The following is a 56,011-nucleotide window of genomic DNA, read 5'->3' as shown; positions in this document are numbered from 1 at the left end:
GAGGCGTTCGATCAATTTGCGCACCGCCGGCACCGGGCCGATGCCCATCACACGGGGCGCGACACCGGCGCTGGCCATGCCGAGCACTTTGGCGCGGGCGGTCAGGCCGTGTTTTTTCACCGCTTCGGCGGAAGCCAGAATCAGTGCGGCAGCACCGTCGTTGACCCCGGAGGCATTGCCGGCGGTGACGGTTTTGTCCGGGCCGTTGACCGGCTTCAACTTGGTCAACGCTTCAATCGTCGTGTCGGCGCGCGGATGTTCGTCCTGGCTGACCACGGTTTCACCCTTCTTGTGGGCAATCCGCACTTCAACAATTTCTTCAGCGAAAAATCCTGCAGCCTGAGCGGCGGCCGTCCGTTGCTGACTGCGCAGGGCGAACGCGTCCTGATCGGCGCGCGAGACTTTATAGTCGTCGGCGACGTTGTCGGCAGTCTGCGGCATCGCGTCGACGCCGTACTGCGCCTTCATCAACGGGTTGATGAAACGCCAGCCGATGGTGGTGTCTTCCAGCTTCATGTTGCGCGAAAACGCTGCGTCAGCCTTGCCCATCACGAACGGTGCGCGGGACATCGACTCGACGCCGCCGGCAATCGCCAGCTCCATCTCACCGCTGGCAATCGCCCGGAATGCGGTGCCAATTGCGTCCATGCCCGAAGCGCAAAGACGATTGAGGGTCACGCCCGGTACGCTGTCCGGCAGGCCCGCCAACAGCAGCGCCATGCGCGCGACGTTGCGATTGTCTTCGCCGGCCTGGTTGGCGCAACCGAGGAACACTTCGTCGATGGCGTTCCAGTCCACCGAGGGATTGCGTTCCATCAGGGCCTTGATCGGCACGGCGGCCAAATCATCAGCGCGGACGGCAGACAGTCCGCCACCAAAACGGCCGATCGGCGTGCGAATCGCGTCGCAGATATAAACGTCACGCATCATGCTTCTCCCGGTGCCTGACCGTGGGCGGCGGCGGTGCGCGCTTCGAGGTCGCGCAGCGCGGTCAGTTCGACCTCGGTCGGTTTAGCGGTGGTTTCAACGTTGTCAGCAAAACGAATCGCCCACCCGGTGGCCGCGACCACTTGCTCGCGGGTTACACCCGGATGCAGTGCAGTGACCACAAATTCGTGGGTGCCCGCTTCCGGCTCCATGATGCACAGGTCGGTGATGATCCCGACCGGCCCGGCGCCCGGCAGGCCCAGACGTTTGCGCGAATCGCCGCCCTCGCCGTGACCGACCGAGGTGATGAAATCGAGCTTGTCGACAAACGAGCGCGCCGACTGTTTAAGGATGATCAACACGCTTTTCGCCGAACCGGCGATCTCCGGCGCGCCACCGGCACCCGGCAGGCGCACTTTCGGCGAGAAATAATCGCCGACCACGGTGGTGTTGATGTTGCCGAAACGGTCGACCTGCGCGGCGCCGAGAAAACCGACGTCGATGCGCCCGCCCTGCAGCCAATAGCGAAAAATCTCACCGGTCGGTACGACAGTGTCAGCGGTTTCCGCCAGTTCGCCGTCACCGATCGACAGCGGCAGCACGCTTGGCTTGGCGCCAATCGGGCCCGACTCATAGATCAGCACCACGTCTGGCGAGGAGGTCAGGCGCGCAAGGTTGGCGGCTTTCGACGGCAGGCCGATGCCGACGAAGCACACCGAGCCGTTCTTCAGGCGACGGGCCGCCGCGACGGTCATCATTTCATTGGTGGTGTAAGTCATTACTTGGCCTCCGAAGCAGCGGCCAACTTGGCCTGGAACGCGCTGAAGTCAGCGCAGCCATGGATGTATTCGTTGATCCACGCAGTAAAAGTCTCACGGTCGCGGGCGATCGGATCCCACGCTTGATAGAAACGATTGTCACGCTCGGTGTAACCGTGGGCGTAGGACGGATGCGCACCGCCGGGCACGTGGCAGACCGCACTCAAGGCCCAGGTTGGCAGGACGCAGGCGTTCATCGGCGCGTTGAGGTCATCGACGATTTCTTCAACAGTGACGATGCAGCGTTTGGCGGCCAAAGCAGCTTCTTTCTGCACACCGAGAATGCCCCACAGCAGCACGTTGCCTTGGCGGTCGGCTTTCTGTGCGTGGATCACGGTCACGTCCGGGCGCACCGACGGCACCGCCGCCAGCACTTCACCGGTGAACGGGCAGGTCACGGTTTTGATCAGCGGATTGACCTTCGGCAGGTCGGAGCCGGCGTAGGCACGCAGCACCGCGAATGGCAGGCCGGAGGCACCAGCGACGTAGGCATTGGCCAGGTCGGCGTGGCTGTGTTCTTCGATTTCCAGCGGGTGCGGCCATTGCTTCTCGACCGCGTCACGCAGGCGGTGCAGGGAACCCACACCCGGGTTGCCGCCCCAGGAGAAAATCAGTTTGCGTGCGCAACCGGCACCGATCAGTTGGTCGTAGATCAGGTCAGGTGTCATCCGCACCAGCGTCAGATCTTTCTTGCCCTGACGAATGATTTCATGACCGGCGGCCGTAGGGATCAGGTGAGTGAAGCCTTCGAGCGCGACGGTGTCGCCGTCGTTGACGAATTGCTTCACCGCGTCGTGCAGCGAAAGGATCTCAGCCATGGAGCGGGCTCCTGTTTTTGTAATGAATCGCCAGTGATAAAAAGGCGCGAGGTTCAGCGCCGGAGTCACTGCAGATTAAGCCTGGGAAAATCGCCAAACAATCCGATAATCGACTGAGTGTTCGTTTATCGAACGGATTGTTGTCAGCCTATCGGTTCGTGTTGCCTGCAAAAGATCGCAGCCTTCGGCAGCTCCTACAGGGTTACGCGTTCACATGTAGGAGCTGCCGAAGGCTGCGATCTTTTCGCTTTACATCGAAATATCAGGTCGCATCCGCATGACTGACCACGCCTTTAATCACCACCGCCGTGGTGGCCAACGCCGCCGGAATCACCAACGCCGTCAACACCTGCTCGAAATTCCAGCCCAGGCCCAACAAGGTAGCGCCCATCCACGCCCCGAGAATCGCACCAAACCGGCCAATCCCCAGCATCCACGAGACCCCGGTCGCCCGCCCCTGCGTTGGATAGAACCGCGCCGCCAGCGACGGCATCGCCGATTGCGCACCGTTCACGCACATCCCTGCCACCAGCACCAGCGTCGCCAGCAACGTGATATTCCCCAGACTCTGCCCCACCGCGTAGGCAAACACCCCGGCAAGCAGGTAGAAAGTGCCGATGACCTTGTGCGGATTGAAGCGGTCCATGGCCCATCCCACAGCCACCGCGCTCAAAACCCCGCCGAACTGGAACAACGCACCGATGAACGCGGCTTGCTCCATGCTCGCGCCACTGTCACGCATCAGCGTCGGCAGCCAACTGGTCAGCAGATAAACAATCACCAGGCCCATGAAATAGGTCAGCCACAGCAGCAAGGTGCCAGTGCTGTAGGTGCCGGAGAAGATCACCGCGAACACATTGCGCGCCTTGACGGTTTTCTGTTCCGGCACGCTGAAGCTTGCGGCCTGGGCGACGGTGGCCGGATCGATCGGCGCCAGGGTTTTGCGGATTTTGTCGGTGCCACGGTTGCGGACTACAAGGTAGCGCGCCGATTCCGGCAGCCAGAACAGCAGCACCACGGCGAGGATCAACGGCAGAACCCCGCCAATCAGCAACAGGCTGTGCCAGCCGAACGCTGGAATCAGCTTGGCGGAAATAAACCCGCCACCGGCCATGCCCAGGTTGAAGCCGCAGAACATGCTGGTCACCAACAGCGACTTCTTGCGCTCCGGGGTGTATTCCGAGAGCAGTGTGGTGGCGTTCGGCATCCCCGCGCCCAAGCCGAGACCGGTCAGGAAGCGCAGCACCAGCAGTTGTTCAACGTTAGTGCTGTATGCCGAAGCAAGGCTGAAGGCGCCGAACAGAACCACAGCGCCCACCAGTACGACTTTTCGTCCAAAGCGGTCAGCCAACGGGCCGGAACCCAATGCACCGAAAACCATGCCGATCAACGCAGCACTCATCACCGGACCAAGACTGGCGCGGTCGATACCCCAATCCTGCGACAACGCCGGGGCAATGAAGCCCATCGCGGCGGTGTCGAGACCATCGAGAAAGACAATCAGGAAACACAGGATCACCACTCGCCACTGATAGCGCGAGATCGGTTGGGCATTGATGAAGGTCTGCACGTCGAGGCAGTTACCCACAGCGGACTGAGGCTGGTTCATTATTTTTATTCCACGCAAAAAACGCAGTCGAACGGCGGCCGGCCAACGAACGGCACGGTCACAAGAATAGAAGATCTGGATCAGGCGTTGCGGGAAACCCGGCAACAGCGGGTGGAGCGGAGACAGTCGGGGAGCATGCGCATGGTGAGTTGCCTCTTGTCATTATTATGGGGGTCGACAGTCCGGCGGGCTCATTCACATCAGCGCCGGATGACGCTGCCGCGACATTAATGATCCGAGGGTTTTAGCGTCAATTCGATAAACGCAACACTGTGCGTTTATCGAACATCTTCATCAGGCGAACAACTGCGCACTGAGGTCGCGACTGGCACTGAGCAAGCCCGGCAGGAAGCGCTGCTCCAGCTCGGTCCGACTGACGCGACCGGCGTGGGTGCTGACGTTGAGCGCCGCGACGACTTGCCCGGACGCGTCGTAGACCGGCACGGCAATCGAGCGCAGACCCTGTTCCAGTTCCTGATCGACGATGCACCAGCCCTGCTGCCGCACTTCCTGCAGGCATTCGAGCAGCGCGTCAGGGGTGTGAATCGTGCGGCTGGTCTTGGCGACCAGTTCGGCATGATCGAGATATTCACGCAAAGACGTGTCGTCCAGTGCCGCCAAGAGAATGCGGCCCATCGATGTGCAATACGCCGGCAAGCGCCCTCCCACTGACAGATCCACCGAAATCAACCGCTGGGTGGTCGCCGAACGGGCGATGTAGAGAATGTCGTCGCCTTCGAGTGTGGCCATGTTGCAGGCTTCGTGCAGTTGCTCGCTCATGCGGTCGAGGTACGGCTGGGCGGAAACTGCCAGTGGCGTCGACGACAGATACGCGTGGCCGAGGGTCAGCACCTTGGGCAGCAATGAGTAGGTGCGACCGTCAGTGGTGGCGTAGCCAAGCTTGATCAGTGTATGCAGGCAACGGCGCACGGCCGCGCGGGGAATCTCCGTCCGGTGGCTGATCTGGGCGATGGTCAGATGGCGTTTGCGCTCCTGAAACGCCTGCACCACCGCCAGACCGCGGGCCAGCGAGGTCATGAAATCCGGATCACCGGTCAGCGCCTGGATGCGTTTGGCCGGCGAGGCGACGATCGGCGGCGCCACGGAGGTGAAGGAGTTGCGCATTTGATCGTTCATTTCTTGTCCTTTTATCCGGCACGGATCAATCGGCTATACAAGCGGCTCGCCGAGAAATGCACAAGCGTCGAACCAGCAAGATTGGGCGATTATCGAACCGTCGACCGATAATCGCAATGCGCTGCGTGGCTCGCGCCAATCTCTTCCAGAGGTCGACTCAACTACAGTCGTTATCTGAACTGCTGCTTTAGTTGTTCGACTAAATGGCGCCAAAAACAGATCGCTCGCTAAATAATGGTCGTCCCGCACTTCAACTAGCGACAAAAGTTGCGAGTCACAAAACAATCACACATCCGGAACCGTTTTTAACTTGGCAAAGATAGTCATTCCCGAATCGACCGCTATAATGCACCTCAGTGGCACCTCGTTTTTAATCGCCGAGGCCGTCACCCGCTAAGGCGATGTCCATCGCCAATAGCCCGGCCAGCGCCTGACGCGCATCACTCATGCAACGCCTGCGCTCGCTGAAACAGGAAACTGATGCTGCGTCAGTTTTTATCTGGTGCCGTAGCCGCCTGTAACACGGAAGTCTTGATCGCCCCACCGATAAAACCAATGCCTGTCTGGGCGTTGAACTCTCGGTGGCTTCGTTCAATCGATTCGTTGCAGTGCGTTTCACCAGACACTTCACTCAACTCATACAGGTAGCACTGTGACGAAAGACGAACTGCGCGCGGAACTTGAGCGCCAGGAACAACGTTACAAGGAAGTTTACGGCGGGGAAGTCACCACCTACGCCGCTCAGCCCGAACCGGAACGCAAAGCATGGCGTAAACGCCCGACCGTTCAGGATCAGGTCTTCAAGCAAGAAATTGAAAAGATCGAAAAGGAACTCAAAGCCGAAGAGCCTTGAGCCACGGTTTTTGCATCTTTTGAAGGTTTGCGTCCGCACCGGTTACAAGCGCGGTGAAACGACGATGCCTTGCGCGCCCGCTACCCGCGGGCAGCGGCCATCACCCGGCCAGGCAGACTGAGGAAGGGCGTCCTACAGGTTTCACAGATATTTCAGACAAGCGTTTGAGACCTCTTCGCGTCGGTAAAATCGCCTGCAAAAATAGACTTTTATCAACAAAATCAATGAGTTGAAAAACCCTTCGCAACGGTAGGTTTTCATGCGCTGCAACAAATTAAATCGAAGAAGTGTGTAACCGATGAGCAGGTAGGGGATCGATTTCCAGTCTTTTCTGGCATAATCGCGCCCCCTTACGACCGGGTCAGAAAACCTTCATGATCGATTTATTCAGCGGACTGGATGCTTGGGTGCTTGTGAGCCTCTTGCTCGCCCTGACGTTTGTCCTCGCCTTCGAGTTCATCAATGGATTTCATGACACCGCTAACGCGGTAGCCACTGTTATCTACACCAAAGCCATGCCGCCGCACCTGGCGGTGTTCTTTTCCGGTGTGTTCAATTTCCTCGGCGTGCTGCTGGGCGGCGTTGGCGTGGCGTATGCCATTGTCCATTTGCTGCCGGTTGAGCTGCTGATCAATGTGAACACCGGCCATGGCCTGGCGATGGTGTTCTCGTTGCTCGCCGCGGCAATCGCCTGGAACCTGGGCACCTGGTACTTCGGTATCCCGGCTTCCAGCTCGCACACCTTGATCGGCTCGATCCTCGGTGTCGGCCTGGCCAACGCCCTGATCAACGATATTCCGTTGGCCGATGGCGTGAACTGGCAGAAAGCGATCGATATCGGCGCCTCGCTGGTGTTTTCGCCAATGGCCGGCTTCCTGATCGCCGCGCTGATCCTGATCGGCCTGAAATGGTGGCGCCCGCTGTCGAAGATGCACAAGACACCGGAACAGCGCCGCAAGATCGACGACAAGAAGCACCCACCGTTCTGGAACCGTCTGGTCCTGGTGATCTCGGCCATGGCCGTGAGCTTCGTGCACGGTTCCAACGATGGCCAGAAAGGCATCGGCCTGATCATGCTGGTGCTGATCGGTATCGTGCCTGCGCAGTTCGTTCTCGACCTGAACAGCACCACCTATCAGATCGAACGTACTCGCGACGCGACCCTGCACCTGAGCCAGTTCTACCAGCGCAACGCCGATTCGCTGGGTGAATTCCTGGCCCTGGGCAAAAGCGTGGAAGGCGACCTGCCGGAGAAATTCCGCTGCAACCCGCAGCAGACCGAACCGACCATCAGCGCCCTGCTGCACACCCTCAAAGGTGTTGCGGACTACCACTCGCTGTCGTCGGAAAGCCGCATCGAAGTGCGTCGTTACCTGCTCTGCCTGGACGACACCGCGAAGAAGGTTGGCAAGCTGCCGGGTCTGGAACCGCGTGAAAAGGCTGACCTCGACAAGCTGCGCAAAGACCTGACCACCACCACCGAATACGCGCCGTTCTGGGTGATTCTGGCGGTTGCACTGGCCCTGGGCCTGGGCACCATGGTTGGCTGGAAACGCGTGGTACTGACCATCGGTGAGAAGATCGGCAAGCAGGGCATGACCTATTCCCAGGGCATGTCGGCGCAGATCACTACTGCCAGTTTGATCGGTATGGCCAATATCTTCAGCCTGCCGGTGTCGACCACTCACGTTCTGTCCTCGGGCGTGGCGGGCACCATGGTCGCCAACAAGAGCGGTCTGCAGGGTGGCACGGTTCGCACCATTCTGTTGGCGTGGGTGTTGACCTTGCCGGCGACGGTTGCGCTGTCGGCCGGGTTGTTCTGGCTGGCGTCGAAGGCGTTGGGTAGTTGATAGATAGCGGTACATGAGAAAGGCGCGATTCGAGAGGATCGCGCCTTTTTTTGTGTTTGGGGATTGGGGTTTGGGGTTGGATTGGGGGCATATCCGTTGCTGCGGGGGTTGCCGCTGGCGGTTTCGCTCTTACAGCGAGTCACCTTTTCCAAACGCCGAAAAGGTAACCCAAAAGGCTTTGCCCCGGCGTACGGCACTTCGCTGAGGCTCAGTGTTCCCTCGCTACGGTGTCCATCCGGGGGCATCGCCTACGGTTTGCTTCGCTGCACCTCCTCTCGATGAATGCGGCTGCGCCGCACGGCGCTGCGCGCCTACCCCCGGATGAACACCTTCGCTCGGCCTGCCGATGGGGCAAAAGATCAAAAGCCGAAGCAAGATCACAAGCCAGATCAAAAGCCCCTCACCCTAGCCCTCTCCCAGAGGGAGAGGGGACTGATTGAGGTGTTTGTTAGAGGTACGCCGACGTGCAATACCGCGTTGAACTCAGATTCTGAAAGGCCCACAAATCGGCTCCCTCTCCTCGGGGAGAGGGCTGGGGTGAGGGGCGAATCCAACACAAATCCAAAGCCGAGCACGATGTGCTCCTCATCACTCAACAGGATGAGCGTTAGCTCGGCTGCAGCTCTTGATTTTGATCCACGGGCGACGTCGGAAGGCTGAGTGGAGGGATTGATCCGGGCGTGGGAGCGTAGCGACCGTTTGGCGCAGCCAAACACAGCGAGAGGAGGTGCAGCGAAGCAAACCGTAGACGCTGCGCCCGGATCGATCCCGCAGCGAAGGAACCCCGAGCCCCAGCGAGCGGGCCGTACGCAGGAGCAAGCCTTTTTGGTTACTTTTTCGGCGTCTGGAAAAAGTGACCCGCCGTAAGGGCGGAACCCTAAGCAGCCGTTACCGCAGCAACGGATATTCACAAAGCCCACCCCAACATGGTCGGCCCAAAGGCCGCCAAGACACAAAAAAAAAGGGGCAACCGAAGTCGCCCCAAAATGCCTTGCGTGCTCATCAATCCAGAAGAATCACTTCTTGCGCTTATTCGCATCCTTCCAGATAAAAAATCCAAACCCTGCAAAAAACAGAACCATCAGCCCTACAGTCAGGACCCCGGCAAACACCACGTTATCGAAAAACATGACTGGCCTCCTGGCCCCTGCTCTGCTGCGATGGACCTAAGTTACCAAACACACAGGCGCACAAATTGACCGGGATCAATACCAGCAAGGAAGGGAGATAAAGGAGGGGAATTAAATGACCTGCATCAAAGGATGCAGGGGTAGATCAGCGCTTTTTCGGCTTGTTTTTCGACTTTTTCCTGGCTTTTCCCAGCGGCATCGCCTGCTCGAAAGCCTGACGCACTTCGTTCAGGCGCTTCTCTTTTATGTCATGCACCCGCTTGGCGCGCTCAGTGCTGAGGTCGATCAGTTTGTCGTCTTGGCTCATGGCGTTCAGTACATCGCAGTAAAGGATCACAACTGCCACATCACCGGCAGGACCGCGTCAATAATGCAACGTCACACCAGCGCTGACCAGCCGAAGATCAGATCTCGATATCAACCCACAAACCCTGACGCGGCTGATCTTCCATCAGTGGCACCACTGGCACGGTGTTGTCGGCGTTCAGCTCGGTGCCGGGCACGGCCAGATGTTCTTCCGTGTCTTCGTCAGCCTCGCGGCGTCGACGATCACGCTCCTGCTGGCGACGCTGTTCTTCGCGCGCCAGCAATCGATCCTCTTCCGGATCGCGTTTTTGCAGATCGATCGTGCTTTCGTTGGAGCTTTCCTGCACCGGCACCACCGGAGGAATGTCCGGCCGCTGGCGGATCGGATCCTGCTGGGAAGTGATCGGCACAGCGCTCAGGGGGAGCATCGGTGGCAACATATAAGGGGTCTCCTGTCAGCAGGCTATCGGCTGCGGCAAAGGCGCCTTGAGCCATCCGTCGTAAATCTGTGACGCACTTGGCACGTGTAGGAGCTGCCGCAGGCTGCGATCTTTGTCAGACAGCTCAAACCTCAAGGGTTCTCAAAGATCAAAAGATCGCAGCCTTCGGCAGCTCCTCCCCAGTAATCTTTGGCCCTGAAGCCCTCATTCCGTTAAGATAGCCCGCTTTTTCAAGGTGGGAGTCAGGCAGCATGGCGCAGCAGTATCAACCGGGGCAACGCTGGATCAGTGACAGCGAAGCAGAGCTTGGTTTAGGCACCGTTCTGGCACAGGACGGCCGCTTGTTGACCGTGCTTTACCCGGCCACTGGCGAAACCCGCCAGTACGCGCTACGGAATGCGCCCCTGACCCGCGTGCGATTCTCGCCGGGCGACAGCATTACCCACTTCGAAGGCTGGAAGATGACCGTGCAGCAAGTCGACGATGTCGACGGCCTGATGGTCTATCACGGTCTCAATGGGCAGAACGAAGCCGTCACCCTGCCGGAAACCCAGCTGTCGAACTTCATTCAGTTCCGTCTGGCCAGCGACCGTCTGTTCGCCGGGCAGATTGACCCGCTGGCGTGGTTCTCGCTGCGTTACAACACTCTCGAACACACCAGCCGCCAGCTGCAATCTTCGCTCTGGGGCCTGGGTGGCGTGCGTGCGCAACCGATCGCGCACCAATTGCACATCGCCCGTGAAGTCGCCGACCGCATCGCGCCGCGCGTTCTGCTGGCGGACGAGGTGGGTCTGGGTAAAACCATCGAAGCCGGTCTGGTGATCCATCGCCAACTGCTCTCGGGCCGCGCCAACCGCGTGCTGATCCTCGTCCCGGAAAACCTCCAGCACCAGTGGCTGGTGGAGATGCGCCGCCGCTTCAACCTGCAGGTCGCGTTGTTCGACGAAGAACGTTTTATCGAAAGCGATGCCAGCAACCCGTTCGAAGACACCCAACTGGCGCTGGTTGCGCTGGAATGGTTGGTCGACGACGAGAAAGCACAGGACGCGCTGTTCGCTGCCGGCTGGGATCTGCTGGTGGTCGACGAAGCGCATCACCTGGTCTGGCACGAAGAAAAAGCCAGCCCGGAATACACCCTGGTCGAGCAACTGGCTGAAACCATCCCCGGTGTGCTGCTGCTCACCGCGACCCCGGAACAACTCGGTCAGGACAGCCACTTCGCCCGCCTGCGCCTGCTCGATCCGAACCGTTTCCATGACCTGGCCGCCTTCCGCGCCGAGAGCGACAACTATCGCCCGGTGGCCGAAGCCGTTCAGGAACTGCTCGACAAGGGCCGTCTCTCGGCCAAAGCGCACAAAACCATTCAGGGTTTCCTCGGCAACGAAGGCGAAGCGCTGCTGACGGCGGTCAACGATGGCGACACTGAAGCCAGCGCCCGTCTCGTGCGTGAACTGCTTGACCGTCACGGCACCGGCCGCGTGCTGTTCCGTAACACCCGTGCCGCCGTGCAGGGTTTCCCGGAGCGCAAACTGCACCCGTACCCGCTGCCGTGCCCGGACGAATACCTCGAACTGCCGCTGGGCGAACACGCCGAGCTGTACCCGGAAGTCAGCTTCCAGGCGCAACCGGACGCCAGCGAAGAAGAGCGCTGGTGGAAATTCGACCCGCGCGTCGAGTGGCTGATCGATCAGCTGAAAATGCTCAAGCGCACCAAAGTGCTGGTGATCTGCGCCCACGCCGAAACCGCGATGGACCTGGAAGACGCCCTGCGCGTGCGTTCCGGCATCCCGGCCACGGTGTTCCATGAAGGCATGAACATCCTTGAGCGTGACCGCGCCGCCGCGTACTTCGCCGACGAAGAATTCGGCGCGCAAGTGCTGATCTGCTCGGAAATCGGCAGTGAAGGTCGCAACTTCCAGTTCGCTCACCATCTGGTACTGTTCGACCTGCCGTCGCACCCGGACCTGCTCGAGCAGCGTATCGGTCGTCTCGACCGGATCGGCCAGAAGCACATCATCGAACTGCACGTGCCGTACCTGGAAACCAGCCCGCAAGAGCGTCTGTTCCAGTGGTACCACGAAGCGCTGAACGCGTTCCTCAACACCTGCCCGACCGGCAACGCCTTGCAGCACCAGTTCGGCCCACGCCTGCTGCCGCTGCTGGAAGAAGCCGACGACGGCGAGTGGCAAGCGCTGATCGACGAAGCGCGCACCGAGCGCGAGCGTCTCGAAGCCGAGCTGCACACCGGCCGCGACCGTCTGCTGGAGCTCAACTCCGGTGGCGCCGGCGAAGGTGAAGCGCTGGTCGAAGACATCCTTGAGCAAGACGACCAGTTCGCCCTGCCGATCTACATGGAAACCCTGTTCGATGCGTTCGGCATCGACAGCGAGGACCATTCGGAAAACGCCCTGATCCTCAAGCCGAGCGAGAAGATGCTCGACGCCAGTTTCCCGCTGGGCGACGACGAAGGCGTGACCATTACCTACGACCGCAACCAGGCGCTGTCGCGCGAAGACATGCAGTTCATCACCTGGGAACACCCGATGGTGCAGGGCGGCATGGACCTGGTGCTGTCCGGTTCGATGGGCAACACCGCCGTCGCGCTGATCAAAAACAAGGCGTTGAAACCGGGCACCGTGCTGCTCGAGCTGCTGTATGTCAGCGAAGTGGTAGCGCCGCGCTCGCTGCAACTGGGCCGTTACCTGCCGCCAGCCGCTCTGCGCTGCCTGCTCGATGCCAATGGCAACGATCTGTCGCCACGCGTCTCGTTCGAAACGCTGAACGATCAGCTGGAAAGCGTGCCACGCGCCAGCGCCAACAAGTTCATCCAGGCCCAGCGCGATCAGCTGACGCCACGGATCAACGCCGGTGAAGACAAGATCGCCCCGCGTCACGCCGAGCGCGTGGCCGAGGCCCGTCGCCGTCTGGCGGCCGATACCGATGAAGAACTGGCGCGCCTGACCGCGTTGCAAGCGGTCAACCCGACCGTGCGTGACAGCGAACTGGATGCGTTGCGCCAACAGCGTGAGCAGGGTCTGGCCATGCTGGATAAAGCGGCGTTGCGTCTGGAAGCGATTCGGGTGTTGGTGGCAGGCTAAACCGCCCTGCTCCACCGCTGAAAACAAGAAGGCCCGCAGTGATGCGGGCCTTTTTTGTTGCCTGTGATTTTTTAGCTGATGCTGATGGCCCCTTCGCGAGCAAGCTCGCTCCCACAGTTTGGAATGCGTTCCCATGTGGGAGCGAGCTTGCTCGCGAAGGCGGTTATGCAGTCGCCGCAGCCACTTCTGGCTCAACCACCGCAACCAACCCTTCCTTCATCCGCTGCGCATCGCGCACAAAACACCGCGCTGCCAGAAACAGAAATACCATCGTCAAGAACAGCGCCACCGGAATCAAATACATCGCATCATGCAGCCCGACTGCCTTGAACGCCTCGGTCATCTGCTCAGCCCCCGCCGCCGCCATCGCCGTGTGCGCAAAATGATCGGACAGACCACCGACCACCACCGGCCCCAAGCCACCGCCGAGCAGATACAACCCGGCAAAGAACAGCGCCATCGCCGTCGCCCGCAAACGCGGTTCGACCACATCCTGAATCGCTGTGTAAACGCAGGTGTAGAAGTTGTAGGCAAACAGCCAACCAACACTGAACACCGCGACAAACACACCAATCTCGATCCGTCCCGAATGCAGCGCCCACGCCGTGCACAACGTCGAAAGAATCAGACTGAACGCAGCGAACAACAACCGACCATTGGCCACACGCTGGTGAATCTTGTCAGCAATCCAGCCACCCAGCGTCAAGCCCACTAGCCCGGTCACACCAACAATGATCCCGGTGGCCACCGCCGCTTCCTGCAACGGCATGAGGAAATAGCGCTGCAGCATCGGCACCAGAAACGAGTTGCAGGCATAGGTGGCGAAGTTGAAGCACAACCCGGCCATCACCAGCCAGAGAAAGGTCGGCACCGCCAGAATCCGGCGGATCGGCTTGTCGACTTTCTCTTGCGAAACCTGCACGGTCTCCGCTGCGCCGCGCTTCGGCTCTTTGATAAAGAACATGAAAATCGCCAGAAGCAGACCCGGCACCGCTGCAATAAAGAACGGCGCGCGCCAGCTGTCGAACGCCTTGACCATCCAGCCGATGGTGAAGAAAGCCAGCAACAGGCCCAGCGGCAAGCCCAACATGAAAATGCCCATGGCCCGCGCCCGACGATGCGCCGGAAACAGATCGCCAATCAGCGAGTTGGCCGCCGGTGCATAACTGGCCTCACCAATGCCGATGCCCATGCGCACGATCAGAAAGCTCCAGAAACTGCCGACCAGGCCGTTTACCGCCGTCAGCGCACTCCACGTCGCCAAGCCCCAGCCCATCAGCTTGCTGCGCGAACCGGTGTCGGCCATGCGCCCCAGCGGCAGCCCGGCAATCGCGTAAACAATCGTGAATGCGGTACCGACGATGCCCAGTTGAAAGTCGCTGAGGTGCCATTCCATGCGGATCGGTTCGATGATGATCGCCGGAATGGTGCGGTCGAAGAAGTTGAACAGGTTGGCGAGGAACAGCAGGAACAGAATGCGCCAGGCATTCGCCGCTTGGGTCGAGTTCTGCATGGGTCCGTCTCTTTATTGTTATAGGGCTTCACTGCCAACGCATCCGAGCCCGGAACCTGCAATCTAGTCAGCCATGACGAGGCTGTCTGTGATCATTCGTCTGCCTGATATCGAGCCATGGCACTGTAAAGAAACGTAAGCCTTTGATAAGCCTGCAATCCCCCTGAAACCGGGGCCTTTGCGGCAAAATCCTGGCACAAAAAAATAGTTTCGCACCCCCCTTCCCAAGTCTGTGGCAAAGCCTAGAATGGCCGCCGGATCCGTCCGGATCTCCCGATCAATCCCTTTGATACCCCCGCCCATGTCCGAAGTCAGTCCGTGTCTGAATTGCGGTGCCTGCTGTTCCCATTTTCGCGTGTCTTTTTTCTGGGGTGAGTGCGCTTCCTCCGGTGGCACGGTGCCCGATGAACTGGTCACGCAAATCAGCCCCAGTCGGGTGGCGATGAACGGCACCGACTGCAAATCGCCGCGCTGCACGGCGTTGGTCGGTGAAGTCGGCAGCGAGGTGAAGTGTTCGATTTATGAATTGCGCTCCAGCCCCTGCCGCGAATTCGAATCGTCCTGGGAAAACGGCGAGCAGAATGTCGATTGCGACAAAGCCCGCGCGCGTTTCGGCTTGCCACCTCTGCAACCGGACTGGGTGCAAATCCCTTTCGAACAGATCGCTTGAGCCTTTAGTACCAATCGCTATGACGCTAATGTCGAAATCATTAGCGCCAATGTGCCACTACGCCTTTCACGGCAAAAACCGCCTCTATACTCCAGTCATTCGCCTGCGTTGACGCGCAGTAAGGACGACTTCAGAAATGGGGCATGCTATGGAGTGGCTTGGTTTGCAGTTTGTTACCGAGCTGCCGGAGAGCGGGCAGGTCATTTTGGATTGCACGCATAATCCCTTGCTGGTGCTGGTGGCCTATCTGGTTGCCTGCGCTGCGAGTTTTGCCACCCTCGACATGGCCGAGCGGGTTGGCCACGCCGAAGATCAGCGCTCGCAGAGGCTATGGCGCTGGATCGGCGCGACATGCCTGGCCGGCGGCATCTGGGCGATGCACTTCATCGGGATGCTGGCGTTCCAGGCGCCGATTGAAATCCACTACGACCTGCCCATCACGCTGTTTTCCCTGCTGATCGCCCTGCTCGCCTCGTGGCTGGCCATGCACACACTGAGCGAAGCGCAGCCGAGTCTGGTGCACTACCTGAAAACCGCCATCGTCATTGGTCTGGGCATCGCTGGCATGCATTACGTCGGCATGGCCGCGATGGAGTCGAGCGCCACCGCTTATTACCAACCGACGCTGTTCGTGCTGTCGATCGCCATCGCCATCGGCGCCAGTTTCGCCGCCCTGTGGGTGGCGGGTTATTTGCGGGAAGGCAGCGGCCTGGTTCATCAGATGCTCAAGTACGCCGCTGCGCTGATCCTCGGTGCGGGCATTTTCAGCATGCATTTCACCGGCATGGCCGCGTTGCACTTGGTATTGCCCGAGGGCGATGTACCGACACTGGTGGTCAAAGCCAGCCATCTGCAGTTGGGGCTGACCGTCGCGCTGATCACTCTGCTGATCCTTGGCAGCGCGATCAGTGCGGCACTGGCCGACAAGAAACTGCAAAACAAGGAACACGACCTGCGCCGGGTCAATGCCCTGCTCAGCCAGCTCGATCAAGCGCGCATGTCGCTGCAACAAGCGGCCAACTACGATGCGCTGACCAACCTGATCAACCGCCGTGGGTTCAACCAGATCTTCGCCGAAAAACTCAGCCAGAAAGCCAGTGAAGGCGGAATGCTCGCGGTGATGTTTCTCGACATCGACCACTTCAAACGCATCAACGACAGCCTCGGCCATGACGCCGGTGACGAACTGCTCAAGGTCATCGCCCAGCACATCAAAGGCTCGGTGCGCAGCCATGAAGACGTGGTCGCGCGTTTTGGCGGCGACGAGTTTTGCATCCTCATCAGCCTGCGTGACCGCGAGGAAGCCCGCAATATGGCCCAACGCATCATGCTCAAGATGAAAGAGCCGATCGAACTGGCCGGGCGGCAGATGGTGATGACCACCAGTATTGGCATCAGCCTGTTCCCGGAGGATGGCACGACGTGCGAAGAGCTGCTCAAACACGCGGATCTGGCGCTTTATCAATCCAAGGGCGCCGGGCGCAATGGCCTGCACTTTTTCAATTCCAACCTGAAAAACCGCGCGACCCTGGAACTGCAACTCGAAGAAGAACTGCGCCACGCTTTGCGCGAAGAAAACGGCCTGATGCTGTATTACCAGCCGATCTTCGAACTCAAGACCGGACGGGTGACCAAACTTGAAGCACTGATTCGCTGGCAGCATCCCTTGCACGGTTTATTGACCCCGGACCGCTTCATTGCCATTGCCGAAAACAACGGCCTGATCGCCGAACTGGACAACTGGGTGCTACGGCGCGCCTGCAAGGATCTGGGAGAGTTGTCGCGGCACGGCTGCGAAGAACTGAAAATCGCCTGGAACTGCTCTCCGCTCAACCTCGCCCGGGAAGAACTGGCCATTGAAATCGAAAATGCGTTGCGCACCGCCGGGGTCGCACCGGAACGCCTGGAACTGGAAGTCACCGAAAATGCGCTGATGGGCAACATTGCCAACACCTTGGTGCTGTTGCGGCAGATCCGTGCTCTCGGTGTGTCGCTGTCGATCGATGACTTTGGCACCGGCTATTCGTCGCTGGCCTACCTCAAGCGTCTGCCGCTCAACACTCTGAAAATCGACCGTTCGTTCATTCTCGATATCCCCAAGGCCACGGCGGACATGGAGATTGTCCAGGCGATCATCGTCATGGCGCACACCCTGCATTTGCAGGTGGTCACCGAAGGCGTGGAAAGCCTGGAGCAATACGAGTTTCTTGAACGCTCGGGCTGCGACTTCATTCAGGGTTACCTGCTCAGCCGCCCGGTACCGCTGGACGAGCTGCGCCCGGTGCTGGAAGAAATCAATCAGCGCAAACATTCACACGCGGTCAATCCGTTGATTCTGGCGCGCGGTACATTTGCACCAGTGTCGCTGGATCCTGCGCCAAAAAGCCCTGCGCCCCATGCAGGCGCATCAATTGTGCGGCCAATCCGCTGATCGGCGTGGCCGAGCCTTGTTCGCGGGAAAACTTCACTGCCGTATCGAGATCCTTGAGCAAGGTGCGTACGTGCCACTTTATTGGCTCGAAGCGGCTTTCGGCCATTTGCGGTGCGAGTATCTGCAACGGTTTCGAATCGGCAAAACCGCCGGCCAACGCTTCGGCGATCAGGCTCGCGTCGACGCCGGACTGCTCGGCCAGCGCCACCACCTCGGCGATCACCAGCGCATTGCAGGCGACGATCATCTGGTTGCAGGCCTTGGTCACTTGCCCCGCGCCGATGACGCCCATGTGCGTGACGCGCTGACCTAGGTTGAGCAGCACTGGGCGCACGCGTTCAAGATCCGCCGCCTCACCACCGACCATGATCGCCAGGCTACCGGCCTCGGCGCCGACCACACCGCCGGAGACGGGTGAATCCAGCCAGGACATGCCGGTTTTCTCCAGCAGTTGCGCCGCCATTTCGCGAGTGGCCGTCGGTTCGAGGCTGGAAAAATCCACCAGCAACTGGCCTTTTTTCGCCCCGTCGGCGACACCGGCCGGACCAAACACGACTTCGCGCACCACCGCCGTATCGGCCAGACACAACATCACCATGTCGGCGTGCTCGCACAATTCAGCAGCTGTCGCCACCTGTCGGGCACCAGCCTCGACCAGTGGCGCGCACTTGGCCGGGTTGCGGTTCCACACGGTCAGCGGGTAATCCGCTGCCAACAGACGCCGGCACATGGGCAGGCCCATCAGACCGATTCCGGCGAACCCCAACGAAGGTAGCGTTGACATCATTTTGCCTCTTTTCCATTAAAGATCGCCGAATAATGGCCGATTCATCAACGATCAGGAAAGGATTCCCCCTAGCGACAGTCAGGGCAAAACCCTGACGCTCGGGCTCAATTCGCGCACAAAAGACGCGAGATCTTATTCCGTGAGGTTCGCAGGCAACTCTCCAGCGAGCCAACCAGTCCAGGTATATGGCGCACAATGACTTCTAAAAATAATCCCGCCACTGCGGTATCCGATCTGACTTTGAGCCCCGCCGCCAACAGCCCGTCATCATCGAAGCCATTGGTCCCGTCGCGCCCGCTGTCGACTCAGCAATACCTGTACTTCACCGAAACCAATACCGACCGCATCCTCGACAACCTCGACGGCCTGCGTGATCTGGTGTTCCCGCGCCCACCACACCTGGAAGGTGACAACGAACAGCACAACGACCAGGAATTCCCCTCGGTGTGCCTGATCGGCCTCGGTCGCTGCGGCTCGAACATCGCCCTCGACGTTGCGGAACTGGTGTACAACGCGCGCAAGTTCTACCTCAACGAATTCAACAACGAAGACCGCGCGGCGGATCGCCGACTGGCCGACAAGGGTTACAGCCCGGCGCAGTGGATCAAGAACAACCTGCGCATCGGCCCGAACAAATCGACCAAACCGGTGTTTCTGGTCGAACCGCTGGTGATGCTCGGCGACCTCGACAAGGACATCGCCGGGCGCATCCGTTTCTCGCGCAAGGGCGAGAAAAGCGGTTTCCTGCGCGACTACAGCAAAATGAAAATCATGGACTTGTCCGAAGTCCACGCCGGTGGCGCCGGTAACGCGCCGATCCTCGGCCAGTACCTGGCGAAGATCATCCTCAACAAGGACACCCAGCGTTTCTCCAGCCCTGACTGGAAAATGATCCACTCGTACCTGATCGACAGCTGCGGCATCAAGGCCAACCAGTCGCGCCTGTATTTCTCGATTTTCAGTGCCGGCGGCGGTACCGGTTCCGGCATGGCCTCGGAATTCGGTCTGGCCCAGCAGCACTCGTACATGAACAAGACGTTCGACACCAAGCCGATGGACGAGCATGACGGCAAGAGCGGTCATTCGTTTGTGTTCGAACCGATCTTCACCAGCGGCATCTGCGTGCTGCCGAACATTTCCGATCACCGCAGCGAAATGTCCGAGGCGCTGCACATCAACGCCGGTCGCCTGCTGTGTAAATACCTCTCGGAAGAATGGGATTTCTCTTACAACTTCGCCAATGAAGACAGCAGCGAAGCCAGCGTCATGGGCCGTATCCGCCCATGGAACGCGATGATGCTGATCTCCAACGACATCATGCGTTACGCCGAAGAGAGCGATGACGGCAACATCCAGAACATTGATGTCAATGCGATGGAGAAGCACGCCAACCAGTACATCTCGCAGCAGATCTTCAACATTCTGACGGCGCAGGCAGTCACCACCGACTACGACCAGAACTACTTCCGCCGCGCCGGCATCGACATCGGCGAAACCATTCGCCTCGACGCCAATGACCTGTTCATGAGCCTGGCCGGCCCGGTGGCGATTGCCTACGCCGAATCGGTGGTGCCGGAAACCCCGCCGCCAAGCAGCGACAAGTTCAAGGTGTTCGATAAAGAGCCGCAGCGTCTGAACATCGATGATCTGTTCTTCCGCTCGATCGACCTGCCGCACTTCAACAAAGTGACGCAGGCGATCGAAGGCATCAGCCTGTTGCCGATTGAGTCCAAGCGTTATCGCGCTTCGCTGGAGCAGTACAAGAATTCCGGCTACGACGCCGCCGCGCTGCACGACCTGCACTTCTTCAAGAACTGCTCGTCGGTGGTCTCGATTGTCTCGCTGCCGAAAGACTACAAACTGTCGTACATGGACCTGAACCGGTTGAAGACCCACCTCAACAGCCTGTTCCCCAATACCACGCTCAAGCGCTATGCGCTGGTGATCGGCGCCTCGGCCAACCTGTCGCTGACCACCCTGATCGCCAAGAGCCCGTGCCTGTCGGACGACTTCCTGACCCTGATCGTCGCATTCATCAAGCGCTGCTTCGCGAAGAACCCGTACCGTTTCGATGAGACGCTGGACAACTCGATCCTCGATTTCATCATTAACGAAGAGTTCGACGAAGACCGCATCGACGACCTGCTCAACGAGTTCGAGAACCCGGCGAAGATCCTCGATACCAACTGGTACGCGATCAAACCGATGTACGAGAAGAAATACCGTGAGCTGATCAACGACAAAGAGAAGTTTGTCTCGATCAATGACATTCGCCTGTCGCGTGATTGCGTGAAGAAGTCGATCAAGTATTTGCGCGAGATCTACCGTCACCGGATTGGCAAGACCAAGGTTATTTCCCTCAATAACCATACCGGCAAGTCGTTCTCGGTCTGACCGAGTCGCCCCCTTCGCGAGCAAGCTCGCTCCCACATTTGGAATGCATTCCCCTGTGGGAGCGAGCTTGCTCGCGAAAGGGCCGGCACATTCACTAAAGATTTCAGCCTTACCAATATCCAGAAACAATTAAGCAGCCGTTAGGCTGCTTACTAAACTGTTCCCGTTACGTTTACGTCACCGTGAGCCACCATCGCTTGTGGTGTTTCTCTACGGCAACGTGCCATCACGCTACTCCGCTACACACTTTTCGCCGACGACATGTCGCACCATCAAGGTGCAACACCTGAAGCGACTGCCCTTTCCTGGACCAGAATCCACGGCCGAACTACCACTGCCCACATCTCGGGATCGCGCTCGAAAAGATCCAGCGCCCGCGTTTCAGACAGCTTGGCGACCTTGTCTTCAGCCAACCAGGCAGCCACCTTCTCGCCATCATCGGACGCCACGGCCTCGGCAGCGGCGATCAAATCGAGCGCAGGGTCGACCCACAATAGGGCACCCTTGGCGAAGAACGGCTCCAACTCTTTCCAGGTAATAGATGCGGTTTCACCAAGCAGCTTGGCATAGAGGGTGCTAGGTTCTTGATTCATGGGTGCTGTCCGGAAAAGAAATCGACGCGAATAATAACGTTGGTGATCCGTCAGCAAAACCCGGTTGCAAAAGGCTGCACCGAACGAAAAGAGCAGGAAAGCCAAGGAATGCTGCTGATTGGGATATATGCCCACGACCGCCCCGCCGCAATTCTGTCTTTTTCATTCAAAAATGCGACACCCCCAAGTTTTGCCCCTCGGCGCCCGCTTCCCAGGCTAACAACCGGCGCTCTACACTGTACCGGTACAGTTGCCGGGGGCATTTCCGGAGGGTATCGCAAAGATATCTGACCCGGTTCTGCTGCTACGGCGCCAGAACTCAAAAAAATTACAACAGTAAGAGTGGAGCACTATGACTAAGGCTACTAAGCAGATTTCCAAACTGTTTGCCGCTATGGTTCTGGCCGGGGTTGCCAGCCATTCGTTCGCAGCTGACACCATCAAAATCGGTATCGCCGGTCCTAAAACCGGTCCAGTAGCCCAGTACGGCGACATGCAGTTCAGTGGCGCAAAAATGGCCATTGAGCAAATCAACGCCAAGGGCGGCGTCGACGGCAAGAAACTCGAAGCCGTTGAATACGACGATGCCTGCGACCCGAAACAAGCGGTAGCCGTTGCGAACAAGGTCGTCAACGACGGCGTCAAGTTCGTGGTCGGTCACCTGTGCTCCAGCTCCACTCAGCCTGCTTCGGACATCTACGAAGACGAAGGCGTGATCATGATCACCCCGGCTGCCACCAGCCCGGACATCACCGCCCGTGGTTACAAAATGATCTTCCGTACTATTGGTCTCGACAGCGCCCAGGGCCCTGCCGCCGGTAACTACATTGCCGATCACGTCAAACCGAAAATCGTCGGCGTACTGCACGACAAACAGCAATACGGTGAAGGCATCGCCACCGCGGTGAAATCGACCCTCGAGAAGAAAGGCACCAAGGTTGCCGTGTTCGAAGGCGTCAACGCCGGCGACAAAGACTTCTCGGCGATCATCGCCAAGCTCAAGCAAGCCAACGTCGACTTCGTTTACTACGGCGGCTACCACCCGGAGCTGGGTCTGATCCTGCGTCAAGCACAGGAAAAGGGCCTGAAAGCCAAGTTCATGGGTCCGGAAGGCGTGGGTAACGACTCGATCACCCAGATCGCCAAGGACGCGTCCGAAGGCCTGCTGGTGACCCTGCCGAAATCCTTCGACCAGGATCCGGCCAACGTTGCTCTGGCTGACGCATTCAAAGCCAAGAAGGAAGATCCGAGCGGTCCGTTCGTGTTCCCGTCCTACTCGGCGGTGACTGTAATTGCCGACGGCATCAAGGCAGCCAAGTCCGAAGACGCGACCAAAGTGGCTGAAGCCATCCACGCCGGTACCTTCAAGACCCCGACTGGCGACCTGAGCTTCGACGCCAAGGGCGACCTCAAAGACTTCAAATTCGTGGTCTACGAGTGGCACAACGGCAAACCTAAAACTGAAGTATCGCCTCAGTAAGGCGCTGCCTGACTGACTGCCAATAAAGCCCACGGCGTGCCGTGGGCTTTGTTTTACGAATGTATTGGGCCGCGCTGGCGTGATCCGCCAGTCTCCCCACCTGAAAATCTCAAAACCGTCATCAGCGGTTCGCTGGCAAAACCCGGATTCGAAGTGGATAAAGATCCACGGGGCCGGGCGGGAAAATGACTCCACCAGTGAAATGCGTATCAGGTTTTTAGGAGCGCTGTAATGCCTGACATCTATCACTTCTTCCAACAGCTGGTTAACGGCCTGAACGTTGGCAGCATGTATGCCTTGATCGCCATCGGCTACACGATGGTTTACGGCATCATTGGAATGATCAACTTCGCCCACGGCGAGGTGTACATGATTGGCTCTTACGTGGCGTTCATCGCCATCGCCGGGTTGACCATGATGGGACTCGACAGTGTCCCGCTGTTGATGACTGCGGCGTTCATCGCCAGCATCGTCGTCACCAGTTCCTACGGTTACAGCATCGAACGGATCGCCTACCGCCCCCTGCGCGGCAGCAACCGTCTGATCCCGCTGATTTCCGCGATCGGTATGTCGATCTTCCTGCAGAACACGGTTCTGCTGGCGCAAGACTCCAAGGACAAAGCTATCCCCAACCTGATTCCGGGCAACCTTGCCTTCGGCCCAGGTGGCGCACAAGAAGTGCTGATTTCCTACATGCAAATCGTGGTGTTCGTGGTGACCCTGATCGCCATGCTCGGCCTGACGCTGTTCATCTCCCGCTCTCGCCTGGGTCGCGCCTGCCGCGCCTGCGCCGAAGACATCAAGATGGCCAACCTGCTCGGCATCAACACCAACAACATCATCGCCCTGACCTTCGTCATTGGTGCCGCGCTGGCAGCCGTTGCGGCTGTGCTGCTGAGCATGCAATACGGGGTGATCAACCCGAACGCCGGTTTCCTCGTCGGCCTCAAAGCCTTCACCGCAGCGGTACTCGGCGGTATCGGCAGCATCCCTGGCGCCATGCTCGGCGGGTTGGTGCTTGGGGTGGCGGAAGCGTTTGGCGCCGATATCTTCGGCGACCAGTACAAGGACGTCGTGGCTTTCGGCTTGTTGGTTCTGGTGCTGTTGTTCCGTCCGACCGGCATTCTGGGCCGTCCGGAGGTTGAGAAAGTATGACTAGGAATCTTAAACAGGCGCTGTTCAGCGCTTTGCTGGTGTGGGCCGTGGCCTACCCGGTACTCGGTCTGAAACTGACCATCGTCGGCATCAACCTGGAAGTGCACAACACCAGCCCGACCGTGCTGGCGACCATCGCCATCTGTTCGGTGCTGATGTTCCTGCGCGTGCTGTTCAACCAGCAGATCAGCAAAGCCTGGCGTGCGTCACCGGGCCTGCCGCTGATCCCGGCCAAGGCGAGCAACTTCCTCACTCTGCCAACCACCCAGCGCTATTTCATCATTGCGCTGATCCTGGTGGCGCTGGTGTGGCCGTTCTTCGGCTCCCGTGGCGCGGTGGACATCGCGACGCTGATCCTGATCTACGTGATGCTCGGTCTCGGCCTGAACATCGTCGTCGGTCTGGCCGGTCTGCTCGACCTCGGTTACGTCGGTTTCTACGCCGTCGGCGCCTACAGCTACGCGCTGCTGTCGCACTACTACGGCCTGAGCTTCTGGATCTGCCTGCCGATTGCCGGCCTGATGGCGGCGACGTTCGGCTTCCTGCTGGGCTTCCCGGTGCTGCGTTTGCGCGGTGACTATCTGGCGATCGTGACCCTCGGCTTCGGCGAGATCATCCGTTTGTTCCTGCGTAACCTGACCGACATCACTGGCGGTCCGAACGGCATCAGCAACATCGAGAAACCGACGTTCTTCGGCCTGACCTTCGAACGCAAAGCCGCGGAAGGCATGCAAACCTTCCACGAGTATTTCGGCCTGCAATACAACTCGATCAACAAGGTGATTTTCCTCTACCTGGTTGCGCTGTTGCTGGCGCTGGCGGCGCTGTTCGTCATCAACCGTCTGCTGCGCATGCCGATCGGCCGTGCGTGGGAAGCGCTGCGTGAAGATGAAATCGCTTGCCGCGCACTGGGTCTGAATCCAACGATCATCAAGCTGTCCGCCTTCACCCTCGGTGCTGCGTTTGCCGGTTTCGCAGGTAGCTTCTTCGCTGCGCGTCAGGGTCTGGTGACGCCGGAATCGTTCACCTTCATCGAGTCGGCAATCATCCTCGCCATTGTGGTGCTGGGTGGCATGGGCTCGCAGCTGGGTGTGATCCTGGCCGCTGTGGTGATGATCCTGTTGCCGGAAATGATGCGTGAGTTCAGCGAGTACCGCATGTTGATGTTCGGTGCCCTGATGGTGTTGATGATGATCTGGCGTCCACAAGGTCTGCTGCCGATGCAACGCCCACACATGGAGTTGCGAAAATGAGCCGCGAGATCTTGAAAGTCGAGAACTTGAGCATGCGCTTCGGCGGCTTGCTCGCGGTCAACGGCGTGGCCCTGACCGTTAAAGAGAAACAAGTGGTTGCACTGATCGGGCCGAACGGCGCCGGCAAGACCACCGTGTTCAACTGCCTGACCGGGTTCTATCAGCCAACGGGCGGCAGCATCCTGCTGGACGGTGAGCCGATCCAAGGCCTGCCGGGCCACAAGATCGCCCTCAAAGGCGTGGTGCGTACCTTCCAGAACGTGCGGTTGTTCAAGGACATGACGGCGGTCGAAAACCTGTTGATCGCTCAGCACCGTCACCTCAACACCAACTTCCTGTCCGGCCTGTTCAAGACCCCGGCGTTCCGCAAAAGCGAGCGCGAGGCCATGGAATTTGCCGAGTACTGGCTGGAAAAGGTCAACCTCAAAGAGTTCGCCAACCGTACCGCCGGCACCCTGGCTTACGGTCAGCAACGGCGTCTGGAGATCGCCCGCTGCATGATGACCCGTCCGCGGATCCTCATGCTCGACGAACCGGCCGCCGGCCTGAACCCGAAAGAAACCGAAGACCTCAAGGCGCTGATCGGCGTGCTGCGCGAAGAGCACAACGTCACCGTGCTGCTGATCGAACACGACATGAAACTGGTCATGAGCATTTCCGACCACATCGTCGTGATCAACCAGGGCACGCCTCTGGCCGACGGTACGCCGGAACAGATCCGCGACAATCCTGAAGTGATCAAAGCCTACCTGGGGGAAGCGTAAATGCTGCAGTTCGAAAACGTTTCCACCTTCTACGGCAAGATCCAGGCCCTGCACAGCGTCAACGTCGAAGTCCGTCAGGGCGAGATCGTGACCCTGATCGGTGCTAACGGTGCCGGCAAGTCCACGCTGCTGATGACGCTCTGCGGTTCGCCGCAGGCGCACAGCGGCAGCATCCGCTACATGGGTGAGGAACTGGTCGGCCAGGACTCGTCGCAGATCATGCGCAAGAGCATCGCGGTCGTGCCGGAAGGTCGTCGGGTGTTTGCCCGTCTGACCGTTGAAGAAAACCTCTCCATGGGCGGTTTCTTCACCGACAAGGGCGACTATCAGGAACAGATGGACAAGGTCCTCGGCCTGTTCCCGCGCCTGAAAGAACGCTTCAACCAGCGCGGCGGCACCATGTCCGGCGGTGAACAGCAAATGCTCGCCATCGGCCGTGCGCTGATGAGCAAGCCCAAGCTGCTGCTGCTCGACGAGCCGTCGCTGGGCTTGGCACCGATCATCATCCAGCAGATCTTCGACATCATCGAACAGCTGCGCAAGGACGGTGTGACGGTGTTCCTGGTCGAGCAGAACGCCAACCAGGCGCTGAAAATCGCCGACCGCGCCTACGTTCTGGAGAACGGCCGCGTGGTCATGCAAGGCACCGGTGAAGCACTGCTGACCGACCCGAAAGTACGCGAGGCGTACCTCGGCGGTTGATGCATTTCAGCCAACAAGAAAACGGCCTTCGGGCCGTTTTTTTGTGCCTGCACGACTTTCAGATTATCCAAAAATCCCTTGCAGGAGTGAGCCTGCTCGCGATGGCGTCGTGTCATTCAACATCGCCGGTATCTGACATGACGCCATCGCGAGCAGGCTCACTCCTACAGGGTTTTGCGTTTTTCCAAAAAGATTTTTAGCGGGCTGTAACGCAACGCCACCTCGTTTCTCTAGAGGGACAAGCAAGCGCAATCGTGCTTGTAAAAACCCTGACCAAGACTGGAGAAACACCATGACTGCTACCACCCGCACCCTGTCCGCCACCGCCCTGGTTCTGGCCCTCGGTTCTGCCCTGAGCATGGCCGCTGTATCGACCGTCCATGCCGCTGACGCCGACATGGAAAAATGCTTCGGCGTGGCCATGAAAGGCAAAAACGATTGCGCCGCTGGTGCAGGCACCACCTGTGCCGGCACCGCAAAAATGGACTATCAGGCCAACGCCTGGAAACTCGTTCCAAAGGGCACCTGCGCTACCACTGAGAGCAAGACTTCGCCGACCGGTTTCGGTCAGTTGGAAGCGTTCAAAGCCAAGTCCTGATCGTTGGCCTGCCTGAGTGACGATCATGCTCACGATCAATGACTATGCCCAAGCCCGCACTCAGGCAGCCCGCACCGGGCTCCCGTCCCGTGCCGGGCTGGGACTCAAGACCGGGCACTTTCGTGAAGTGCTCGGCTCACAACCGGACATCGGCTTCTTCGAAGTCCACGCCGAAAACTACATGGTGGCCGGCGGTCCGTTTCATTATTTTCTCGGTTTGATCCGCGAGCAGTATCCGCTGTCGCTACACGGTGTCGGCTTGTCCATCGGTGCTGAAGGGCCGCTGGATGAACAGCACCTCAAGCGCCTCGCCGAACTGATTCGGCGCTATCAACCGCAATCCTTTTCCGAACATCTGGCCTGGTCGAGCCATGGCCCGGTGTTTCTCAATGACCTGCTGCCACTGGCCTATGACACGCCGACGCTGAACCGCGTCTGCGAGCATATCGATCAGGTGCAGAACACACTCAAACGGCCAATGCTGCTGGAGAATCCGGCGACCTATCTAGCGTTTCAGCGCTCGACCCTCGATGAGGCAGATTTCATCGCCGAGGTCATCCGCCGCAGCGGCTGTGGCCTGTTGCTGGACGTCAACAATGTCTACGTTTCCTGCGTGAACCATCAGCGAGATCCGTTGGCGTATCTCGATGCGCTGCCATTACACGCGGTGGGGGAAATTCATCTGGCCGGGTTTGCCGAAGACTGCGACAGCCTCGGTGACCGTTTGTTGATCGACGATCACGGCGCGCCAATTGATCAAGCAGTGTGGGCTCTGTACCAACAAGTATTGGCTCGCACCGGCCCGGTGGCGACGTTGGTCGAACGCGATAATCAAGTGCCGGCGTTTGCGGTGCTGCTGGCCGAGGCGCAACAGGCTGATGCGCTTTTGCTGGATGCCGGAGCACGCACATGAGCACTCAACGCACTTTCGCTGCCGCGCTCATCGACACGCGGCTGCCCTGCCCCGAAGGTCTGTGCAGTGCCAACGGCGCTGATCCGGCAAGCCGTTTCGCGGTGTATCGCAACAACGTGCAGGGCTCGCTGATCAATGCGTTGAGCGACAGTTATCCGGTGGTTTTGCAATTGGTCGGCGATGAATTCTTTCGCGCCATGGCGGCCGTTTTCGTACAACAGCTGCCGCCGCAGAGTCCGTTGCTGAATCGCTACGGCGAGGTATTTGCGGACTTCATTGCAGCGTTTGAACCGGCCGGCAGCGTGCCTTATCTGGCAGATGTGGCGCGCCTTGAGCACCTGCGCACCCTCGCCTACCACGCGGCCGACGCCCTTCCCGTGCGTCCGGAACAGATCACGGCAGCACTGGCTGATGCGCAAACGCTGAGTGAGCTGCGCCTCGACCTTCATCCCTCCCTTCACCTGCTCGACTCAGCCTATGCCGTAATCGCGATCTGGGGCGCACATCAACACGACTCGACGCTGGAGGGGATCGACGTCAACCAAAGGCAACACGCGCTGGTGTTGCGCAATGACCTGGACGTCGAAGTGTTTGCCCTCGACCCCGGCGCCAGCACGTTTATCCGCAACCTGATCGATGGACAGCCACTGCTGGCAGCGGCTGAACACAGCCCTGAATTCGATCTCGCGCAAACCCTCGGCTTACTGATCGCGCGCAACGCCATTACCCACTTGCATAACAAGGAACTGCCATGAAAACGCTCATCACCCGCGCCATCGCGCTGCTGGAAAAAATACCCCACAGCCTGGTCGCGTTCATTGCGCGTTTCTCGATTGCCGCAGTGTTCTGGAAATCAGGACAGACCAAGGTTGAAGGTTTGGCCATTGATTTGATTGACGGCACTTTTCAACTCGGCTGGCCACGTCTGGCCGACTCGACAATTCCGTTGTTCAAAAGCGAATACGATGTGCCGTTGTTGTCGCCAGAGATTGCCGCGCACCTGGCGGCGTTCGCCGAGCACTTCTTCCCGGTGCTGATCTTGATTGGCTTCGCTACACGGTTTTCGGCGTTGGCGCTGTTGGGGATGACTCTGACCATTCAACTGTTTGTGTATCCCGATGCCTATCCGACCCACGGCACCTGGGCGGCGGTGTTGCTATACCTGATGGCAACAGGGCCGGGCAAGTTGTCGATCGATCATCTGATCGCCCGCCGTTTCGCAAAATAAACAAATTCCTTGTGGGAGCGAGCTTGCTCGCGAATGCGTTGGTTCAGTCAACACATGAAGTGTCTGTGAAACCGCTTTCGCGAGCAGGCTCGCTCCCACAGGAGAATGAAGTCAGCGCTGAAGTCGATCCAACGCCTCGCCACTGCGCTTGAACCAGCCCATCAGATAATCCGCCAGCACCTGCGTGCGTTTCGGCAAGCCGCCCTGATACGGATGCACCAGGTACATCGGCATGCGTCGGGTCTGAAAATCGCGCAGGAGCCAGCGTAATCGGCCGTCAGCCAATTCCGCCTGCAGCAAGTAGGAAGGCAATCGCGCGATACCAGCGCCGCTGAGCGCGGCTTTCTTGAGCAGGTTGTAATGGTTGCTGGCAAACGGTCCTGACACGCGAACCCGCAGCAATTCATGCTGCTGGTGATACAGCCATTCCTCACGTCCGCTGTAGTGGCTGTTGAGCAAACAGCGATGTTCGGCCAGTGCCTGTGGCGTCAGCGGTTCACCGAAACGTTCGAGGTAAGCCGGGCTTGCGCAAGTCATTTCCTGCCAGGCCAGCAACGGTTTGGCGACCAGTCGTTCGTCATTGGCCACTTCGCTGCGGATCGCCAGATCAAAGCCGTCCCGTGACAGATCGCAGTAACTGTTGTTCAGCTCAAGCTCGATCTGTACCTCGGGATATTTATGCGAAAACTCCAACAGCAGGCCGTCAAAGAAGGTTTCCCCCAGCGACACCGGCACGGTCATTCGCACCGGTCCGGCCATATCGTCCTTCAACCGCGCCAAGGCCTGACGCGCCCTCTCCACCTGAACGACCAAAGCCTGCGCCTGCGGCAACAACGCTGCGCCGGCGGCAGTCAGGCTCAAGCGTCGAGTCGTGCGCTGCAGCAGCACCACGGCAAATCGAGCTTCCATCTGGCTGATGCGCTTGGACAACTGCCCCTTGCTGCAGCCCAATTGCTGCGCGGCCAGAGTAAAACTGCCCGCCTCAATCAGCACCGCGAACGCCGCCAGATCATCCATCTCGCTCATGGATTGTTTCCATTTGAAAACCAAAGGTTGCCTATTAGTGCGCTTATCCGCAGAAAAAACCACTCTAGACTGAAACCTCGTTCAATCACTTGAGGTACAGCTCGATGAAGATTCTGTTGATAGGCGCTGGCGGCACCATCGGTTCGGCGGTGGACAAAGAACTCTCGCAACGCCACGAAGTCATCCGTATCGGGCGCAGCAGCGGTGATTTGCAGGTGGATATCAGCGACAGCGCATCAATCCGCAAACTGTTCGAAAAAACCGGCAAGTTCGATGCACTGGTCTGCGCTGCCGGCAACGTGACCTTCGCACCGCTGGGCGAGATGACGGAAGACAGCTTCGCCCTCGGTCTAAAAGACAAACTGATGGGCCAGGTCAATCTGCTGCTGATTGGTCGTGAATTCGCCAATGACGGCGCGTCATTCACCTTCACCACTGGCGTGCTCAGCCACGACCCGATCCGCAGCGGCGCCTCGGCAGCGCTGGTCAACGGCGCCCTCGACAGCTTCGTTCGCGCCGCCGCCATCGAGCTGCCACGCGGCCTGCGAGTGAACTCGATCAGCCCGACCGTACTGCTCGAAGCGATGGGCAGCTACGCCCCGTATTTCCGTGGGTACAAGCCGGTTCCTGCGGCGGATGTGGCATTGGCCTACGCGAAAAGTGTCGAAGGCCTGCAGACAGGTCAGACGTTTCACGTGGGCTGAGCTTCATTTACTCGATCAAAGTCGGTAACAGGCTTTTGGCAACAGGGCGCGGTATCACGATCCTGAGCAGCCCACCAAGCTCCGAATGCACTGTAGTTGTTGAAATGTGCTGGCCATTGATCGACAGGTTCAATGGCTGGCCCAGCGCCTCACGACTGATTGCCTTGGCCCGGGCGGTCGCTTCGGGAGTCAGGGTAACGGAAAGCTGAGCAAAGTCCGGATGGGCGCCCTGATCATCCTTGAGCAGGATTTCCATCCTTGCGAAATCAGCCGCTGAGGAAAAATTCAGATCGGCAGCCTGGCTGGTGCCAGCGCATGACGTTACCAATAGCAGTATCGCGACCTTCCATTGCATTGAGTGCACCTCGATCCATTAAACCAGACAAGCGCAAGACTATGCGGCGACCCATTGCCCAACTCAATGGTGGCCAGACAAACCTTGTGATCGGCACTCAGCCTCAGTAACGTGGCGGCACTTGTCTGGAGAGCCGAAGATGCGTGTTGCCCGTTCGTTAGTCGTTGTTGCCCTGCTGCCGTTGTTCGCCGCTTGCCAGTTGTTCGATGGCCAGCGAGAGAGTGCCTCGCACGTCGGGCAGACGCGGATGCAGGGGCAACTGACCGCCGCTGACGGCAAACTGGTGTTTCAGCCATGTCAGGATCAGCGTCAACTGGTGGTCAATGACATCGGTGGCACCAGTATTCTGCAAGAGGCCGCTACCCTCGCCGACGAGCAGGGCAAACTGTTTGCCGATGTTCGCGGCAAAGTCGCCGGTGATCGGCTCGATCTGACACAGCTGTATCGCGTCGAACGCTCCGGCACTGCCTGCGATGACCCGAACTTCAAACTGCTGATCCTGCGTGCCGCCGGCCATGGCCCGGAGTGGAACGTCAAAGTCAGCGGCAAAGGCATGGTCATCGACCGCGAAGGTCAGCCGCCACTTGCCGTGCCGTATATTGAAGATCAATTGGGCGATGGCCGCTTCAATCTGAGCAGCGAAGCCAACAATCAGCGCATCGAATTGTGGGTCGCGCCGCAACGCTGCGTCGACATCAGCACCGGTAGCGTCCAGCACATGAGCGCCGAGTTGCGCATCGACGGCCAGGTGCAGCGCGGTTGCGGGTATTTCGGCGGATCGCGCAACGACTGAGCGTTTTAGCCTCACAGGATCCGGCCTTTGCGGCTTATAATCGCGGCCTTCAAACGCCCTGGCGCAGTTGTGCGCCCCGCGAACCCGGATCCTCGCCATGTTACGAATCACTGAACTCAAGCTGCCAATCGACCATCCCGAAGAAGACCTGCGCGTTGCCATCGTGCAACGTCTGGGCATCGCCAGCGATGATTTGCTCGATTTCACCTTGTTCAAGCGCAGCTACGATGCGCGCAAAAAGTCCTCCGAACTGTGCTTCATCTACACCATCGACCTCAACGTACGCGACGAGGCCAACGTGTTGGGCAAGTTCGCCGATGACCGTAACGTCAACGTGGCGCCGGATGTCAGCTACAAATTCGTCGGTCAGGCGCCGAGCGACCTGAGCCAGCGTCCGATCGTTGTCGGTTTCGGCCCGTGCGGGATCTTCGCCGGCCTGCTGCTGGCGCAAATGGGCTTCAAGCCGATCGTCCTCGAACGCGGCACCGAAGTCCGCCAGCGCACCAAAGACACCTGGGGCCTGTGGCGTAAAAGCGTGCTCAATCCCGAGTCCAACGTGCAGTTCGGCGAAGGCGGCGCGGGGACGTTCTCCGACGGCAAGCTGTACAGCCAGATCAAGGATCCGAAGTTCCTCGGCCGCAAAGTCCTGCACGAGTTCGTCAAGGCCGGTGCACCGGAAGAAATCCTCTACGTCAGCAAGCCGCACATCGGTACGTTCCGTCTGACCGGCATGGTTGAAAACATGCGCGAGCAGATTCGCGAACTGGGCGGCGAAGTGCGCTTCCAGGAACGCGTCACCGACGTGCTGATCGAGGACGGCCAATTGGTCGGCGTACAACTGGCCAGCGGCGAAACCCTGCATTCGAAACACGTGGTTCTGGCCCTCGGCCACAGCGCTCGCGACACTTTCCGCATGCTCCACAGCCGTGGCGTGTTCATGGAAGCCAAGCCGTTCTCGGTGGGCTTCCGCATCGAACACCCGCAATCGCTGATCGACCGTGCACGTCTGGGCAAATACGCCGGGCACCCGAAACTCGGCGCTGCCGACTACAAACTGGTGCACCACGCCAAGAACGGCCGCTCGGTCTACAGCTTCTGCATGTGCCCGGGCGGCACCGTGGTCGCGGCGACTTCCGAGCCGAACCGCGTGGTCACCAACGGCATGAGCCAGTACTCGCGTAACGAGCGCAATGCCAACTCCGGCATCGTTGTCGGCATCACCCCGGAAGTCGATTACCCGGGCGGCCCGCTGGCTGGGATCGAGTTGCAGGAGCGTCTGGAATCCCACGCGTTCATTCTGGGCGGCAGCGATTACAAAGCGCCGGCGCAATTGGTCGGTGACTTCATCAACGACATTCCTTCGACCGAGCTGGGCGAAGTCGAGCCGTCGTACAAGCCGGGTGTGGCGTTGGGCGATCTGGCCTTGGCGCTGCCGGATTTTGCCATTGAGGCGATCCGTGAAGCGTTGCCGGCGTTCGAGAAGCAGATTCGCGGTTACTCGCTGCACGACGCGGTGTTGACCGGGATCGAGACGCGTACTTCGTCACCGCTGCGCATCACTCGTAACGAAACGCTGCAGAGCATGAACGTGAAGGGCTTGTTCCCGGCCGGTGAAGGCGCGGGTTATGCGGGCGGGATTCTGTCGGCGGGTGTTGACGGGATTCGCATTGCAGAAGCCGTGGCGCGCGACATCCTCGGCCTGACTGACTAATTATCTGAAGTAACTCAAATCCATGTGGGAGCGACGGTGCGACGATTCGACCTGCTCGCGAAAGCGGTATTTCAGTCAACGATGATGTTGAATGAGATGACGCCTTCGCGAGCAACCTCGCTCCCACATTGGTTTCTGCGTTCGCCTTTAGATATTGGCGCGTAGCACTGAGGTCGGCAGCGCCTCACCGCGCTCGGCACTCGCCGTCACCGCCTCGATCAATCCCGCCAACTCATACCCCTGCGCCTTCAGCCAATCCTGATCGTAATACGTGTCGGCATACCGCTCGCCACCATCGCACAAGATCGCCACGATCGACCCCGACTCCCCCGCCGCTTTCATCTGCTGCGCCGCCATCAAGGCGCCAATCAGATTGGTCCCGCTCGACCCACCGACGTGCCGTCCCAGACGCTGCGCCAGATAATGCATGGCCGCCAGCGACAAGGCGTCGGGCACCTTGACCATCGCATCGATCACCTTGGGCAGAAACGAGGCCTCGACACGCGGCCGGCCAATGCCTTCAATGCGCGAACCGCAATCGAGACGCAAATTGGCGTCGCCGGTCTGGTAGTACTCGAAGAACACCGAACGCTCGGCATCCGCGCACAGCACGCGGGTGCAATGCTGGCGATAGCGCACGTAACGACCGAGCGTTGCGGTGGTGCCGCCAGTGCCGGGGCTGGAAATCAGCCAGCTCGGTTCCGGATGTTTTTCGTAGCGCATCTGCTGGAAAATCGATTCGGCGATGTTGTTGTTCGCGCGCCAGTCGGTGGCGCGCTCGGCGTAGGTGAACTGGTCGATGAAGTGGCCGCCATGTTCGCGGGCCAGGCGTTCGGATTCGGCGTAAATCTGCGTGGGATCTTTCACCAGATGGCTCTGGCCACCATAGAAAGCGATCTGTGCAATCTTCTCTTTGGACGTGGTCGCCGGCATCACCGCAATAAACGGCAAGCCCAGCATCCGTGCAAAGTACGCCTCGGAAATGGCTGTAGAACCGCTGGACGCCTCGATCACCGGCGCGCCGGGTTTCAGCCAGCCGTTACACAAAGCATAGAGAAACAGCGAACGAGCCAGACGGTGCTTGAGGCTGCCGGTCGGATGGCTGGATTCATCCTTGAAATACAACTCGATGCCCGCAAAACCCGGCAGCGGCAAAGGAATCAGGTGGGTGTCGGCGCTGCGCTGAAAATCCGCTTCGATGATGCGGATGGCTTCGCGGGCCCACTGTCGGTTGTCGCTCATGGTGATGGTTCTCGTTGAATCGGCAGGAGATGAATCTGTTCGAAAGGCTCACTTATCAGCTTAGGAAAATTCCGATAGCGCGCACAGATACAGCTGAGTCTCAATGTGTCAGACAACTGCTAGGCTCAGCGTGGCTTGAGCCAGACACCTTGTAACGCCATATAACAAAAAAGAATATAACTTTTGTTTTAACAACTAACAGTACGGGTTAGGGTGTCCCACCTTTTTGACGATTCGATGGAGAGCGACCTTGCCTCTGCGTAGCACTTTCACGCGTTTCTTTCAGTTGGAAGCTGCCAGCGGTCTGTTATTGATCGCCGCAGCCATCCTGGCCCTGATTATCAACAACTCGCCACTGTCGTGGCTGTACACCGGCCTGCTCGACACCCCGGTGGTGGCGCAGATCGGTGCGTTGAAAATCGCTAAACCCCTGCTGCTGTGGATCAACGACGGTCTGATGGCGATGTTCTTCCTGCTCATCGGCCTGGAAGTGAAGCGCGAAGTCCTCGACGGCCAGCTGTCGAAACCGTCGCAGATCGTCCTGCCCGGCGCCGCAGCGATCGGCGGCATGCTGGTGCCGGCGCTGATCTACTGGTTCCTCAACCGCGATAACCCGGCAGCCCTCGACGGCTGGGCGATCCCGACTGCCACCGACATCGCCTTCGCCCTCGGCGTGCTGGCCCTTCTCGGCAAGCGCGTACCGGTGTCACTGAAGCTGTTCCTGATGACCCTGGCGATCATCGATGACCTCGGCGCCATCGTGATCATCGCGATTTTCTACTCCGGCGAACTGTCGACCCTGTCGCTGGGTCTGGCGGCAGCGTGCATCGCGGCACTGGTGGCGATGAATCGCTTGGGCGTGGTCAAACTCGGGCCGTACATGATCATCGGTTTGATCCTCTGGGTCTGTGTACTCAAGAGCGGTGTCCACGCGACGCTCGCCGGTGTGACATTGGCGTTCTGCATCCCGCTGCGCACGAAAAACGCCGAACCGTCGCCGTTGCTGACTCTCGAACATGCGCTTCACCCGTGGGTGGCCTACGGCATCCTGCCGCTGTTTGCCTTCGCCAACGCCGGCCTGTCGCTGAGCGGCGTCACCGTGGAAAGCTTCACCCATCACGTACCAATGGGCATTGCGGTAGGCCTGCTGCTGGGCAAGACCGTCGGCGTGTTCGGCCTGACCTGGCTGGCGGTCAAAACCGGCATCGCCGCGCTGCCCCAAGGCGCCAACTGGGGTCAGGTGCTGGGCGTGGCGATCCTCTGCGGCATCGGCTTCACCATGAGCCTGTTCGTTGGTTCGCTTGCGTTTGAACCGGGCGTGAGTGATTACGCAGGCATGGACCGGATGGGGATTTTGACCGGGTCGATTCTCGCGGCGTTGATTGGTTATGCGGTGACGGCGGCGGCGAGTCGCCGGAATACTCTGCAAAACGCTTGAGACGCATTTTTCTACAAAAGTCGAGGCCCTTCTATCCAGAGGGGCTTGGCTCTGAACCTCGCAAGTGTGCTATATCTTTGATCGACAGCCGCACCTTCTCAGCACCGATTCTGGAGTCATCCATGTCACGTAAAGCAGAAAAACGCCCAATGACGGACGATCAGATTTCCATACAGGAGTCTCGGATTCCGGACATCGCTCTGAAGGCATTCAGCAACGCCTACAAAATGGCGCTCGCCAATGGCGCTGCAGTGCTCGTTGCTAAAGATGGTCAGCTATTTGAAGTGACAGAGAAGAGTTCCGTTGTTTTGCGCACAATCGGTACCTATGGAAACCTGAAAAGCGGCACCCGCCTGCAAATCAACAAATCCTCGAAACAGGTTAATTCTTGAGCACACCGAGAATACGGATATTCGCCGGCCCGAACGGGTCAGGAAAAAGCACCTTCAATCGACTGGTTCCCGCACATTTGCTGGGAAACTACATAAATCCTGATGACATAGAACGTTCAATCAAAGATACAGGGTATTTTGACTTCACCTCCTATCGCATCGAAGCTCACAAAGAAGACATCTTTGAATTCTTTCGTGAGCACGCTCTACTCAAGAAATCCCCTCACTCATTGGCAAAGCTGGATTCCCTGACAATCGACGGTGAACGGCTTAGCTTCGCAAATACTGTAATCGACTCGTACGTCGCATCAGCCCTTTCCGACTTCATACGAAGATCTTTGATCAAAGAGCGAATCAGCTTTACGTTTGAAACTGTCATGTCGTCCTCTGACAAGGTCAAACTGCTCGCCGAAGCTCATGCTTCCGGTTACCGGGTTTATGTTTACTACGTCGCTACCGCCGACCCTCAGATCAACATTGCCAGGGTTGCGTATCGTGTTAAACAAGGTGGGCACAGCGTTCCTCCTGAAAAGATAGAGGCGCGGTACTGGAGATCTTTGGAGCTTCTGTCTGATGCCATCCTGACCTCCAACAGAGCCTACATTTTCGACAACTCGGATGAAGGTAGCGAAGGCCTCACGCAGATTGCGGAGATCACCGATGGCGAGCTGATTGAGATCAAATCAGATACTCAGCCACCTTGGTTCAAAGAGTTCGTGCTCGACAAATTACTGTAGTGCGCTGAACAAATTTTTCCTGCGGGCTCAGTCCTCTGAGTCTCGAACAACAGCCTATCTACAGATCAGCATCCGTCGAACAATCCCTACGTCTTTAGAGACGCGTCCTACAGCCACCATTTTCCTGCTTCGTTAACGTTGCGCAGCCCTTTGCGAAGGGCTGTCGATGGATGAGCGAAAGGACGATCAGTGGCTGGCAACAAGGACATTCCCCGGGTTCAAAACCCACCGCAAGGCGACGGGCATCACGTCACCTACCGCTACATGACGGCCACGGAATTGGCCGAGCGCGAGGCCAGACAAAACGCTTACGACGCCATGCTGGCCCGACAGGATGCTTTCGAGCGCAGCCGTGAGGTGGCGGTCAAAAAAGCCGATCCTGTTCGCGCTGGCTGCGTATTCGCCAAGTCCTGCAAATTGCCGGATGCGATTATCGATTACTCCAATCCCTCGGGGATGGTGCCGACTGACAGCCTGAAGGATTACGGCGACCTGATCCTGCTGGGCGCGCGTGAGGCCGATGAGAACGGCGCAGTTCCTCTCAAAAAAATCGGTGCAACGGCCATCCCGGCAGGTTTCGGCAGTTTTGCGTTGGCGGGTTCAACTTTCAAAGCACTGCCCACCGTTATATCCACCGCAGTGGTCACGCCATTGGTGACTCTAGTGGCGCTGGTCATGCCATCGAGCCTTGGCGACAGCGCGCTCTATACCGACGAGCAACTGCGTGGACTCGAACAGGCGCGAACGCGTGTTCGGTTGAGGGTCGAACAGCAGGCCGACGGCAGTCTGAAGGGCTACGGCTTCTACACCGGCAAGAATCGCGATTGGGAAATGGTTGATGTCGTGCAGTTCAAGTTGCGTGGCAGCCAGTTCATTGCTGACTTGGGCGAAGGTGTAGAACTGATCTGGACGCCTGCTGTAGATGGCTCGGACATCCTTGGTATTCCCGCGCTGGAGGCTGCACCGCAGGCACCGCACATCTGGGTGTACCCGCCGACAAAAGCGGCGGATGGAATTCTGGTCAATCCGGTTTATCCGCCGGAGTACCGGGATTTTATTCTGGTTTTTCCACCTGGCTCGTTGGTTCAGCCGGTATATATAGTCTTAAACGTTCCAAACGATTTCAAATACCACCCCGCCCCTGCTTCGCTGCCGGCCTTTCCAGACGCAAAACCTGCACCACTGAAAACCTCCGTTCGCGGTGGAGGAAAAAAGCGAAGACGTTGGAAAGATGCATCGGGGAAAATTTATGAATGGGACTCTCAGCATGGCAAGGTTGAGATGTACACCAAGCAAGGAAAACATCTTGGAGAATACGACCCGAAAACAGGGGAACAAACAAAGCCTGCCGATTCCACAAGGAGAGTAGAAAAATGAAGCATGTAATAGAGGTATTCGATCGAAAGACTGAGGATTTGCTCCTGACCGTAGAGATCGCGGCGCATCACGAGGAAGCATTGAAGGCGCTGATGAACTGGCAAGAACCTGAAGATGAGTTCGATGGCTCTGATTTAGACGAAGAGCAGATCAAAGTTTTGGAGGACTGGACTGGAGAAAAGCTCTTGGACGCAAATCACATAGTTCAGTTGGTGTGCATCGAATGACTTACGGCAATTTCAAGCTCAATCACACCGTCGAGGCATTTAATAAACGCACAGATCGGTTGGTTTTCGAGATCCCCGTTCCCGATGGAAACATTGAGCGGCTCAGAATAATCATGCATTGGGTCAACCCCGAAGACGAAATCTTTGGTTATGACCTCGACCAAGAGCAGATAAAGCAATTGGAAGCTTTAATCGGTCGAGCTTTCTACGACTCTAAGTACAATTTTCAAATGGGTTGTCATGGAAGCGAGTAAATTTCCTAAAAAAACCCCGACCAGTCACCTGATCAGGGCTTTATTCAACAACTCGCTATCGCTTAGTGCGAAACGCGGCTGGTCCCGCCAACGGTGGAGATGCGCACGCGCTCGCCAACGCGGAACACTTCATTCTCCTGAACCTGCTGCACATAGGCACGCATGCTGCCGTCGTCTTCACGCACGGTGATTTCCACACCTTGCGTACGAGTCAGGCCTTCTTCCGTGGCCGAACCGATCAGACCACCCGCCACCGCACCGATAACCGCGGCAACGATGCTGCCCTTGCCGCCGCCGATGGCGCTGCCGCCGACGCCGCCGACTGCTGCTCCGGCGATGCCGCCGATCGGGGTCTTGGTGCCTTCGATTTTCACCGGGCGCAGGGATTCGATGGTGCCCATGCGAATCGTCTGCACGCGACGCGCTTCGTCACGGGAGTAGGAGTCACCGGTCAGGCTCGATTGGCAGCCGGTAAGCAACATCGCCATCGTGGAAAAGGAAGCAACCAGCAGAACAGACTTACGCATAGCATCAACTCCAAAGAAACATATAGTCATTAAACTCCGTGGCTTGACGCCTGTCACGACTCAGCCCGGATAAATTGGCTTTCATTCAGGCGCGGTACAGACGCCTGCACGCTTTCCCTGACATAGCCCCTACAGTAGCGCCAAATTGCCAAATCTGCGCCACCGACACCAAGGATTTTCATGGATTACTTCATCATCGTCGTCACCACTGCCGCCGGTTTGTACTTCCATTGGTGGTTGTACGTGCGGATCAAACGCTGGATGGATCGCGATCTGGCGCTGTCGCTGGCTGGCAAAGACGAAGACAAACGCGCCTTCATGCTCGAACAACTGGCTCGCGCTCAGGCGCAGAAGATCAAGCGCCGGGATCTGCCGAAGTGGCTGGAGGCCGCTGCGGCAAGCTATCCCGCTCGGTAGACTGCTTAAGGTGCCAGACGTTCAAGAATCCAGTCGGCGCCCTGCACACGGTAGTTGAGGCGATCGTGCAGACGGCTCGGACGGCCCTGCCAGAATTCGATGCGCTCAGGCAGCAAGCGGTAACCGCCCCAGTGTTCCGGGCAGTCGGGCTGAGTATCGGAGAAGCGCTGCTCGGTAGCCTTGAGCAAATCTTCCAGTTCACCGCGTCCGTTGATCACCCGGCTCTGCGGTGATGCCCAGGCACCGAGACGGCTGCCCAGCGGACGCACCTGATAATACGCATCGGACTCCGCGGGAGTGACCTTGACCACCCGCCCTTCGATGCGCACTTGGCGTTCGAGGGTGGGCCAGAAAAAGGTCATGGCGGCAAATGGATTGGCCGCCAGGTGCTGGCCCTTGGCGCTGTCGTAGTTGGTGAAGAAGGTAAAGCCCTGCTCGTCCAGGCCCTTGAGCAGCAGAATGCGACAGTGCGGTCGCCCATCCTGGTCGACCGTGGCCAGGGTCATGGCGTTGGCTTCCACCGGTGCCTGTTCGGTTTTCACCGCGTCAGCGAACCACTGGTGGAACAGCGCAAACGGCTCGGCCGGGGCTTGCGCCTCGGTCAGACCATCCCGGGTGTAATCACGACGCATATCTGCCAGAGCCTGGGTCATGGCGCATTCCTTTTCGTTAGCGGATCACTTCTTGGTGGCATCGGTCGCGGCGACTTTCTTGTCGGTCGCGGCGGCTTTGGCTGGTGCAGTTTTCTTCGCTGGGGCCTTGGCTGGAGCTTTTTTCGCCGGAGCCTTGGCAGCGGCTTTCTTGGCCGGAGCCTTTTTGGTTGCCGGAACAGCAGCTTTTTTCGCCGCAGGAGCCGGGGTTACCGGTTTGGCGGCGGGCTTGGCGTCCTGCGCAGCAACCATGGTCACTGGCTTCGGTGCCGGCATGTTGTACTTGCTCAGCAGGGCAACCATGGTGTTCTGCGGGGTCACCAGCAGCTCAACGCGACGGTTCAGGGCACGACCCTCAACGCTGTCGTTAGCGGCTCGCGGCGCTTCGGAACCCATGCCGCGCAGCATCAGGCGATCACGCTGCAAGCCGCTGAGACGGAAGATCGCCGCAATGGACTGGGCACGCTCCTGGCTCAGTTTGATGTTGGCAGGCGCGGCACCACTGGAATCGCTATGGCCAAGGACCAGCACGGCAGTTTTCGGGTCGGCTTCAAGGATTTTCGCCACTCGGGTGAACGGGCCGAGGGTGACCGGCAGCAGCATGGCTGGACGATCCGGGTTGAACGAGCCTTCGACCGGTGCCGTCACGACCAGCACGTTTTCACGGCGTTCGAGTTGCAGATTGCTGTCCTTGACCGCTTCACGCAGACGCGGCTCGTAGTCGTCGAGCCAGGCCTGGGTCACTTTCGGATCCGGCATCGGCACAGCTTTGGTGGTGGGTTGATCCTTGCCGCCGAACGGCCACCACCATTTGCCACCCGCGTCGGCGTCAGCTTTGGCAACGGCTACCGGCTTTTTCGCTTCCGGAGCGACTTCCGCCTTCATGTCGGCTTTGACCGCTTCATCATCGGAACCGAACGGCCAGTACCACGGACTGCTGCTTTCAGTCTTGGCCACAGGTGCAGTGGCCGCAGGTTTCAGCGGGGCGGGGGCCGGAGCCGGCTCTTTGGCCGCAACCTTGTCGGAAGAACCGAACGGCCACCAACTGCCGCCGTCCGCATCGTTTTTCGGGGTCTGTGCACAACCGGTGATCGCTACACACAGGGCCAGGGCGAGGGTCTTTTTAGATGACATTGAAAATCCACAAAATGAAGTAATGAAAAATCAGAGCACTTTCGCCCGGATAAACAGCCGTTTTGAAACGAAAAACCGCTTGAGGTTCCGACCCTGGGACCTCGGATGCAACTTTACAGACAAGTGGCAAGCACCCGCGCGAGCTTCTGCGCGCGCGGATCCATCAAGACGTACGGCCCAAGGGTATTTGTCACAAAACCGAAGGCGACATCATGCTCAGGATCAGCAAAACCGATGGAACCGCCCGCGCCGGGATGACCAAACGCCTTGGGGCCGAGGCCATAAGTGGCGTTGGGCACGTCCGGTTGATCGAGCATGCAGCCCAGACCGAAACGGGTCTGGGTCAACAGTGTCTTGTCTTCGCCGAGGCTGTGTTCGCGGGTCAGCTCTTCAAGCATGTCGCTTTCGAGCAAACTGCCGTCGAGCAAACCAGCGTAGAAACCGGCCAGACTGCGCGCATTCCCGTGGCCATTGGCCGCCGGTTGCTGCATGCGTCGCCATTCCGGTTTGTTGGTGCTGGTGAGCACTGAAGGTGGGTTGGTAAAAGCGCGGGTAGTCATCGCGGTGGGCTCGCGCATGGTCACCTGCAGCAGACGTTGCGCGGCGGCATCGCCAGCGTTGCCCTTGCCGCGCGCGATATGCGCCACGCGATGGAATTCCTCGTCAGCCAGACCGACGTGAAAATCCAGACCCAAAGGTTTGGCGACACGAGCAACGATGGACTCACCCGGCCCACGACCGTCGGCGCGGCGCAGCAATTCACCGATCAACCAGCCGTAAGTGATCGCGGCGTAACCGTGGCCAGTACCCGGCGTCCACCATGGCGCTTCTGCCGCGAGGGCATCGACCATGGTTTGCCAGTCATACAGTGCTTCCGGCGCCAGCAATTCACGCAGGGCTGGCAGACCGGCCTGGTGGCAAAGCAATTGGCGCAGGGTCACGGATTCTTTGCCGGCGGCGGCGAATTCCGGCCAGTAGCGCGCAACCGGAACATCCAGTTGCAGCTTGCCTTCGCCGACCAGTTGCAGAGCGGTGACAGCAGTAAAGGTTTTGGTGCAGGAGAACAGGTTGGCAATGGTGTCGCTGTGCCAGGCCTCAGTGCCGTCCTTGTCGGCAGTGCCGGACCAGAGGTCGAGGACGGTTTCTCCACCGACCTTGATGCACAGGGCTGCGCCGCGTTCCTGGGGATCGTCGAACAGTGCGGCGAAGGCTTCGCGCACCGCTTCGAATTGAAGCTCGTAATGTCCCTGAATCTGCACCCGCAACTCCCCCGCGAAAACGCTCTACAAAGTGGCCCGCATTGTTCCAGCCCTTGAGGGATTTGGGAACAGCTGCGGGCCAGACGGTTAAAAGCCAAGTCAAAAGATCGCAGCCTGCGGCAGCTCCTACAGAGAAACGCGTTCCCTTGCAGGAGCTGCCGCAGGCTGCGATCTTTTTAGAGCATCACAAGTTAGTGACCATTGCCGGAATGACCACCGGCATGCCCTGCCCCCGGCCCTTTACCGGCCTCGCCCTTGCGCCCGCCTTCAGCCTCATGCCCTGCTGCGGCGGCCGCTTTCTCAGCCTCTTTGCCAAGCTGATCAATGGCCTGCAAATTGCTTTTGCGCACTGCCTCGACAAAACCCTGATACGGCAGATCCGTCACCCCGACCAGACCAAAGTGACCATTCTCGCCATCGAGCAGACGCCCGGTCACCGGTTGATCGAGATACTGGAACCAATGCACGCCGACAATCGATGGTTCGCTCAAGGCCTGCTTGAGGAAGTTGGCGTAAGCCGGGCCGCGATCTTCTTCCTTGGCCACTGGCGTGACGCCGCCCCAGAACGGGCCACGATCCGCTGAGCCAAAGTTGAATTCGGTGATCATTACCGGTTTATCCAAAGCCCCCAAAGCAGCAAAGTCATAACCATCCTGCGGTTTGAGCGTGTACATATTGAAGCTCAGCACATCGCAATACTGCGCGCAGGACGCCACGGCTTCCGGCGTACTGATGGCGAAACGGCCGCCAAGCAGCAACTGGTTCGGCGCGTGCCATTTCAGCGAGTCGGAGATGGTTTTGAAGTAGGTATCGGCGAAAACTTTCTGGAAGTATTTGAAGTCAGCCTCGATTTCCGGGTGCTCCGGGTTCGGCAGCGGCGGTACAAAGCCCGGATCTTCCATCAATTCCCACGCGGGCAGATCAATGCCCCACGCTTTCGACAGCCCGGCCTGATTGCGGTACTTGTCGCGCAATTGCTTGAGGAACGCACGCTTGGCCGGCACGTCGGTGGTCATTTTCAGCGTGCCATAGGCCAGCGCGTAGCGGGATTTCGGATCATCGCCGGGACCGGCCCACGCCAGCTCATTGTCGGCGTAGTAGCCGATCAGCCATGGATCGTCACGGTGATCGCGGGCAGCGATGGCGACGGCGCGCTCGGTGGCCATGGCGAAACGCGGATCGAATGGATCCGGCATACCGCCCCACCAGTCGCTGCCAGTGCTGATGCTGGTGTAGTCGCCGACGATCGACAGCGGCAAGGTGTACGGCACACGCTCGGCATCACTGAGCGAATCTGCACTCCAGTTACCGACGGTGTTGAAGCCCCAGGCTTGCAGGCGATCGAGGGTGTGACCGGTCCATCGCTGTTCATCGATGCTTGCCTTGCACGGCGGAGCAGCGTTTTCGCTGGTTGCTTGCACTGCGTCAGTCTGCGCGGCTTCGGCAACTCCGGACTTCGGTTCAGCGGGTACAGCAGCAGGCTGCGCGGCTTTTACGGCGGCGGTTTCAGCGGCCTCGGATTTAGCCGCTTCTGCCACCCCGGACTTGCTCTCACTGTCCGCTTTACAAGGGTCACCGTAGACACGTTGCAAGTTGGCGCCATAGAAGTCATACCAACGCCCGTTTCCATAACCGCGGCCCTGATCGACGCCGTTGCCGCCACGGTTGTCACCCTCGCCAAAATACTTGGCCAGTGGTTCTTCCGGCTTAGGCAGAGATTCGAACATGTATTCACGCCCGGCCACGTAGGTCTGGTTGACCTGCGGGCTGACGGTGTTCACACCCAGCGAGTAAAACGGGTGACCTTCAGGCGTGACCAGATACCAGCGACCATCACGCTTTTCGGTGCGGAAGAAACCGCTGGCCTTGAAGGCCGGGCCTTTGTTCCAGCCGCCAAATTTGTCCAGCGAAGCCTTCTCGCGCTCGGCCAGCCAGGTTTTCAGCTGCTGCTGTTCCTTGGCGGCAGCGGATTTCAGTTGTTCGTCATTGGCGACTTTTTCCGGCCACTTGCTGCGGGTCGACTGCCCGTAGGCGTCGACCAGACTGCCGTACACTGCCTGGTTGACCGCTTCGCCGTCCTGCACGCCAAAACGCTCGAGCAGTAGGCTCTGGGCGACTTTCGGCTGATCCATCGACAGGCTCACCGAGACCACTTGGCTGCGATCGATTTCGCCGCTGCTGGCGGCCAGCAGGATCCGCTGACCATCGACTGTCATCGGCATTGGCGGCCCGGCTTTCATGCCTTGGCTCAGCGGGCTAGACGCCACTAGCGGTACCAAAAGGGTTTGCGCAGGGCCGGCCGGCAGGTCGACGCGGCTGACCAGCGTGCGGCCGTCATTGCTCTGGATCTGCACGTAGACCGTTAGCGCCCAGTCCATTGCGCTCTGTAAGCGCAGGGTCATCATTCCCGATTGCGACCAGTCCCACGCGCCGGTTTGCGGAGTCAGGCGCAACGTCGGGCGGGCCACCGGGTTGAAGGTCACCCGGCGCAGCACTTCGCCCTCAGGCGTTTGCTCGGCATTCGCTTGCGGCAGATCAGCATTCTCTGTGGCGATTTTCACCACGTCGGCAGGACGAACAAAGTTGAACAGGGTCTGCTGACCCGCAGGCGCCGCGAACAGCGGCGTGGCGAAGATCAAGGCAAATACGGCAGGCAACGAACGGCGGATCATAAGAACGGAGTTCTCCCTAACGACCAACAATGGCCAATGGAAAAGCGATGGCAGAGAGATAGACAACACGGCGGGCAAAACTGCCCACCGTTGTCTCAGGATATTTCACGACGGAAAGGAGGCAACGCATTGAGGATCGCCTTGCCGTAGCGCTGGGTGACCAGCCGCCGATCCAGCAAAGTGATGGTGCCGCGGTCTTCTTCGGTGCGCAGCAGACGCCCGCAGGCCTGCACCAGTTTCAGCGAGGCATCGGGCACGGAGATTTCCATGAACGGATTGCCGCCACGGGCCTCGATCCACTCCGACAACGCCGCCTCGACCGGATCATCCGGCACCGAGAACGGGATCTTGGCAATCACCACATGCTCGCAATAGGCACCCGGCAAGTCGACGCCCTCGGCGAAACTGGCCAGACCGAACAGCACACTGGAATCACCGCCATCGACCCGCGCCTTGTGCTTGTTCAGGGTTTCCTGTTTCGACAGGTTGCCTTGAATGAACACTTGCTTGCGCCAGTCGCGGTCCAGACCGTCGAACACGTCTTGCATCTGTTTGCGCGAGGAAAACAGCACCAGGGTGCCGCGTGAGCCTTCGACCAAGTCCGGCAGCTCACGGATGATCGCTGCCGTATGAGCAGCGGCATCGCGCGGGTCGGCCTTCAGATCGGGCACGCGCAACACACCGGCATCGGCGTGATGGAACGGGCTCGGCACCACGGCGGTGACGGCTTTTTTCGGCAGACCCGCACGCATGCGAAAACGGTCGAAAGTGCCCAGCGCAGTCAGGGTCGCCGAGGTTACCAGGCAACCATAGGCAACGTTCCACAGGCTGCGACGCAAGGTTTCCGCCGCCAGAATCGGGCTGGCATTGACCTCGATGTCGAACAGCGAACCGCTTTCGGCCAGGGTCAGCCAACGCGCCATCGGCGGGCTGTCTTCCGGGTCTTCGGCGGTGAACGCTGTCCACAGTTCCCAGTTGCCCGAGGCACGGGACAACAGGCTGCCAAACAGCGGATACCACTCTTCGGCCTGATTGCTGGCGATGCCGATGTTGACCTCGCCGTCCATGCCTTCCTTGAGCAGGTCGGTCAGGCGCGTGAACAGATCGTTGAGACGGGCAAAGCCTTTTTTCAGCTCAATGCCCATTTCGCGCATGTGCTCGGGAATCACCCCGGCGACGAAGCGATGACGCGGCCGCTCACGGCCCTCGACGTCTTCGCCGGGTTTGAAATCGGCGACCTGCTCGCAGGCGCTGAACATGAACTGCTGCTGGGCCTTGATCTCGCGCGCCAGCTCCGGCACCTGCTCGATCAATTTGCCGAGGTCGCCCGGTAGCGGATGTTGGGCCAGCAGTTTGGTGAGGTTTTTTGCAGTGGTTTCCAGCCAGTCGGCAGTGGAACGCAGGCGTGTGTAGTGAGCGAAATGGCCGATGGCCTTGTCCGGCAGGTGGTGCCCTTCGTCGAACACGTAGATGGTGTCGCGCGGATCCGGCAGTACCGCACCGCCGCCCAGCGCCAGGTCAGCCAGGACCATGTCGTGGTTGGTGACGATGACGTCAACCTTGCCCATGCCTTCGCGGGCCTTGTAGAAGGCGCACTGGCCGAAGTTCGGGCAATGACGATTGGTGCACTGGCTGTGATCGGTGGTCAGGCGCGCCCAGTCGGCGTCTTCCAGCGCATTCGGCCAACTGTCACGGTCGCCGTCCCACTTATTGCCCGCAAGCTTTTCGATCATGCTAGTGAAGAGCTTCTGACTGGCCTCGTCGACCTCGATCTTGAAGCCTTCTTCTTCGAACAGCTGGGCGGTGGCGGTTTGCGCGTGGCCTTCCTGCAAGAGCATGTCGAGTTTGGACAGGCACATGTAGCGACCACGACCCTTGGCCAGGGCGAAGCTGAAGTTCAGCCCACTGTTGCGCATCAGGTCGGGCAAATCCTTGTAGACGATTTGCTCTTGCAGGGCCACGGTCGCGGTGGCGATGACCAAGCGTTTGCCGGCCAGTTTCGCGGTCGGGATCGCGGCCAGGCTGTAGGCAACTGTCTTGCCAGTACCGGTGCCGGCTTCCACCGCAACAATCGCGGGGTCGCCACTGCGCCGGCCTTCGTCGTCGGTGTCGATATCCCCGAGGACTTTGGCGATTTCAGCAATCATCAGGCGCTGGCCATAACGCGGTTTTAGGCTCTTGGCCTCTAGAAAACGCGAATAGGCGCCCTGGATCGTGGTTTTGAGTTCAGTGCTGATCATTGAGTGTCGGGCGCAAAAAAACGCTGGATAAATTTTCAGTGGTTTGGATCGGCGGCTATCATACCCCGCGAATCGATCCTGCGCAGAACGGAGTAACCCAATGACACTTTTTAGCCTCGTCTACCCGCTGCATGTCTTGTCCGCCCTGGTCTGGGTCGGCGGCATGTTTTTCGCCTGGATGGTCCTGCGCCCGGCGGCTGTGAAGGCCCTCGACGGCCCAGCCCGACTGACCTTGTGGGTGGAAGTGTTTCAAGGTTTTTTCCGTTGGGTCTGGGTTGCGGTGATCCTGTTGCCGATCAGCGGCGTGGGAATGTTGCATTTGCAGCAGGTCGGCTTTGATACCGCGCCGAAATATGTGCAGGTGATGATGGGGCTGTATGTGGTGATGACGGCGCTGTTTATCCGCATTCAGGGGTTGATGCTGCCTGAGCTGCGTAAAGCGGTGGAAGCGAAGGACTGGCCGGCGGGTGCGGCGGTGTTGGGGCGGATTCGCCGGGTGGTGGGGCTTAATCTGATTGTCGGGCTGGTGCTGGTGGCGATTGCGGCGGCAAGGCCGATGATCTGAAGATGGGGTAAAGATCAAAAGCCCCTCACCCTAGCCCTCTCCCGGAGGGAGAGGGGACTGAATGTGGGATATTTGTGGGATACGCCGACTTGAAAGAGCGGTTTTGAATCCATAATCGACTCGGAGTTTCAGGTCGATGTATAACGCCAGACATCTCGGTCGGCCCCCTCTCCCTTTGGGAGAGGGCTGGGGTGAGGGTCTGCCTTTACAGGCGCTGCACAGTCACAGCCCCCGCTGCCCCCACTGGCCCAGGCTGTCCATCCGCCCCGGCCTTGCCGTTCTTGCCGCCATCAGCGCGGTACACCAGGCAGCCCTTGGACTTGCCGCCCTTCCCTGCCCTGCCGCCAACACCCGCCGGGCCACCGGCACCGCCCGCGACATTGACCTTGATCAGCTCGGCCGGAAACTCGCGTGGCACTTCAAGGCGCACCAGCGCACCCGGTGCGCCCGGTTGGCCGTCACTGCCGTTACTGCCATCAAAACCGTGCCCGGCCGAGCCATAAGTGCAGCCCGGGTCTTCGCCATTACCGCCATCGAGGCCGACAAACCCCGGGGCACCGGTGCCGCCACGGGCATCGACCAACAGTTGCGGCGCGTTCAAGGCCTTGAATTGCAGATTCAGATTGCGCCCGGCACGGGCGGCTTTTTCATAAGTACCCGGTGCACCCCGAGCAGTAATCCGGCTGCCATCGCTCAGCTCTGCACGAACGACCTTCATCTCCAAAGCGTTTTCGCTCGGAACGATCGCGATACGGGCTTCATGGCCAAGACGCAACTCGCCCACGGTCAGTTCGGTCACGTTGGCAGGAATCAGCAACGTGCCGTAATCGGCTACTTCCAGTTTTTCCAGCTGCAACGTGCTGGCCGTGTTGGGCAAACGCATTAGCGAATTGGTTTCAACGCTGACCACCTGGGCACAGGCCAAAGGGCTGATGAATGCAGCGAGCAGGCAAAGTTTACGCATGGGAAGAAGCCTCCGGAGCGGCCGGGGCCGGGATGGATTGCAAGTGGAATACGCCGAACAGCAGGATGCGGCCACGGTCACGCCAAGGGTGCGGACGGCCTTTGAGGCTGCGATTGCACAGCAGCACTTCGAGTAGATGAATCAGCAACAGCAGGCCGCCAGCCAGATTGACCAGCAGATGCAGCGGATGTACGAACGGCACCAACTGATTGGCCAGCACCACGCAGCAGAACAGCAGGGTCAACAACCGCCCCAGCCCCCAGAACACTTTCATACGCTCCCCCGTGTTGCGAATTATTCTTTGGGCGCACAGTAACGGCTTCTGCGGGGGATAAGCCAGAGGCACAAATGAAAAAACTTCGCTGCGCCGCCAAATGGCTGCCGGAACGACTTTGAAAATCGTCCGGCAGCTCTAGCCTGCGCCCTACAGAGGCGTCCTAGCGATTGATATGCAACTCCACGCGACGATTCTGCGCGCGCCCTTCATCGGTTGCGTTATCGGCCACCGGTTCACTTTCTCCGCGCCCTTCGCTGGTGAGCTTGTTCGGCGCCAGCCCCTGACTCAGCAAATACGCCGCGACACTGCTCGCCCGACGTTCCGACAACGCCTGGTTATACGCATCCGAACCTTTGCTGTCGGTGTGGCCGATGACCTTGATGCTCACCACATCGGCATTGCGCAGCTTGTCCATCAGCGTATCGAGCTGGGCTTTGGCCGCCGGGGTCAGGTCGGACTTGTCGAAATCGAACAGCACGTTGCCGGCATCGCTGAGGGTGATGACCTCAGTTTGCGGTACAGGCTCCGGCACTTTTTCCGTGACCGGGTACTGCGGCAGCGGGCAACCACGGTGATCGACCGGGGTGTTTTCCGGGGTATCGGGGCAACGGTCACGGCGGTCGAACACGCCGTCGCCGTCTTCATCGCCGTCCTGGGCATAACAGATCAGTCCGCCGGTAAGGATCCCCAGCGCTGCGCCGCCACCGGCCCAGCCGCCACTTTCGAGGGCGCCAAGGCCACCACCGACCAGCCCGCCAATAAGGCTGCAGATCGGCCACGTACGTTGATTGAGGGGTGCAGTGCCATCGCTGTGGGTGGCGCAACCGGTGAGCAAGCTGCCTAGCAGCAGCACCGGCAAGACGGACCTTGAGAAAACAGTCATTGTGAAAGCTCCTGTGTCACCGGCCCATACCGGTTACACAGGAGTAAAGACCCGCATCCGCGACTGCACAAGCTGCGGATGCGAGAGGGGCTCAACGCTGGATTTTGATTTCGGTACGACGGTTTTGCGCACGACCGTCAGCGGTTTTGTTATCGGCAACAGGCTGGCTTTCACCCAGACCGGACACCGAAACGAAGCTGGCGCGCGGCACACCTTGCTGGATCAGGTAATCCACCACCGAATGCGCGCGACGATCCGAGAGTTTTTTGTTGTAGGCATCGCTGCCCACACTATCGGTATGACCGGTCACGGTCAGTTGCGCCGTCGAGGATTCCTGTTTCAGGCGGGTGGCGACCTTGTCGAGTACTTGCTTGTCAGGGCCGGTCAGCGTGGCTTTGTCGAACTGGAAGTGCACATCACGGATAACAATGGTTTCTTCCTTGACCACTACAGCTTCTTCGACCACGGGTGCAGGCACTGGTGGAGGGCAACCATCAGCGTCGACCTGTACGCCTTTAGGCGTGCCCGGGCACTTGTCGCGACTGTCCGGCACACCATCGCCGTCCTCGTCGCCATCACCGTGTACCCAGCAATAGGCCGCTGCCGTACCACCGACCAGCAGCGCACCGTAGCCGGCCCATGCCGAACTTTCGGTGGCGCCGAGACCGGCACCGACGACACCACCGACCGCCGCACAGGTCGGCCAGTCGGTTTTCTGCAAACCTGCGCAACCAGTCAACACACTGGTTAGCAGAATCAAAGGTAATGCTGTCCGAACTATGCTCATCTGGTTTTCTCCTGAGGGATCGGCTTAAAACCGATTCAGGGAGTAAAGACCGGAGTTTTAATCTCCGCCAGCAATAGGCCATGCCTGTTTGCGACCGTGTTCACAGGACTTTGGCGCAATAGTCGGTAACTGACGGAACTGGGCTCTTTGCCGACATCGTCAGGCAGGCTAGTCTTGGCGGTCTGATTGAGGAGCCTCGATGAACGTCGCCATTTCTTCCCGCACGCCGCAGCAGGCGTTGGCCGCTTTGCTGGATCGCTACGCCCCGGCGCGTCTGCTGCTGATCGGCGCCAGCGAATTTCCAGCCCTGAGCGCCTTTAAAGAGGCGCACCCGGACACCGTCGTCGCCCATACAGCGCCGGGCGCATTGCCCGCCGAACTGGCCGCGCAACGTTTCGATCTGGCGCTGGTGGTCGATTGCCTGGAACACTTACCCAAACGCGATGGCCTGAATCTGTTGGGCGGAATTCGTAATCTCAACGCCAGTCGCATCGCCGTGCTGGCGGACCTGTCGGCCAGCGGCTGGCAGGAAACCGACTTCTATTCGCTGGCGCTGCAAGCCAGCGAGCGCTTTCAACGCGACGATCAAGTACTGACCCTGTTCACCTACGATCTGCTTGACTACAAACAAGTCCCCGACTGGCTCAACTCGAGGTTCTGGGCCAATCCGGAAAACTTCGGGAAATACTGGTGGTAATGCAATGAGTACAGCCATTTGCCCCTGCGGCAGCGGCAATCTGCTGGATGCCTGCTGCGGTCATTATCACGAAGGCCATCCGGCGCCGTGCGCTGAGGCCCTGATGCGTTCGCGCTACAGCGCCTATGTGCTGGGTTTGATCGATTACCTTGTGGCGACCACCCTGCCTGCTCAGCAAGCAGGGCTGGATCGCCAGTCGATCAGCAACTGGAGCGCGCAGAGCACATGGCTCGGCCTCGATGTCGAAAGTTCGGAAGTCTTCGGTGGCCAGCCGGAACACGCCTTCGTCACTTTCACTGCACGCTGGCACGACAGCCAGGGCGAACACAGCCACCGCGAACGCTCGTCGTTTGTGCAGAATGCCGGGCGTTGGTACTTCATTGATCCGACGGTGCAGTTGAAGCTGGGGCGCAATGACAGCTGCCCGTGCGCCAGTGGGCAAAAGTTCAAGAAGTGCTGTGCGGGGTATTTTGGCGCTTAAGATCAAAATATCGCAGCCTTCGGCAGCTCCTACATGGAATGCGTTTCTCTGTAGGAGCTGCCGAAGGCTGCGATCTTTTAGCGTCTAGACTGGCACCAAAGGGAGTTAAATCATGCTCGGTTGCCAGCGCACATTACATTTTTTGTTTTTGATGCTGATCCTCAATCTCGGCGGCTGTGCGTCGTGGTTCAGCGATGACAGCGTCGACCCCGCCGTGCACCTGGTAAAAGTCGAGGTGGTGCGCGCCAAGCTGCTCGAACAGAAATTCATCCTGCACTTTCGCGTTGATAACCCCAATGACAGCGACCTGACGGTGCGCGGCCTCGAATACCGTATTCATCTGGCCGATATGCTGCTGGCCGAGGGTGAGCATGAACACTGGTTCACGGTCGGGCCGAAACGCAGTGCGTATTTCAAGGTGCCGATCCGCACCAACTTGTGGCCTCGGGTAAAAGACGTGGTGAAAATGCTGAAAAATCCCAACCAGCAGATTCCCTATCGTTTGCAGGGCGAAATGGAAACCGGTTTATTCATCGCCCACTACGTGCACCTTGAGCGCAATGGCGTGATAATCCCCGCCGATTTAATTCCGGAGCAACACCGATGACCCAGCAACCTCATGTCCATGGCCCTGACTGCAACCACGATCACGACCATCACCACGAGCATGACCACGGCCATGTTCACGGCCCGAACTGCGGCCACGCTCACCAGGAACCGGTGCGCAACGCCCTGAAAGACGTCGGCCGCAACGACCCGTGCCCATGCGGCAACGGCAAGAAATTCAAGAAGTGCCACGGGGCGTGATGTCCGGGGCGAAGACCCTCTTCGCCTGACCTGCCGCCTTCGCGAGCAAGCTCGCTCCCACAGTGGATCTACGCCGAATACATTTTTTGTGGACATCCGCAGACCTTGTGGGAGCGAGCTTGCTCGCGAAGGCGCCGGCACATACGGCGAAGTTTTTTTCAGCCAGCTCCTAGAATCAGGGCAGAGCTGACCACCGTCGCATACTCCCCATCCAGATTCCCCAGCGACATCCCGTGCACCTCTTCAGCCGTGCGCAACGTGCCGAAATAATCGGCCTTGTCGAAGGTGAAACAGGCATCCTCCGCCACCCAAGCTGCAAACCCCAGATTGCCCGCCGTACGCGCCGTTGACTCCACCGAGTTGTTGGTCGCCACGCCGACAATGATCAGTTGCCCGATCCCCGCCTCACGCAACCGCGGTTCTAATCCGGTGGAACAAAACGCATCCGGCACCTGTTTCTGAATCAGCCATTCGCCGTCCTGCGGCAAGAACCGCCGCTGAAACTCCACCCCTTCCTGCTCGGGCCAGAACACTGAATCAGGCTCACGCGACAGGTGCTGCACATGAATCACCGGTCGCCCGCTACGCCGCCAAAGCCCCAGCAGTTCAAGGATTCGCTCTTCCGCCTGCGGATTATTCCTCCGTCCCAAACGCGGCTGCAGGATGCCCTTTTGCTGGTCGATGATGATCAGTGCAGCGTTGGCGTGAAGCTCCATGGCGATTTTTCTCACGCGGGGTCATTGAATTCTGCGCAGTTCAGCATCACCTCTTCCTGTTAAGCAAGCTATCGAATGCACACGGGACGACCTGACGCCGGCGTTTGCTGTCCGCACGCAAGTCCATTTCTGCTTTGGAGTTCTCCATGATCGACCTGTATTACTGGACCACCCCCAACGGCCACAAGATTTCCCTGTTCCTCGAAGAAGCCGGCCTGCCGTACAACGTGCACCCAATCAACATCAGTCAGGGTGAGCAGTTCCAGCCACACTTTCTGAAGATCGCCCCGAACAACCGCATTCCGGCCATCGTTGACCATGAACCGGCCGATGGCGGTGAGCCGCTGTCGCTGTTCGAGTCCGGGGCAATCCTGTTGTATCTGGCGGAGAAAACCGGAAAGTTTCTGCCCAAAGACCTGCGTGGTCGGCAAACGGCATTGCAATGGCTGTTCTGGCAAATGGGTGGTCTGGGACCGATGGCCGGGCAGAATCATCACTTCAGCCAGTTCGCTCCGGAGAAAATTCCTTACGCGATCAAGCGCTACATCGACGAGACCGCACGTTTGTATGGCGTGTTGAACAAGCAACTGGCTGATAACGAATTCGTCGCCGGCAGCGAGTACAGCATTGCCGACATGGCGATTTATCCGTGGATCGTTTCGCACAAATGGCAGAGCCAGAACCTGGAAGACTTCCCGCATGTACTGCGCTGGTTCAACCACATCAAGGATCGCCCTGCGACCGTGAAGGCCTACGCGTTGGTGCAGAAAATCAATCCACCCAAATCCTGATTTAACGGCAAAAGATCGCAGCCTGCGGCAGCTCCTGCATGGGAATGCATGCCTATGCAGGAGTTGCCGCAGGCTGCGATCTTTTCCATTCGACAGAAATACACAAATAACCCCTGCCCCCGCTTGCGCGGCCACCTCCTGCTCACTAACGTAGCGGCTTTATTGCGCCCCCAGCCTCTACACCCCCGCAGGAGCTTTGCCATGGCCTCGCCAGCCCTTACTCATTTTCTTCCCCGGTTCGGCGTTGCCGCAGCAGTGGCCGGTGTTTTGGGCCTGTCCGGTTGCCAGACCTGGAACGCTCAGGACACCCTCCCGCCGACCTCCGGCGTGCAACCGCTCAAGGGCCTGGCGCAGAACGTGTCGGTACGCCGCAATGCCATGGGCATGCCGTTGATCGAGAGCAACACCTTCCACGACGCGC

Annotated in this window: 57 protein-coding genes (2 of these 57 cut by a window edge); 32 read left to right on the top strand and 25 right to left on the bottom strand. The window is 59.1% G+C overall.

The annotated features are described in order from the left end of the window. From pcaF to pcaR, 5 genes are all read right to left on the bottom strand, one after another. Positions 1-930, bottom strand: partial view of a 3-oxoadipyl-CoA thiolase gene (pcaF, locus tag F8N44_RS19335; protein WP_191630924.1) — the 5' portion only. Its footprint begins 276 nt before the window's first position; the window shows 930 of its 1,206 coding nt (coding positions 1-930); it begins with the start codon at positions 928-930; the stop codon falls past the left edge of the window. Beyond that, positions 927-1,706: a CoA-transferase subunit beta gene (locus F8N44_RS19330; protein ID WP_150651413.1), complete on the bottom strand. Its 780-nt coding sequence runs from the start codon at positions 1,704-1,706 to the stop codon at positions 927-929. The genes pcaF and F8N44_RS19330 overlap by 4 nt, the downstream gene beginning before the upstream one ends. Continuing rightward, the gene (locus F8N44_RS19325) at positions 1,706-2,563 is read right to left on the bottom strand and encodes a CoA transferase subunit A (RefSeq protein ID WP_150651412.1); all 858 of its coding nucleotides are present in this window, start codon (positions 2,561-2,563) and stop codon (positions 1,706-1,708) included. Before F8N44_RS19325 ends, F8N44_RS19330 begins: the two co-directional genes overlap by 1 nt. A gap of 262 nt (positions 2,564-2,825) precedes the next feature. Continuing rightward, entirely contained in the window at positions 2,826-4,172 is a 1,347-nt protein-coding gene (locus F8N44_RS19320) for an MFS transporter (RefSeq protein ID WP_150651411.1), read from the bottom strand. 294 nt (positions 4,173-4,466) lie between these two features. Further along, entirely contained in the window at positions 4,467-5,309 is an 843-nt protein-coding gene (gene pcaR / locus F8N44_RS19315) for a pca regulon transcriptional regulator PcaR (protein ID WP_007917109.1), read from the bottom strand. Positions 5,310-5,961: 652 nt separating this feature from the next. On the opposite strand from pcaR, the gene F8N44_RS19310 reads away from it, so the two are divergent. Then, positions 5,962-6,162: a hypothetical protein gene (locus tag F8N44_RS19310; RefSeq protein ID WP_008080067.1), complete on the top strand. Its 201-nt coding sequence runs from the start codon at positions 5,962-5,964 to the stop codon at positions 6,160-6,162. A 374-nt stretch (positions 6,163-6,536) separates the two neighbouring features. Then, positions 6,537-8,012, top strand: coding sequence for an inorganic phosphate transporter (locus F8N44_RS19305; RefSeq protein WP_034153067.1), 1,476 nt, complete (start codon positions 6,537-6,539; stop codon positions 8,010-8,012). A gap of 1,016 nt (positions 8,013-9,028) precedes the next feature. Here the strand turns inward: F8N44_RS19305 and ccoM are convergent. The 3 genes from ccoM to F8N44_RS19300 all read right to left on the bottom strand — a co-directional run bounded on the left by ccoM (position 9,029) and on the right by F8N44_RS19300 (position 9,888). Continuing rightward, entirely contained in the window at positions 9,029-9,142 is a 114-nt protein-coding gene (ccoM, locus tag F8N44_RS32105) for a cytochrome c oxidase subunit CcoM (RefSeq protein WP_003222396.1), read from the bottom strand. Between the two features lie 145 nt (positions 9,143-9,287). Then, complete coding sequence (locus F8N44_RS31390) at positions 9,288-9,449, bottom strand: hypothetical protein (RefSeq protein ID WP_095119184.1); 162 nt, start codon at positions 9,447-9,449, stop codon at positions 9,288-9,290. Between the two features lie 97 nt (positions 9,450-9,546). Beyond that, positions 9,547-9,888 (bottom strand): aspartate-semialdehyde dehydrogenase, encoded by a 342-nt coding sequence (locus F8N44_RS19300; protein WP_150651410.1) that lies wholly within the window; start codon positions 9,886-9,888, stop codon positions 9,547-9,549. 251 nt (positions 9,889-10,139) lie between these two features. Between F8N44_RS19300 and rapA the strand changes: the two genes are divergently transcribed. Beyond that, positions 10,140-12,986, top strand: a complete 2,847-nt coding sequence (rapA, locus tag F8N44_RS19295) for an RNA polymerase-associated protein RapA (protein ID WP_150651409.1) — start codon at positions 10,140-10,142, stop codon at positions 12,984-12,986. 163 nt (positions 12,987-13,149) lie between these two features. Here rapA and F8N44_RS19290 read toward each other — a convergent pair whose 3' ends face one another. After that, complete coding sequence (locus tag F8N44_RS19290; protein WP_150651408.1) at positions 13,150-14,499, bottom strand: spinster family MFS transporter; 1,350 nt, start codon at positions 14,497-14,499, stop codon at positions 13,150-13,152. A gap of 301 nt (positions 14,500-14,800) precedes the next feature. Between F8N44_RS19290 and F8N44_RS19285 the strand changes: the two genes are divergently transcribed. Together F8N44_RS19285 and F8N44_RS19280 are read left to right on the top strand one after the other, a co-directional pair. Continuing rightward, on the top strand, positions 14,801-15,169 hold the full coding sequence (locus F8N44_RS19285) for a YkgJ family cysteine cluster protein (protein WP_150651407.1): 369 nt from the start codon (positions 14,801-14,803) through the stop codon (positions 15,167-15,169). A gap of 148 nt (positions 15,170-15,317) precedes the next feature. Beyond that, positions 15,318-17,600: a putative bifunctional diguanylate cyclase/phosphodiesterase gene (locus tag F8N44_RS19280; RefSeq protein ID WP_150651489.1), complete on the top strand. Its 2,283-nt coding sequence runs from the start codon at positions 15,318-15,320 to the stop codon at positions 17,598-17,600. Here F8N44_RS19280 and F8N44_RS19275 read toward each other — a convergent pair. Continuing rightward, positions 17,491-18,387, bottom strand: a complete 897-nt coding sequence (locus F8N44_RS19275) for an NAD(P)-dependent oxidoreductase (RefSeq protein ID WP_191630923.1) — start codon at positions 18,385-18,387, stop codon at positions 17,491-17,493. The two genes, F8N44_RS19280 and F8N44_RS19275, sit on opposite strands and share 110 nt — an antisense overlap. Positions 18,388-18,582: 195 nt before the next feature. On the opposite strand from F8N44_RS19275, the gene F8N44_RS19270 reads away from it, so the two are divergent. Beyond that, on the top strand, positions 18,583-20,781 hold the full coding sequence (locus F8N44_RS19270) for a hypothetical protein (RefSeq protein WP_007918508.1): 2,199 nt from the start codon (positions 18,583-18,585) through the stop codon (positions 20,779-20,781). Positions 20,782-21,053: 272 nt separating this feature from the next. Here F8N44_RS19270 and F8N44_RS19265 read toward each other — a convergent pair whose 3' ends face one another. Continuing rightward, positions 21,054-21,374, bottom strand: coding sequence for a DUF2288 domain-containing protein (locus F8N44_RS19265; protein WP_127926116.1), 321 nt, complete (start codon positions 21,372-21,374; stop codon positions 21,054-21,056). A 352-nt stretch (positions 21,375-21,726) separates the two neighbouring features. Here F8N44_RS19265 and F8N44_RS19260 point away from each other — a divergent pair, with 352 nt between their 5' ends. The 9 genes from F8N44_RS19260 (at position 21,727) to F8N44_RS19210 (ending at position 29,467) form a co-directional block, all read left to right on the top strand. Next, on the top strand, positions 21,727-22,854 hold the full coding sequence (locus F8N44_RS19260) for a branched-chain amino acid ABC transporter substrate-binding protein (protein ID WP_150651405.1): 1,128 nt from the start codon (positions 21,727-21,729) through the stop codon (positions 22,852-22,854). Positions 22,855-23,085: 231 nt separating this feature from the next. Further along, positions 23,086-24,009 carry a high-affinity branched-chain amino acid ABC transporter permease LivH gene (gene livH / locus F8N44_RS19250; protein ID WP_016986597.1) on the top strand — a complete coding sequence of 308 codons (924 nt, stop codon included), beginning with the start codon at positions 23,086-23,088 and terminating at the stop codon, positions 24,007-24,009. Further along, on the top strand, positions 24,006-25,262 hold the full coding sequence (locus tag F8N44_RS19245; RefSeq protein ID WP_038358181.1) for a high-affinity branched-chain amino acid ABC transporter permease LivM: 1,257 nt from the start codon (positions 24,006-24,008) through the stop codon (positions 25,260-25,262). Before livH ends, F8N44_RS19245 begins: the two co-directional genes overlap by 4 nt. Further along, entirely contained in the window at positions 25,259-26,026 is a 768-nt protein-coding gene (gene livG, locus F8N44_RS19240) for a high-affinity branched-chain amino acid ABC transporter ATP-binding protein LivG (protein ID WP_016771357.1), read from the top strand. The genes F8N44_RS19245 and livG overlap by 4 nt, the downstream gene beginning before the upstream one ends. Further along, complete coding sequence (locus tag F8N44_RS19235; RefSeq protein WP_003222380.1) at positions 26,027-26,728, top strand: ABC transporter ATP-binding protein; 702 nt, start codon at positions 26,027-26,029, stop codon at positions 26,726-26,728. A gap of 292 nt (positions 26,729-27,020) precedes the next feature. Further along, positions 27,021-27,326, top strand: a complete 306-nt coding sequence (locus F8N44_RS19225) for a DUF2282 domain-containing protein (RefSeq protein WP_150651404.1) — start codon at positions 27,021-27,023, stop codon at positions 27,324-27,326. Positions 27,327-27,351: 25 nt separating this feature from the next. After that, positions 27,352-28,239: a DUF692 domain-containing protein gene (locus F8N44_RS19220; protein WP_150651403.1), complete on the top strand. Its 888-nt coding sequence runs from the start codon at positions 27,352-27,354 to the stop codon at positions 28,237-28,239. Then, on the top strand, positions 28,236-28,994 hold the full coding sequence (locus F8N44_RS19215; protein WP_150651402.1) for a DUF2063 domain-containing protein: 759 nt from the start codon (positions 28,236-28,238) through the stop codon (positions 28,992-28,994). The genes F8N44_RS19220 and F8N44_RS19215 overlap by 4 nt, the downstream gene beginning before the upstream one ends. Continuing rightward, on the top strand, positions 28,991-29,467 hold the full coding sequence (locus F8N44_RS19210) for a DoxX family protein (protein WP_150651401.1): 477 nt from the start codon (positions 28,991-28,993) through the stop codon (positions 29,465-29,467). The genes F8N44_RS19215 and F8N44_RS19210 overlap by 4 nt, the downstream gene beginning before the upstream one ends. A gap of 111 nt (positions 29,468-29,578) precedes the next feature. On the opposite strand, the gene F8N44_RS19205 is transcribed toward F8N44_RS19210, so the two are convergent. Further along, a complete protein-coding gene (locus tag F8N44_RS19205) occupies positions 29,579-30,493 on the bottom strand; it encodes a LysR family transcriptional regulator (protein ID WP_150651400.1) in 915 nt (304 codons plus the stop codon). A gap of 104 nt (positions 30,494-30,597) precedes the next feature. On the opposite strand from F8N44_RS19205, the gene F8N44_RS19200 reads away from it, so the two are divergent. Next, positions 30,598-31,197, top strand: coding sequence for a short chain dehydrogenase (locus tag F8N44_RS19200; RefSeq protein ID WP_122600752.1), 600 nt, complete (start codon positions 30,598-30,600; stop codon positions 31,195-31,197). Positions 31,198-31,204: 7 nt separating this feature from the next. Here the strand turns inward: F8N44_RS19200 and F8N44_RS19195 are convergent, their stop codons facing one another. Beyond that, positions 31,205-31,552 carry a hypothetical protein gene (locus tag F8N44_RS19195; RefSeq protein WP_150651399.1) on the bottom strand — a complete coding sequence of 116 codons (348 nt, stop codon included), beginning with the start codon at positions 31,550-31,552 and terminating at the stop codon, positions 31,205-31,207. Between the two features lie 139 nt (positions 31,553-31,691). Between F8N44_RS19195 and F8N44_RS19190 the strand changes: the two genes are divergently transcribed. Together F8N44_RS19190 and F8N44_RS19185 are read left to right on the top strand one after the other, a co-directional pair. Next, on the top strand, positions 31,692-32,345 hold the full coding sequence (locus F8N44_RS19190; RefSeq protein WP_150651398.1) for a COG3650 family protein: 654 nt from the start codon (positions 31,692-31,694) through the stop codon (positions 32,343-32,345). 97 nt (positions 32,346-32,442) lie between these two features. Then, positions 32,443-34,056 (top strand): NAD(P)/FAD-dependent oxidoreductase, encoded by a 1,614-nt coding sequence (locus F8N44_RS19185; protein ID WP_150651397.1) that lies wholly within the window; start codon positions 32,443-32,445, stop codon positions 34,054-34,056. Positions 34,057-34,203: 147 nt separating this feature from the next. Here the strand turns inward: F8N44_RS19185 and F8N44_RS19175 are convergent, their stop codons facing one another. After that, positions 34,204-35,298 (bottom strand): PLP-dependent cysteine synthase family protein, encoded by a 1,095-nt coding sequence (locus F8N44_RS19175; protein WP_150651396.1) that lies wholly within the window; start codon positions 35,296-35,298, stop codon positions 34,204-34,206. 250 nt (positions 35,299-35,548) lie between these two features. Between F8N44_RS19175 and nhaA the strand changes: the two genes are divergently transcribed. The 6 genes from nhaA to F8N44_RS19145 all read left to right on the top strand — a co-directional run bounded on the left by nhaA (position 35,549) and on the right by F8N44_RS19145 (position 39,723). Beyond that, a complete protein-coding gene (gene nhaA, locus F8N44_RS19170; protein ID WP_150651395.1) occupies positions 35,549-36,736 on the top strand; it encodes a Na+/H+ antiporter NhaA in 1,188 nt (395 codons plus the stop codon). A gap of 122 nt (positions 36,737-36,858) precedes the next feature. Then, positions 36,859-37,128, top strand: coding sequence for a hypothetical protein (locus F8N44_RS19165; RefSeq protein ID WP_150651394.1), 270 nt, complete (start codon positions 36,859-36,861; stop codon positions 37,126-37,128). Continuing rightward, positions 37,125-37,865, top strand: a complete 741-nt coding sequence (locus F8N44_RS19160; protein WP_093438742.1) for a zeta toxin family protein — start codon at positions 37,125-37,127, stop codon at positions 37,863-37,865. Before F8N44_RS19165 ends, F8N44_RS19160 begins: the two co-directional genes overlap by 4 nt. 189 nt (positions 37,866-38,054) lie before the next feature. Continuing rightward, the gene (locus F8N44_RS19155) at positions 38,055-39,242 is read left to right on the top strand and encodes a colicin E3/pyocin S6 family cytotoxin (protein WP_150651393.1); all 1,188 of its coding nucleotides are present in this window, start codon (positions 38,055-38,057) and stop codon (positions 39,240-39,242) included. Next, positions 39,239-39,469 carry a hypothetical protein gene (locus F8N44_RS19150; protein ID WP_150651392.1) on the top strand — a complete coding sequence of 77 codons (231 nt, stop codon included), beginning with the start codon at positions 39,239-39,241 and terminating at the stop codon, positions 39,467-39,469. The genes F8N44_RS19155 and F8N44_RS19150 overlap by 4 nt, the downstream gene beginning before the upstream one ends. Beyond that, the gene (locus F8N44_RS19145; protein ID WP_150651391.1) at positions 39,466-39,723 is read left to right on the top strand and encodes a hypothetical protein; all 258 of its coding nucleotides are present in this window, start codon (positions 39,466-39,468) and stop codon (positions 39,721-39,723) included. The genes F8N44_RS19150 and F8N44_RS19145 overlap by 4 nt, the downstream gene beginning before the upstream one ends. A gap of 62 nt (positions 39,724-39,785) precedes the next feature. Here the strand turns inward: F8N44_RS19145 and F8N44_RS19140 are convergent, their stop codons facing one another. Continuing rightward, positions 39,786-40,250 carry a glycine zipper 2TM domain-containing protein gene (locus F8N44_RS19140; RefSeq protein ID WP_008086349.1) on the bottom strand — a complete coding sequence of 155 codons (465 nt, stop codon included), beginning with the start codon at positions 40,248-40,250 and terminating at the stop codon, positions 39,786-39,788. Between the two features lie 180 nt (positions 40,251-40,430). On the opposite strand from F8N44_RS19140, the gene F8N44_RS19135 reads away from it, so the two are divergent. Next, positions 40,431-40,667: a hypothetical protein gene (locus F8N44_RS19135; RefSeq protein ID WP_150651390.1), complete on the top strand. Its 237-nt coding sequence runs from the start codon at positions 40,431-40,433 to the stop codon at positions 40,665-40,667. Positions 40,668-40,672: 5 nt separating this feature from the next. Here the strand turns inward: F8N44_RS19135 and pdxH are convergent, their stop codons facing one another. The 5 genes from pdxH to dinG form a co-directional block, all read right to left on the bottom strand. Beyond that, positions 40,673-41,320 (bottom strand): pyridoxamine 5'-phosphate oxidase, encoded by a 648-nt coding sequence (pdxH, locus tag F8N44_RS19130; RefSeq protein ID WP_016986574.1) that lies wholly within the window; start codon positions 41,318-41,320, stop codon positions 40,673-40,675. 24 nt (positions 41,321-41,344) lie between these two features. After that, positions 41,345-42,451 carry an OmpA family protein gene (locus F8N44_RS19125; RefSeq protein WP_150651389.1) on the bottom strand — a complete coding sequence of 369 codons (1,107 nt, stop codon included), beginning with the start codon at positions 42,449-42,451 and terminating at the stop codon, positions 41,345-41,347. A 113-nt stretch (positions 42,452-42,564) separates the two neighbouring features. Continuing rightward, complete coding sequence (locus tag F8N44_RS19120) at positions 42,565-43,710, bottom strand: serine hydrolase domain-containing protein (protein ID WP_150651388.1); 1,146 nt, start codon at positions 43,708-43,710, stop codon at positions 42,565-42,567. A gap of 191 nt (positions 43,711-43,901) precedes the next feature. Next, complete coding sequence (locus F8N44_RS19115) at positions 43,902-46,382, bottom strand: beta-galactosidase (RefSeq protein ID WP_150651387.1); 2,481 nt, start codon at positions 46,380-46,382, stop codon at positions 43,902-43,904. 95 nt (positions 46,383-46,477) lie between these two features. Next, complete coding sequence (gene dinG / locus F8N44_RS19110; protein WP_007918588.1) at positions 46,478-48,622, bottom strand: ATP-dependent DNA helicase DinG; 2,145 nt, start codon at positions 48,620-48,622, stop codon at positions 46,478-46,480. Positions 48,623-48,722: 100 nt separating this feature from the next. On the opposite strand from dinG, the gene F8N44_RS19105 reads away from it, so the two are divergent. Beyond that, positions 48,723-49,187, top strand: a complete 465-nt coding sequence (locus F8N44_RS19105) for a DUF2269 family protein (RefSeq protein WP_150651386.1) — start codon at positions 48,723-48,725, stop codon at positions 49,185-49,187. Positions 49,188-49,392: 205 nt separating this feature from the next. Here the strand turns inward: F8N44_RS19105 and F8N44_RS19100 are convergent, their stop codons facing one another. The 4 genes from F8N44_RS19100 to F8N44_RS19085 form a co-directional block, all read right to left on the bottom strand. Continuing rightward, positions 49,393-50,151: a collagen-like protein gene (locus tag F8N44_RS19100; RefSeq protein ID WP_150651385.1), complete on the bottom strand. Its 759-nt coding sequence runs from the start codon at positions 50,149-50,151 to the stop codon at positions 49,393-49,395. Continuing rightward, the gene (locus tag F8N44_RS19095; RefSeq protein WP_038358130.1) at positions 50,144-50,425 is read right to left on the bottom strand and encodes a DUF1145 domain-containing protein; all 282 of its coding nucleotides are present in this window, start codon (positions 50,423-50,425) and stop codon (positions 50,144-50,146) included. The genes F8N44_RS19100 and F8N44_RS19095 overlap by 8 nt, the downstream gene beginning before the upstream one ends. A 163-nt stretch (positions 50,426-50,588) precedes the next feature. Further along, positions 50,589-51,311, bottom strand: coding sequence for an OmpA family protein (locus F8N44_RS19090; protein WP_150651384.1), 723 nt, complete (start codon positions 51,309-51,311; stop codon positions 50,589-50,591). A gap of 91 nt (positions 51,312-51,402) precedes the next feature. Further along, positions 51,403-52,098: an OmpA family protein gene (locus F8N44_RS19085; protein ID WP_150651383.1), complete on the bottom strand. Its 696-nt coding sequence runs from the start codon at positions 52,096-52,098 to the stop codon at positions 51,403-51,405. 199 nt (positions 52,099-52,297) lie between these two features. On the opposite strand from F8N44_RS19085, the gene F8N44_RS19080 reads away from it, so the two are divergent. From F8N44_RS19080 to F8N44_RS19065, 4 genes are all read left to right on the top strand, one after another. After that, positions 52,298-52,795, top strand: coding sequence for a DUF6231 family protein (locus F8N44_RS19080; RefSeq protein WP_150651382.1), 498 nt, complete (start codon positions 52,298-52,300; stop codon positions 52,793-52,795). Between the two features lie 4 nt (positions 52,796-52,799). Continuing rightward, entirely contained in the window at positions 52,800-53,276 is a 477-nt protein-coding gene (locus F8N44_RS19075; protein WP_116028800.1) for a YchJ family protein, read from the top strand. Between the two features lie 112 nt (positions 53,277-53,388). Continuing rightward, a complete protein-coding gene (locus tag F8N44_RS19070) occupies positions 53,389-53,883 on the top strand; it encodes an LEA type 2 family protein (protein ID WP_150651381.1) in 495 nt (164 codons plus the stop codon). Then, the gene (locus F8N44_RS19065; protein WP_034154967.1) at positions 53,880-54,083 is read left to right on the top strand and encodes an SEC-C metal-binding domain-containing protein; all 204 of its coding nucleotides are present in this window, start codon (positions 53,880-53,882) and stop codon (positions 54,081-54,083) included. Before F8N44_RS19070 ends, F8N44_RS19065 begins: the two co-directional genes overlap by 4 nt. Before the next feature lie 158 nt (positions 54,084-54,241). On the opposite strand, the gene F8N44_RS19060 is transcribed toward F8N44_RS19065, so the two are convergent. Next, a complete protein-coding gene (locus tag F8N44_RS19060; RefSeq protein WP_150651380.1) occupies positions 54,242-54,799 on the bottom strand; it encodes a cysteine hydrolase family protein in 558 nt (185 codons plus the stop codon). A 146-nt stretch (positions 54,800-54,945) separates the two neighbouring features. Between F8N44_RS19060 and F8N44_RS19055 the strand changes: the two genes are divergently transcribed. Together F8N44_RS19055 and F8N44_RS19050 are read left to right on the top strand one after the other, a co-directional pair. Beyond that, positions 54,946-55,590 (top strand): glutathione binding-like protein, encoded by a 645-nt coding sequence (locus F8N44_RS19055; protein WP_123452225.1) that lies wholly within the window; start codon positions 54,946-54,948, stop codon positions 55,588-55,590. 201 nt (positions 55,591-55,791) lie between these two features. Further along, a protein-coding gene (locus tag F8N44_RS19050) for a penicillin acylase family protein (protein WP_150651379.1) crosses the window boundary here: on the top strand, positions 55,792-56,011 show its 5' end (the start). Its footprint extends 2,231 nt past the window's final position; 220 of the gene's 2,451 nt are visible here — the first part of the coding sequence; the start codon lies at positions 55,792-55,794; the stop codon falls past the right edge of the window.

Origin of the sequence: Pseudomonas fluorescens, from assembly GCF_902497745.1 — a bacterium.
Classification (GTDB): domain Bacteria; phylum Pseudomonadota; class Gammaproteobacteria; order Pseudomonadales; family Pseudomonadaceae; genus Aquipseudomonas; species Aquipseudomonas fluorescens_BM.
The sequence above is the reverse complement of the archived record's forward strand: the minus strand, read 5'-3'. Positions and strand labels throughout refer to the sequence as shown.

Bases quoted from the DNA above. Each gene is read 5' to 3' on its own strand.
- F8N44_RS19085 (WP_150651383.1), bottom strand. From the start codon at position 52,098: ATGAGCATAGTTCGGACAGCATTACCTTTGATTCTGCTAACCAGTGTG.
- F8N44_RS19185 (WP_150651397.1), top strand. From the start codon at position 32,443: ATGTTACGAATCACTGAACTCAAGCTGCCAATCGACCATCCCGAAGAA.
- livH (WP_016986597.1), top strand. From the start codon at position 23,086: ATGCCTGACATCTATCACTTCTTCCAACAGCTGGTTAACGGCCTGAAC.
- F8N44_RS19100 (WP_150651385.1), bottom strand. From the start codon at position 50,151: ATGCGTAAACTTTGCCTGCTCGCTGCATTCATCAGCCCTTTGGCCTGT.
- F8N44_RS19300 (WP_150651410.1), bottom strand. From the start codon at position 9,888: ATGTTGCCACCGATGCTCCCCCTGAGCGCTGTGCCGATCACTTCCCAG.
- F8N44_RS19290 (WP_150651408.1), bottom strand. From the start codon at position 14,499: ATGCAGAACTCGACCCAAGCGGCGAATGCCTGGCGCATTCTGTTCCTG.
- F8N44_RS19150 (WP_150651392.1), top strand. From the start codon at position 39,239: ATGAAGCATGTAATAGAGGTATTCGATCGAAAGACTGAGGATTTGCTC.
- F8N44_RS19280 (WP_150651489.1), top strand. From the start codon at position 15,318: ATGGAGTGGCTTGGTTTGCAGTTTGTTACCGAGCTGCCGGAGAGCGGG.
- F8N44_RS19225 (WP_150651404.1), top strand. From the start codon at position 27,021: ATGACTGCTACCACCCGCACCCTGTCCGCCACCGCCCTGGTTCTGGCC.
- F8N44_RS19065 (WP_034154967.1), top strand. From the start codon at position 53,880: ATGACCCAGCAACCTCATGTCCATGGCCCTGACTGCAACCACGATCAC.
- F8N44_RS19215 (WP_150651402.1), top strand. From the start codon at position 28,236: ATGAGCACTCAACGCACTTTCGCTGCCGCGCTCATCGACACGCGGCTG.
- F8N44_RS19245 (WP_038358181.1), top strand. From the start codon at position 24,006: ATGACTAGGAATCTTAAACAGGCGCTGTTCAGCGCTTTGCTGGTGTGG.
- F8N44_RS19330 (WP_150651413.1), bottom strand. From the start codon at position 1,706: ATGACTTACACCACCAATGAAATGATGACCGTCGCGGCGGCCCGTCGC.
- F8N44_RS19140 (WP_008086349.1), bottom strand. From the start codon at position 40,250: ATGCGTAAGTCTGTTCTGCTGGTTGCTTCCTTTTCCACGATGGCGATG.
- F8N44_RS19235 (WP_003222380.1), top strand. From the start codon at position 26,027: ATGCTGCAGTTCGAAAACGTTTCCACCTTCTACGGCAAGATCCAGGCC.
- F8N44_RS19275 (WP_191630923.1), bottom strand. From the start codon at position 18,387: ATGATGTCAACGCTACCTTCGTTGGGGTTCGCCGGAATCGGTCTGATG.
- dinG (WP_007918588.1), bottom strand. From the start codon at position 48,622: ATGATCAGCACTGAACTCAAAACCACGATCCAGGGCGCCTATTCGCGT.
- rapA (WP_150651409.1), top strand. From the start codon at position 10,140: ATGGCGCAGCAGTATCAACCGGGGCAACGCTGGATCAGTGACAGCGAA.
- F8N44_RS19200 (WP_122600752.1), top strand. From the start codon at position 30,598: ATGAAGATTCTGTTGATAGGCGCTGGCGGCACCATCGGTTCGGCGGTG.
- F8N44_RS19095 (WP_038358130.1), bottom strand. From the start codon at position 50,425: ATGAAAGTGTTCTGGGGGCTGGGGCGGTTGTTGACCCTGCTGTTCTGC.
- F8N44_RS19105 (WP_150651386.1), top strand. From the start codon at position 48,723: ATGACACTTTTTAGCCTCGTCTACCCGCTGCATGTCTTGTCCGCCCTG.
- F8N44_RS19285 (WP_150651407.1), top strand. From the start codon at position 14,801: ATGTCCGAAGTCAGTCCGTGTCTGAATTGCGGTGCCTGCTGTTCCCAT.
- livG (WP_016771357.1), top strand. From the start codon at position 25,259: ATGAGCCGCGAGATCTTGAAAGTCGAGAACTTGAGCATGCGCTTCGGC.
- F8N44_RS19165 (WP_150651394.1), top strand. From the start codon at position 36,859: ATGTCACGTAAAGCAGAAAAACGCCCAATGACGGACGATCAGATTTCC.
- F8N44_RS19305 (WP_034153067.1), top strand. From the start codon at position 6,537: ATGATCGATTTATTCAGCGGACTGGATGCTTGGGTGCTTGTGAGCCTC.
- pdxH (WP_016986574.1), bottom strand. From the start codon at position 41,320: ATGACCCAGGCTCTGGCAGATATGCGTCGTGATTACACCCGGGATGGT.
- F8N44_RS19175 (WP_150651396.1), bottom strand. From the start codon at position 35,298: ATGAGCGACAACCGACAGTGGGCCCGCGAAGCCATCCGCATCATCGAA.
- F8N44_RS19090 (WP_150651384.1), bottom strand. From the start codon at position 51,311: ATGACTGTTTTCTCAAGGTCCGTCTTGCCGGTGCTGCTGCTAGGCAGC.
- F8N44_RS19125 (WP_150651389.1), bottom strand. From the start codon at position 42,451: ATGTCATCTAAAAAGACCCTCGCCCTGGCCCTGTGTGTAGCGATCACC.
- F8N44_RS19190 (WP_150651398.1), top strand. From the start codon at position 31,692: ATGCGTGTTGCCCGTTCGTTAGTCGTTGTTGCCCTGCTGCCGTTGTTC.
- ccoM (WP_003222396.1), bottom strand. From the start codon at position 9,142: ATGTTTTTCGATAACGTGGTGTTTGCCGGGGTCCTGACTGTAGGGCTG.
- F8N44_RS19265 (WP_127926116.1), bottom strand. From the start codon at position 21,374: ATGAATCAAGAACCTAGCACCCTCTATGCCAAGCTGCTTGGTGAAACC.
- F8N44_RS19075 (WP_116028800.1), top strand. From the start codon at position 52,800: ATGAGTACAGCCATTTGCCCCTGCGGCAGCGGCAATCTGCTGGATGCC.
- pcaR (WP_007917109.1), bottom strand. From the start codon at position 5,309: ATGAACGATCAAATGCGCAACTCCTTCACCTCCGTGGCGCCGCCGATC.
- F8N44_RS19205 (WP_150651400.1), bottom strand. From the start codon at position 30,493: ATGAGCGAGATGGATGATCTGGCGGCGTTCGCGGTGCTGATTGAGGCG.
- F8N44_RS19060 (WP_150651380.1), bottom strand. From the start codon at position 54,799: ATGGAGCTTCACGCCAACGCTGCACTGATCATCATCGACCAGCAAAAG.
- F8N44_RS19270 (WP_007918508.1), top strand. From the start codon at position 18,583: ATGACTTCTAAAAATAATCCCGCCACTGCGGTATCCGATCTGACTTTG.
- F8N44_RS19195 (WP_150651399.1), bottom strand. From the start codon at position 31,552: ATGCAATGGAAGGTCGCGATACTGCTATTGGTAACGTCATGCGCTGGC.
- F8N44_RS31390 (WP_095119184.1), bottom strand. From the start codon at position 9,449: ATGAGCCAAGACGACAAACTGATCGACCTCAGCACTGAGCGCGCCAAG.
- F8N44_RS19320 (WP_150651411.1), bottom strand. From the start codon at position 4,172: ATGAACCAGCCTCAGTCCGCTGTGGGTAACTGCCTCGACGTGCAGACC.
- F8N44_RS19135 (WP_150651390.1), top strand. From the start codon at position 40,431: ATGGATTACTTCATCATCGTCGTCACCACTGCCGCCGGTTTGTACTTC.
- F8N44_RS19115 (WP_150651387.1), bottom strand. From the start codon at position 46,382: ATGATCCGCCGTTCGTTGCCTGCCGTATTTGCCTTGATCTTCGCCACG.
- F8N44_RS19220 (WP_150651403.1), top strand. From the start codon at position 27,352: ATGCTCACGATCAATGACTATGCCCAAGCCCGCACTCAGGCAGCCCGC.
- F8N44_RS19210 (WP_150651401.1), top strand. From the start codon at position 28,991: ATGAAAACGCTCATCACCCGCGCCATCGCGCTGCTGGAAAAAATACCC.
- F8N44_RS19325 (WP_150651412.1), bottom strand. From the start codon at position 2,563: ATGGCTGAGATCCTTTCGCTGCACGACGCGGTGAAGCAATTCGTCAAC.
- F8N44_RS19070 (WP_150651381.1), top strand. From the start codon at position 53,389: ATGCTCGGTTGCCAGCGCACATTACATTTTTTGTTTTTGATGCTGATC.
- F8N44_RS19145 (WP_150651391.1), top strand. From the start codon at position 39,466: ATGACTTACGGCAATTTCAAGCTCAATCACACCGTCGAGGCATTTAAT.
- F8N44_RS19080 (WP_150651382.1), top strand. From the start codon at position 52,298: ATGAACGTCGCCATTTCTTCCCGCACGCCGCAGCAGGCGTTGGCCGCT.
- F8N44_RS19055 (WP_123452225.1), top strand. From the start codon at position 54,946: ATGATCGACCTGTATTACTGGACCACCCCCAACGGCCACAAGATTTCC.
- F8N44_RS19260 (WP_150651405.1), top strand. From the start codon at position 21,727: ATGACTAAGGCTACTAAGCAGATTTCCAAACTGTTTGCCGCTATGGTT.